This is a genomic window from Listeria costaricensis (assembly GCF_900183385.1).
GTDB classification, from domain to species: domain Bacteria; phylum Bacillota; class Bacilli; order Lactobacillales; family Listeriaceae; genus Listeria; species Listeria costaricensis.
Map to the genome: position 1 here is coordinate 115343 of NZ_FXUT01000008.1, position 57671 is coordinate 173013.

The following is a 57671-nucleotide window of genomic DNA, read 5'->3' on the forward strand; positions in this document are numbered from 1 at the left end:
TTCAGTCGATCTAGCCGCACCGCATGGCGATATTAAAATTGCTTTGCCGGCCAGCTGGAATGTGGATGGAACCCTTCATACAAAACGTGAAAAAATCATGTTTGACCTTAAAAATGCTAAAATTTGGGACGATACAGAACGGACACTTGTATTTACACAAAATGCCGAAGAAATCAGCACGGGTACTTTGCAGGCGAAAGTAGAAAACGGCATTATCAAAGTGGTTGAAGTCGAAAGCGAAAAACGATAAGATAGGAGGAGTAAAAATGAAAAAGTTACGGAAATCAAGTAACCAAAAAATGCTAGCTGGTGTATGTGGCGGTGTAGCAGAATATTTGGGGATCGATGTAACGATTGTTCGTATCGTTTGGGCAATTTTTGGACTGTTTGCTTTTACTGGCGTTGTTTTATACATCGTTGCAGCGCTCATTATGCCAAAGGATACGGAAGCGAACTGGAGTGATTTTTAAAAAATGCGGTGGTTAGTCGGAGTACTTATTAATGCAGTCTTGTTTGTAGCTTTGTCGGGATTCTTTTCCAGCTTCCATGTTGACGGGTTTATGACAGCACTGCTTGCCAGCTTTATACTGGCAGTCTTGAATATGTTGATTCGGCCGATTCTGCTGATTTTAACATTGCCGATCAATATTTTCACGCTCGGGTTGTTCACTTTTGTCGTCAATGCCCTCATGCTTGAGCTCACTACGTATTTTATGGGCAGCTCATTTGTGATTGATGGATTTGGAACAGCGTTGATTCTAGCAGCCTTAATGGCTTTTGCAAATATGATCATCAACTCAGTACTCTGGGACAATCGAAAATAAAGAAGTTGAATGTGACGGAACGTTCCGCGCATTCAACTTTTTTTATGGCTAAGAAAGAACTGTTCGTCCAGCGGCTTAAATGGTAAAATGGTGATAGCAGTTAAAAACAACCCGTAATGGAGGGAATACTTGCATGACGAAATCAGTAACAGTGAAGGATTTACAGGAGAGGCTTAATTTGGAAGTGGTTTGTGCTGATGAAGGATTGAGTCGTCCTATTTTAACAAGTGACTTATCGAGACCGGGGCTTGAGCTTACAGGCTTCTTCTCTTACTATCCGGAAGATCGGATTCAGCTTTTTGGAATGACGGAAATTTCTTTTTCGGAAGGAATGGAGGCGGCGGAGCGTTTGAAGCGTTACCGGCAGATGTGTACGAGCAGAACGCCGGCTTTTGTCGTGTCGCGCAATCTTGAGACGCCAAAAGAGCTTCTTCAGGCAGCCAGTGAGGCGGGTATTCCGGTTCTTCGCTCTCGGATGAAGACGACGCGGCTTTCTGTTTACATTACGAATTTTCTTGAAAGCAAGCTGGCGCCTGTTATTTCCATGCATGGTGTTCTGGTGGATATTTATGGACTGGGTGTGCTCATCACTGGTGGCAGCGGTGTTGGGAAAAGTGAGACGGCACTTGAGCTTGTGAAGCGTGGACATCGGTTGGTGGCAGACGACAATGTGGAGATTCGGCAGGAGGATGAGCTTTCATTGATTGGTTCCTCGCCGGCGATTATTGAACATCTGCTTGAGATTCGTGGCTTGGGGATCATCAATGTGATGACGCTGTTCGGTGCGGGTGCAGTGCGGTCCAGTAAGAAAATTACACTGGTTGTCCATTTGGAAAATTGGGATCCGGAAAAACATTATGATCGTGTTGGACTGGATGAAGAAAAGACACGGATTTTTGATATGGATGTGCCGAAAATTACCGTGCCGGTTCGACCAGGGCGAAATTTGGCAGTTATTATTGAAGTGGCGGCGATGAATTTCCGCTTGAAGAATATGGGATATAATGCGGCGGAACGGTTTACACAGGACTTGAACAACCTGATTAGCGACAACAGCATGAATGATTGAGTAGTAGGGAAGCTTGTTTGAAAGGAGAAAATCCGGATTTTTTAAACAAGCTTCTTTTCTTTTTATTGTAAAAATGGTAAAATCATATCTATTAGAAGGAATACAATTGAAGAAAGTAGGAGAATCATGGGAAATTCAATTCAGCCGCTCGATCCGGTGGCTTTTCAAATTGGTGGTATTGAGGTTCGCTGGTATGGGGTTATTATTGCATGTGCGGTCATTGTGGCACTTCTTTTAGCGCTCTGGGAGGCAAAAAAACGCGGCATCGACAGTGAGCTGTTTGTAGATCTCCTGATTTGGGCGATTCCAATTTCAATCATTTGCGCGCGCATCTACTATGTGATATTTGAATGGGGTTATTACAAGGATAATTTATCGGAAATTGTGAAGATCTGGCATGGTGGTATTGCGATTTATGGGGCCTTGATCGGCGCTGTTGGGACGGCCATTATTTTTTCGCGAATCAAGAAGGTTTCATTCTGGCAGCTGGCGGATATTGCGGCGCCTAGTTTGATCATTGCACAGGCGATCGGTCGCTGGGGCAACTTTATGAATCAAGAGGCTCACGGGGCTGCGACGACACGGACTTTTCTTGAAAATCTGCACTTGCCGGACTTTATCATTAATCAAATGTACATAGATGGTACTTACTATCAGCCGACGTTTCTCTATGAAAGTGTTTGGAATGTGATCGGCTTTATCGTTCTTCTGATCATTCGCCGTGTGGTGAAACTGCGTCGTGGCGAGCTTTTCCTGAGTTATGTGATCTGGTATGCTTTTGGTCGCTTCTTTATCGAAGGGATGCGGACGGACAGTCTGATGTGGGGGGATATCCGCGTGTCACAATTATTGTCGCTCGTTTTGATCGCTGGTTCGATTGGCATCATCATTTATCGGCGTGTGAAGATGAATCCACCATATTATATGGAAGATAAATTCGGACCGGTGCCGCAGAAAAAATAACTGACTGTTTCAGAAAGGACGAAATCATGACAAAAAAATGGACGACATTGCTTTTTGATTTAGATGGGACGCTGATCAATACGAATGAATTGATTATTGCTACTTTTGAAGCGACATTCAAAGAATTTTTACCGGATCAGGTTTTTTCGCGGGAAGATATTCTGCCGTTTATTGGCCCGCCGATTACGGAGTCTTTTGCCAGTGTGCTGCCTGACCGGGTGGATGAAATGGTGGATTTCTACAGGTCGTTTAATAGGGCCCATCATGACGAGTTGGTACTGGAATATGACGGTGTTTATGAAGGGATTCGTGCCCTTTATGAGGAGGATTTCAAGCTGGGCGTCGTCTCAACGAAGGGCTATGATGTGATTGTTCATGGCTTGAAGGTGACAGGGCTGGACAAGTTCTTCCAAGTGGTGATCGGGCTGGATCAGGTTCAACAGGCGAAACCAGATCCTGAAGGCATTAATATGGCGCTTTCTCTTCTGAATGCAGCACCGGAAGAAGCGATCATGGTCGGTGATAATTATCATGATATTCTGGCAGGGCAAAATGCAGGGACTGCGACGGCCGGCGTGGCTTGGGCGATCAAGGGTGCGGATTATTTGAACGAGTACCATCCCGACTATATGCTTCATAAAATGGGCGACCTGCTGGAAATTGTCCGGCAATCGGAGGACTAAGCGGATGAGGCGGCTCGAATATTTTGCCCCTAAAAAAGAACAGGAAAATCCGTTATTTCACATTTATCAAACAGTGTCGTTTTGGCGGACGTTGAAAAATACACTGGTCATCGAGTTTTGCCGCTTTTTTCCGTTTATGGCGGGGAAAAACTGGCTGTATCGCAAATGTCTCGGGATGGAAATTGGGGCTAAAACGGCTTTTGCATTCAAGGTGACGCCCGATTTATTGTTTCCAGAAAAGATTCACGTTGGCGAGAATACAGTGATTGGCTACCACACAACGATTTTGACGCATGAATATTTACCGCATGAGTATCGGGTCGGCGAGGTGCTGATTGGCAGTGAAGTGCTGATCGGTGCGAATGTGACAATCCTTGCGGGGGTATCGATTGGCGATGGGGCTGTGATTGCGGCAGGAGCAGTTGTTTCAAAGAGTGTTCCGGCGGGCGCTTTTGCAGTCGGCAACCCGCTTCAAATTAAAGAACGTAGTAAATAAAGACTCGGAAGTATTGGCAAATGGGCATGTTTTTCGACCGCTGGGTGGAAGGGATGCGCTGCTGCTTGCGGGTCTTTTTTTGATGGGGGATTGACGCACTTTTAAACTGTGATATACTCATACCAGAAGAAAGAACGGAGGGAGAAAATGAAGAAAGATAAATCAGATACGGCTAAAGTAATCCACTTTCTCCCCAATGGGCATTTTTATTTTGAACGCGGGATCACGGCGTTTCGCGAAGAACGAATGAAAGAGGCGATCCATTATTTAAAACGGGCCAGTGAGCTGGAACCGGGAGAGCCGATCATTTTGTGCCAGCTGGCGATCTGCTATACGGAGATCGGGCAATTTCATAAGTCCAATCAGCTGTTGCGCAAAATTTTAGAGGCGCTCGATCCGAAAATGAATTATTGCTACTATTTTATCGCAAATAATTTTGCCTATTTGAAAGATTTTCGCCGTGCCATGCAGTACGCGGGCCGCTATCTGGACCTTGAGCCGGAGGGTGAGTACCAGGACGAGGCGGAGGATTTGATGAATGTGCTGCTGGAAGAAATGCCAATCGGTGAATCGGCCGAAAATAAATTTCAAAAATTTGAACAAGAATTTTATGATTATAAAAAAGAATTAAATCAGTATCTGGCGGAAGAGGATAATGTGTCGGCCTGCAAAATCCTTGAAAAAGTGATCGATGAGAAGCCGCATTTTTGGCCGGCTTACAATCAGCTGGCGGCGCTCTATTTTGAACAGTTCAAGGAAGCTGAGGCGCTCAAGACGCTTAATCTGCTGCTGGACCGGTCGCCGGGCAACTTGCTGGGGTTGGCCGATCTGTTTACTTATTACTATTTCAAAGGGGACAAGGAGCAGGCGGGAGCGCTTTATTCGCAGCTGGAAGCCGTCGTGCCCATCCTGATTCACCACCGCGAAAAACTGGCGATCATTCATGCCATGGTGGGAAATTATAAGGCGGCATGGGCGCTTTTCATCGACGTGGAGGATTTGGAAGTCAGTGAACGGCCTAAATTTTATTATTATCGGGCTAAAACGGCATTCTATTTGGAGCGGTTTGAAGAAGCCGAAATGATGTGGGAGCACTTTTTGGCGCTGGATGTTTATGAACGGGAGGCCTTTCCGTGGCAGAGTCAGGCGGAGTTTGCAGATGACGCGGAGGTCGTGTTGGAGCTACTCCATGCAGAGGAGCCGGACTTGCATTTGCTGGGCGTCTATGCGCTTTCCGTTTCGGCGGCGCGGGCAGAAATCATGCTGTTCCATCCGCTTTTCGATATGAGCCAGTGGAGCTATGTGGAGCACCTGATTATGACGGAATTTGAATATTTGCCAGACCTTTATGAGCAAAATTGTGCCCGGCTGGTCGACATTTGGACGCTGTATCGGGCGCAGGGCATTCGGCTGAACCGGTCGAATCTGGCGGCTTTTCGAGCAATGGTCAGCTGGTTTAGTGGCGCGGAGCAAGATTATACAGCGCGTGATTTGCGGGAGCTTGCGGCCGCGTGTTATGTTTATTTTTTCCAAAAGACAACTGAAGAAGCGGCGCGGATACTGGAAGTTGATGCGCACGACATTCTGCCATTTCAATCTTGAGCAGATCAATAGACGTTTCACACGTTTCGTATTAAGCTTGGGATACATGAAAAGGTAGACGAGGAGGACAGGGACATGACGAGTGAAGAAAAAATTTATGATGTGATTATCATCGGAGCGGGTCCTGCTGGTATGACGGCAGCGCTTTACACTTCGCGTGCCGATTTAGATACATTAATGATTGAACGAGGCGTTCCAGGAGGGCAAATGGTCAACACGGCGGAGGTTGAAAACTATCCGGGTTTTGACAGCATTTTAGGTCCTGACCTATCAGATAAAATGTTGAGCGGTGCCAAGCAGTTTGGCGCAGAATATGCCTATGGAGATATCAAAGGCATTGAGGACGGCAAGGAATTCAAAACGGTTCATGCCGGTTCTAAAAGCTATAAAGCGCGTGCTATCATCCTTGCAACAGGGGCTGAGCATAAAAAACTGGGCGCGCCGGGAGAAGAAGAACTTAGCGGTCGCGGAGTCTCCTACTGTGCAGTTTGTGATGGGGCTTTCTTTAAAAATCGCGAACTGATCGTTGTTGGCGGCGGAGATTCGGCTGTTGAAGAAGGAACGTATTTGACGCGTTATGCAAGCAAAGTGACGATCGTCCATCGCCGTGACAAATTGCGTGCACAGCAAATTTTGCAGGATCGTGCCTTTAAGAATGAGAAGGTCGACTTTATCTGGGATGCCGGCGTGGAAGAAATCGTGGGTGACGGGAATAAAGTGACGGGCGTGCGTCTTGTGAACAGAAAAACGGGTGAGAAGCAGGAAGTAGCGGCAGACGGCGTGTTCATCTATGTGGGACTTGTACCGCTCACAGGTGCTTTCCGCGATTTGGGTATTACGAATGAAGAGGGCTACATTATCACTGACGAAGAAATGCGTACAAGTATTCCCGGTATTTTTGCAGCAGGCGATGCGCGTGTGAAATCTTTGCGTCAAATTGTGACAGCAACAGGTGACGGCGGTCTCGCTGGTCAAAATGCACAGAAATATGTGGAAGAATTAAAAGAAGAACTTGCTGGGCTTGAAGTGAATAAGTAAAATAGCAGGTTTGCAAATATATACCATGGTTTAGAATGAAATAGAAAAAGAGCCATGCGCGAACATGACTCCTTACAGTAGTACCGTTTCAAAGACGGTGACTATAGGTTTTTAATAATCATCTTTCCTACTCGTCAAAGTGTAAAGATGATTATTTTTTTTGCTTGTAATCAGAGTCGAGTATTAGCACAGCCAATGTCAGAGAGGCGATCATTAAGGTCAGCGCTTCAAACACAGACAAAGTCTAACTTCTTTCGGGGAGGTCAACTACACATGCAAGCATAGGCATCACCCCCGATACTAGGGATTTAGCCACCATCTCGTCCACTATACGGCTGTTTTTAAATTATAGCATCCAATGGAAAAGGTGTTAGAGGGGCTATTTATCAGGAAAAATTGAAAGTTTAAAAATGTTCATGTAGCTGGAAATATGGATGGGTTTTGTTAGATGAAAATTTGATTTAGTGGGGAATAAATTTTTTTAGGATGGGAAAAATTCAGGCTCGATTGGATGGGTATTTGAAAAGAAGAAGCTGAAATGAAGCAAAATCCATTTTGGGAAATGGGTCTCTAATGCTTGATTTTAGCTTCTCTTATTTTGAGTGATATGATGAAGCGCCCTTTTTATTTTTGCTATTAGGCGTCAGTAGGAAATTTCATTCTGGCAGACTTTCGAGCTTCAGTGAGCAGTTCCATCACTGTCAGACTGTGGGCAAGGGCTGCTTTGGCGGCTGTGAAATCCTGCTGATCAATGATTTTGGCAAAGGCGACAAATTCATCATACATGCGGTGCGGCTCTGTGCGCAGATCAATCGTGCTGCTTTCGCCGGAAATGCGATCTGTCCAGGTCACACTCGGCACCGTGTTTGCGGGTCCATTTACCTCAAGTGTGCCGTTTTCAGCTTGAATGGTGACACTAGACGTGGCTGCACAGTCCTTTGCCCCGATCAGAACGGCTTTGAACGCCCCGTAGTCGAGCGACAAAATCCCAGATGTATCAATGCCCTGAGCCAGATTGGCCGCATAGTCGAGCCGCTTCGGACGACCAAACAGCCCGACCAGAAAGTGCAGATTGTAGCTGTTCAAGTCCATCAGTGCACCGCCAGACTTGGCCGGGTCAAAAGCCGGCAGAATTGTCCCTGCCTTGAAAGCATCATAGCGCGAGGAATATTGGGAATAATTGGCCTGAATAATCTTGACCGGGCCGATTTTGGGCAGCTGTTCCCGAATCGCTTGGTAGTTTGGCGAATATTGGTTGGTGATCGCCTCGAGTAGCAGCAGATGACCTGCCTCCGCGACGGCTGCCAGTTCCTCCAGCTCAGCCAGGTTACTCGTGAAAGGCTTTTCGCAAATGACATGCTTGCCAGCCAGAAGTGCCTGCTTGGCGAATGAAAAGTGGAGATGATTCGGAAGCGCAATGTAAACCGTGTCGATCGTCTGCTCCGCCAGAAAGGCCTCCCAATCAGTAAATACTGCTGCAAGCCCGAATTTATTCTGCAATTCGGCCAAATGTTCCCCGGCAGATGGACGGCCATAGATTGCGGCTAATTGAATCTCCGGAATTTTCTCCAAAACAGGCAGCACGTCTTGCACGATCATGCCGTGCCCGATAATACCTAGCCTCATTTTAGTGACACTCCTTTATACCCGTTTCGAGCATCTGCATTTGCAGCAAAGTTTCTTCATCGCGAACAATTTTGGCAGCACCATGGCGAATCATTTCATAGAGACCATCATAAATGCGCCCGTAATCGCCTTTTTCAGAGGGGACTTTTTCCTCGTGATAGAGCCCATTTTCATCCAAATAGGTCAGTGTGCCGTAATGTTCCGGCAGATCAAGACCGAAATCAGGATGCCCTTCCGGCAGATAAAATAATTTCAGATGTTCTTCCTGCCGATCTTTGGTTTCTTTCACAAACATGCCGTTTTTTCCGTAAACGACAAAGCTTGGCCGCGGTTTGATCCGGTAGTAGCTGGAATTGACGGAGATTTTCAAACGGTCGTAAAAAAGATCCAAATCGAAGTAGTCATTCAGTCGACCGCTTCCAAGCAACTGCCGAACCTCGTAGTGAACGGAATCTGGTTTGCCGAAGTAGCTGATGACCTGATCGAGTGTATGGCAGCCGTGACCGTATAAAAAGCTGGCATAGGGATCAAAGTGATGTGTATTTTCGGGGACCTCTGGACGGAAATAGTCATAGTGCATTTCGACCTCTAGCAGATCACCTAGTTTGCCACTTTCGATCACTTTTTGAACCGTCAGAAAATCGGAATCGAAACGGCGGTTCTGATAGCACTGGACGATCAGCCCTTTTTGCTTGGCATAGCTGAAAATGTCCTCCGCCTGTGCAGCTGTCAGCATGAATGGCTTTTCAACCAGCACATGTTTGTCATGGTCGAGCGCCCGTTTCGCATATTCATAATGGGAATCTTGCAGGGTTGTAATCACGATCAGTTCGATTTCCGTATCATTCAGTAATTCATTCAGATCCGTTGTATAATGAATATGATCCGGCTTTTGCCACGAATCATGGTCAGGGTTTCTGCGATAGATGGTTTTTACTTGCAAATTTTCACGTTGCAGAACGAAAGGCAAATGATAGCGATTGGTGCTTTTTCCATTGCCGATGTAGCCGATTTTTAACATAACATTCACTCCATTTCTAACTGTTGCTTTCATTATAACGGGAGCGGGATGGAAAAACTATTGTGGACGTTGGTGTTAGGGGATTTAGGTAAAAAAGTTCATTTTCATGCTGAAATAGAATGATAAAAGTGGAAAAAAAGTTCAGAAAGAGGTTGTGAAAATGCTGTTTAACGACTTATTTAGGCTAAAAAAAGCGACAGATGCCGATAAAAATATTATGGAATATCTCGAAAAAAATCCCGAAAGCATTGAAAAATTAACGATTCAAGAGCTTGCCGCGCGCACATACAGTTCCAATGCAAGCGTTGTTCGATTCGCTCGCAAGCTGGGATTTGGTGGTTTCAGGGAGCTGAAAGTGCAACTGATCAAACTTGTCGAGCAAAACAACTATGCGCTGTCAGAGATCAACCCCGATGTGCCATTTCGGTATGATACATCCATTAAAAAAATCAGCCGAGATATGATGCAGTTGACAAATCAGACGCTGCTGGAAAGTTATCAGTCTTTAGACGAGGCGGCATTGTTCACTGCGACAAAACGGCTTTATGAGGCTGACCGGATTTTTATATATGCAGCAGGAGATTCGCAGATTCGGGCGCAAAGTTTTCAAAATAAGCTTTGGAAAATCAATAAGTATCCCATCCTGGCCACAAGCCGCAGCGAATGGGCGGTCAACACGACTAATATCACCAGCCGTGACTGCGCACTTTTTATCAGCTATACAACAAAGTCCAATCAGGATTTAAAAGCGGCCCAGTATTTGCAGCAGGAGCATGTTCCGCAAATTCTGATTACTTCTCATACGGATACAGAGCTAGCGGGATTGATGGATGTTCTTTTGAAAATTCCGCGTTTGGAGAGTGATGAACAGGAAAAAATCGCGACATTCTCTTCCCAAATGGCGATTGAATATACATTAAATGTCCTGTTTTCAACAATTTATCAGATTGATTATGAGGCGAATCGGGCGCATCAATTGAAGCGGGAAGATTTATCTTAATTTAAAAATACGTCGGATGGAGAGTGCTGCTTCATTCGATTTTTTTATACCAATAAAATTTTAGTAAAACTATTGATAAAATTTACTAAATGTATTATGATAAGGGCAAGAAAAAGCGAAGGAGGAAGATTTATGCAAATAGAACAGCTGACGGAACGATTTGAACAAGTTTTTGATGTGACAAATGGAAAGCGCTTTTTTGCTCCGGGGCGTATTAATTTGATCGGGGAGCATACAGACTATAATGGCGGACATGTTTTTCCCTGTTCGATCACGATTGGGACATATGGCATTGCGAAAAAGCGGGAAGACGGGCGGATTCGTCTCTATTCTGAAAATTTTCCTGAAATCGGTATCATTGAGGCAAATATCGATGAGCTAGCTTACAGAAAAGAGCAGAATTGGGGCAACTATCCGATCGGCATGTTTCATTTTCTAAAGGAAGCCGGGCATGCTATATCGACTGGCTGTGACATTCTTTTTTACGGAAATATTCCCAATGGGGCGGGGCTTAGTTCTTCAGCGTCCATTGAAGTTTTGACTGGCGTTATTTTGGAACACCTGTATCAGCTTGAGACCACGCGACTGGAGCTGATTTTGACGGGGAAAAAGGTCGAGAATGAATTTATCGGTGTTGCTTCGGGGATTATGGATCAGTTTGCGATTGGAAAAGGGAAGAAGGATCAGGCCATCTTGCTTGATTGCAATACCTTGGCCTATGAAATGGTACCGGTCAAACTTGGCACGGCAAAAATTGTAATCATGAATACGAATAAGCGTCGCGAGCTGGCAGATTCTAAATATAATGAGCGACGGGCGGAGTGTGAGGCGGCGCTTTCTGAGCTGCAACAGTTTGTGGAAATTGAGGCGCTGGGAGAGCTTGATATGGCGACTTTTGAAAAATTTGCCGATCGGCTTTCGAGTGATACTTTGCGGAAACGGGCGAGACATGCGGTTTCAGAAAATGAGCGAACTTTGCAGGCCAAAGAGGCACTCACGGCGAATAATTTGACGGCATTTGGCGAACTTTTGAATGCTTCACACCGATCTTTGCGTGACGATTATGAGGTAACTGGTGTAGAATTAGATGTACTCGCAGAAACAGCTTGGCAGGCGGATGGCGTTTTAGGCGCAAGAATGACGGGAGCCGGATTTGGCGGTTGCGCGATTGCCATTGTAGAAGAAGAGAAAATCCCTGCTTTTATTGCACATGTTGGCGAGATTTATCAAAAACAAGTAGGCTATGCGGCTGATTTTTATATTGCGGAAATCAGTGACGGCGCCAAGAGCTTGGAGGAGGAATAAACATGACAGTTTTAGTATTAGGTGGAGCAGGCTATATTGGTTCCCACGCGGTGGATCGATTGGTGGAAAAAGGGTATCAGGTGGCGGTTGTTGATAATCTTCAAACGGGTCACAAGCAGGCGATTCATCCGGAAGCTGTTTTTTATAAGGGTGACATTCGCGACAAAGCTTTCTTGCGGTCGGTTTTTGAAAAAGAATCTGTAGAAGGTGTGATCCATTTTGCTGCCAATTCACTGGTGGGGGAATCGATGGAAAAGCCGCTCGACTATTTGAATAACAATATTCACGGAACACAAATCGCGCTGGAAGTGATGGAAGAGTTTGGCGTTAAAAATATCGTCTTCTCATCAAGTGCGGCGACATATGGTGAACCGGAAAGCGTGCCGATTACAGAGGACATGGCAACAAATCCAGAAAGCACCTATGGCGACACGAAACTGATCATGGAGAAAATGATGAAATGGTGCGATATTGCCTACCAAACGCGTTACGTATCGCTGCGCTATTTTAATGTGGCTGGCGCGAAAGAAGGCGGCGCAATCGGGGAAGATCATAACCCTGAGACGCATCTTGTGCCGATCATTTTGCAGGTAGCGCTTGGTGAGCGTGCGGAACTTTCAATCTATGGGGATGACTATCCGACTGCGGACGGGACATGTATTCGTGATTATGTGCATGTCAGTGACTTGGTGGATGCGCATATTTTGGCGCTTGAATATCTGAAAAACGGCGGCAAGAGCAACATTTTCAACTTGGGCAGTAATGCAGGTTACTCGGTGAAGGAAATGCTTGAAGCGGCTCGTGAAGTGACTGGAAAGGAAATTCCGGCAAAAGTGACGCCAAGGCGCGCGGGCGATCCAAGTACGCTGATTGCTTCTTCGGATAAAATCAAACGAGAGCTTGGCTGGTCGCCTAAATTTACAGACGTAAAAGAAATCATTGCTTCGGCGTGGGCTTGGCATTCTGGACACCCGAACGGTTATAAAGACAAGGAGAGAGCGGGAATGTCAGTCAGTCAGAAGGTAGCGGCATTTTTGGAAGCATCGATCAAAGACGGGTTGGACGTGCGAGATGCCATCTATACCCGCAATAAGCTGCTTTCGCTTCTTGGTGAGGATGAGTTTGAGGAGGCGGCTGCACCGGCGCAAGTGGATAAGCTGACGCTGCTCGATCAACTGGTTGAGCTTGGCGTGCAGAATGGCAGGTTGGCGGATTCACAGGCGGAACGGGAAATTTTTGCCTGCCAAATCATGGACCTTGTGACACCGCGGCCGTCAGAAGTGATGGATCGGTTTGGGGCGCTCTACGTGGAGGATCCCAAGGCGGCAACGGACTATTTTTATCAGCTGAGTCAGCAGAATGACTATATTAAAACGCGGGCAATCCGTAAAAATATTGTTTATCGTTCGGAGACGGATTATGGGGCGCTTGAGATCACGATCAATTTATCCAAGCCGGAAAAGGATCCGAAAGATATTGCCAGAATGCGGACGCAAAAGTCGAGCAACTATCCGCTTTGTCCGCTGTGTGTGGAAAATGAAGGTTACCGCGGCAGGCTGGATCATGCGGCGAGAACGAATCACCGGATCGTCCGGTTTCCGCTTCTTGGCGAGGAATGGGGGCTGCAATTTTCGCCATATGCTTATTACAGTGAGCATTGCATCTTTTTGGCGGAGGAGCACCGGCCGATGACGATTGAGCGATCGACATTTGCCAAATTGTTTGCGATTATCGAGCAGTTTCCACATTATTTTGTCGGTTCCAATGCGGATTTGCCGATTGTCGGCGGTTCAATCCTAGCACATGATCATTATCAAGGCGGGGCTCATTCGTTTGCAATGGCGGAAGCAGCTGCCAGATCGCACTTTACGATGGAGGCCTTTCCAGATGTCCATGCACAGATCGTTCAGTGGCCCATGTCAGTGATTCGACTGAGCGGGACGGAGAAAGAAGCGTTGATTGAGGCGGCCACTTATATTTTGGAAAAATGGCGTGCTTATTCAGATCCAGAGGCGGATATTTTGGCACATACGACGGAGCCGCATAATACGGTGACACCGATTGCCAGATGGCGCGATGAGCAGTTTGAGATTGATCTGGTTTTGCGAAATAACCGGACGAGTGAAGCCTTTCCTGATGGCATTTTCCATCCGCATCCAGATGTGCAGCACATCAAAAAAGAAAATATCGGGCTGATCGAGGTCATGGGGCTGGCCGTCCTGCCGGGTCGTTTAAAAGCCGAGCTGGAAGAGGTCTCAAAGTTTCTACTCGGAGAAGCGCATCAAATGGCACCCATGCACGTCGATTGGGCTGAAAAAATCAAGGCAGCCCATCCAAGGCTTACACGTGAGCAAGTGAAAACAGTTGTTCAGCAGGAGGTGGGCAAGATTTTCCTGCGGGTGCTGGAGGATGCGGGTGTTTATAAAGATACGCCATTCGGCCGGGCGCGATTTGAGCGATTTACTGAAACGCTTTAAAGAGGAGGAAGCAATCGATATGAAAATCGAACAGCAGACTTTTGGAACTTTTGAAGGGCAGGAGGTCATTCAGTATCATTTGACCAATCAGTCGGGGATGACGCTTTCTGCACTGAACTACGGGGCGGTCGTGACGGCCATTCGTGTGCCGGATCGAGAAGGCCATTTTAAAAATGTTGCACTGGGCTTTGACAAATTTGCCGACTATCCTGCTTTTTCGCCTTACTTTGGGGCGGCAGTCGGTCGAGTGGCTGGACGGATCGATGGGGCTTCTTTCAAGCTCAACGGGAAGAAGTATACGCTTTCTGCCAACGAAGGAATGAATCAACTGCATGGCGGCAAGGACAATTTCAGCAAAAAGATCTGGCAGGTGGAGACCGCACAGCAAGCAGATCAGGCGAGTCTGATTTTTACATATGTGAGTCCGGCCGGTGAGAACGGCTATCCGGGCAATCTGCACGCCTGCATCCGCTACACGCTGAATGAGCAGAATGAATGGCGGATCACCTATTCGGCAGATACGGATGCACCGACGCTTTATAATCCGACGAATCATATTTACTTCAATCTGACGGGGTCGCAGGAACGGTCGGTGGCTGGGCATGAATTGCAGCTCGACAGTTCGCGCTATGCGGTTTTGCGGCGGGATTCGATTCCAACAGGTGAGCTGCGGTCGGTTGGCGGGACGGTTTTTGATTTTCGTGAGGCGCGCGTCATTGCTGATGGGCTTGTGAGTGATGATCCGCAAATTCGGTTGATGGGCGGTTATGATCATCCGTTCGTGCTTGACCATTCATCAAGAGTGGTGGCCGTGCTTTATGAGCCGCTTTCGGGGCGGAAAGTGGAGATGGAGACGTCAGAGCCGGCTGTTGTCATTTACAGTGGCAATAAACTGGACGGCAGTTTTAGCATTGACGGCATACCTGCAGAAGCATACGGTGGGATTACACTTGAAACACAGCACTTGCCGGATGCGGTTCACCACGAAGCGTTTGAGAGTATCGAGCTGCGGCCGGGTCGACCATTTTCATCCACCACGGTCTTTCGTTTTACAACAGCTGAAAAATAAGAAAAAGCCACAGATTGCCTTCTCGATCGGCAAAATGTGGCTTTTGACATCATCATGGACAAAATTTGGATTAGACGAACCCGTATGAACCTGTTAAAATCAAAAGGGGGAAGTACGGCGTTTGTGGAGGTGACATTTTGGCAACGATTAAAGATATTGCGGAAAAAGCAGGTGTATCGATTGCGACGGTTTCGCGTGTACTAAATTACGATGAAACGCTTTCGGTTGGTGACGAGACGAAAAAACGGGTGTTTGAGGTCGCTGAGTCTCTGCACTATACGAAGCATAAGAAGAAGGTCCAAAAGAAGAATGCCAAACTTGCAATCGTGCAGTGGTATACGGAAAAAGAAGAATTGATGGATCTTTACTATCTGGCCATCCGACTGGGCGCTGAGAAAAAGGCGAGTGAGCTGGGTTACCAGATCGTGCGGGTTTTTCAGGACGGTAACGATGAACTTTTACATAGTGTGGAAGGAATTATTGCGATCGGCAAATTTAGCGAACAGCAAATGCATCGTCTGCTCAGCTTCAACAAGCCAATTTGCTTGACGGATCAGGATATGGGTTCGCAAAAAGTAGACTCGGTTGTGGTGGATATTCGGCAGGCCGTGCAGGAGGTGCTAGGATATTTTCTGCAAAAAGGACACCGGAAAATTGGTTTTCTTGGCGGCCGGGAAGATTTTTCGGATCATTCGGCGACCATTTGCGACGAGCGGTCGGCTGTTTTCAAGGAATACTTGTCGGCTAGAGGGCTGTTTGATGAAAAATACTGTTTTAGCGGCCAATTTGCCGTCGATTCCGGCTATAAACTGATGCAGCAAGCCATTACTCAACTAGCGGACGAACTGCCGACAGCCTTTTTTGCGGCCAATGATTCGATTGCAATCGGTGCGCTGCGTGCCCTTCAGGAGGCGCAAATCGCTGTACCAGAACGGGTGGCTGTGATCGGCTTTAATGATGTCAGTGTCGCCAAATATGTATATCCGCCGCTCAGCACGGTCAAAGTTTATACAGAATTGATGGGTGAAACGGCTGTCGAATCACTCACAGACCGCATTCAGACAGACCGGGAAGTCATGAAAAAAGTCATCATCGGCACAGAACTTATTTTAAGAAAAAGCTGTTAAAAGATCGAAATGGAAGGAGTCAGACTATGAACTGGCAAGAAGAATATCAAAAATGGATGGACAATGAAAAATTGGATGCGGAACTTCGCACACAATTAACCAATATCGCACAAGACGAAAAGCTGTTAGAAGACAGTTTCTATCAAAATATGGCATTTGGAACAGCCGGCATGCGTGGCGTGCTCGGAGCCGGAACCAACCGCATGAATATCTATACCATCCGCAAAGCAACGGACGGACTAGCACGCTATGTGGCTGAAAATGGGGAAGAGGCGAAAAAACGCGGCGTTGTGATTGCCTACGATCCACGGCACATGTCGCAGGAGTTTGCTTATGAAAGTGCAGCTGTTCTCGGCGCGCACGGCATTAAAAGCTACGTTTTTGAAGCGCTTCGTCCAACGCCGGAATTGTCGTTTGCGGTTCGCTATCTGAACTGCTTCAGCGGCATCATGATCACCGCCAGCCACAACCCGCCAGAATATAACGGCTACAAGGTATACGGCGAGGACGGCGGACAAATGCCTCCACAAGGCGCGGATGCTGTCACAAGCTATATCAATTCCATTCAAGACATTTTCAGCGTGAAAGTAGTCGACGTGGAAGAGCTAAAAACGACGGGCATGCTAGAAGTGATCAGCGACAAAGTGGATATTCCTTATTTGGAAAAACTGAAAGAAGTGACGGTCAATCAGGCGCTGGTTTCAGAGAAAGGCAAGGACCTGAAAATCGTCTTCACACCGCTGCACGGAACGGGAGGCGTCCTTGGCGTACCGGCGCTTGAAAATGCCGGCTTTACGAATATCATCAAAGTCGAGGAGCAGTTCGTCAATGATCCTGATTTTGGAACAGTCAAGTCGCCCAATCCTGAAAACCACGAAGCTTTCGAGCTGGCGATGCAATATGGAGAAAAATATGATGGCGACATTTTGGTAGGAACTGACCCGGATGCCGATCGTCTGGGCGTTGCAGTCCGGAAGAGCGATGGGGAATATCAAGTTTTCACCGGCAATCAAATCGGCGCATTGATTTTGAACTATCTACTTAAACAAAAGCAAAATCAGCAGGAGCTTCCGGCAAATGCAGCCGTCTTGAAATCCATCGTCACGAGCGACCTTGGTAAAGCAATCGCAGATCATTACGGTGTCCAAATGATCGAAGTGCTGACGGGCTTCAAATTTATCGCAGAACAAATCAAAAACTTTGAAGAAAGCGGCTCACATACATTTGAGTTCGGCTATGAAGAAAGCAATGGCTATATGGTCAAACCGTTCACGCGTGACAAAGATGCGATTCAAGCGGTGCTAGCGATTTCCGAAGTGGCACTGGACGCCAAACAGCGCGGCAAGAATCTGGCGGATGAGCTGGATGCTATTTTTGAACAGTTTGGTTACTATAAAGAGGATCTGGTTTCCCTAACGATGAGCGGAAAAGACGGTTCAGAAAAAATTGCGGCCATCATGACGACATTCCGCGACAGCCTGCCAACCGATATGGGCGGCGTGAAAGTGGCGCGCGTGGAAGACTATCTGCGCCGCGAAACAACCTTTGTCACAACAGGCGAAACGGCACCGATCGACCTGCCACGTGCCGACGTGCTAAAATTCTATCTGGAAGACGGCTCCTGGTTCTGCCTGCGTCCGTCTGGAACAGAACCAAAAATCAAATTCTATTTCAGTGTGAAGGCTGACACACCGGAAAGCAGTCTGGAAAAACTGGGCCGCATCCGTGATGATCTAGTCGCACGCGTAGAAAAATAAACCATTCGTCGAGGCGCTTGCTGGTAAGCTTACCAGCAGGTGCCTTTTTGAAGAAGGAGGCAACCATGAAAATCGAACGGCAAAAACGCATCGAAGGAACGACAATCAGTGGGATTATTGAAAATGGCGGCTACCATTTTACCCATGTAGAAATCTATCAGGATGGGCTGATTAATGCGTGGGATCTAGAAGATCTGAACAGCATGGAGACGAGGCTTCAAGAGCCAAGGCTGCAAGTAGTCACAGAAGTTCCGCCTGGCAAGTTGTTGAGTATTTTCGGGCTTGGCAGCTATCAGATTCTTTCGGCCAATTGGGCACACACGCCTGCAAGCTATTTGGAACTGATCAAAGCAAAAGTAGCAGAACTGAATCCGCGTCTGGAAAATCTGTACACGTTTAGTGAGGAAGAGCGCGCCTTGTGGAAAGAACGTAAAATAGGGCTTTCCGCGAAAAGTAAAGTCTATCATGAAATTCCCGGCTGGTTCTACGACACGGAAGTTGGGGAAGCGATTCCGTTCTTTTTCAAAAAGGATGACGAAAACTATCTAGTGCGGGTGGCTGTTTTTAAAAGCGGACTCGTACAGGTCGCTTGTTCGGCGTTTGAATGGACACTGGATATCGCGGAAGTAAAGACGCGTTTCCATGCCGGAGATTTCTTTACCGAATTTCAGGAGCCGCTAGTCGTGCATCTTGGCGAGCTTGGAGTAGCGACGATTGGTCATCCAGAACATCACTACCCAATCGAGCTGGAAGACAAAATCGAAGAGCTGTTCATGGCACATGAACGGCTGAATGGCAAGGACCGTTTTCAAATATGCCGAGATGCCTATCACGCGTATTTAGAGTATCCGGAAGATTTCTACCGCGAAGAACTGCGCAAGGCTTATTTGGCGATTCCAGAGCACGAGCGGATGTATTTGGGCGATATGGACTCAAAGGATGGCGACTATCGGCGTATTTTATTCAGCGATGAGAAACGGGAAGTTTGAACAATAACTCATTTTTCGTTCTTTCTAGCGGACAATATGATAAAATAAAGGATATAGCAAAAACAGAAAGGATGAGTCCTTGATGGCTTCCAATCAATTGCAACTTGTTATTATTACCGGAATGAGCGGTGCAGGAAAAACTGTCGCCATGCAGTCCCTTGAAGATCTGGGCTACTTTTGTGTCGACAATCTGCCGCCATCCTTACTGCCAAAATTTTGGGAACTGATGAAAGAATCCGGCAAGATGAACCGGATCGCGCTGGTTATGGATCTGCGTGGTCGGGAATTTTTCGACTCGATTCAGTCCGCCCTTGATGAACTTGACAATACTTCTTTTATAACAACTAAAATTCTGTTTCTTGATGCCGATGATCAGGTGCTGGTTTCGCGCTACAAAGAAACCAGACGGCACCATCCACTGGCTCCGACCGGCTCAATCACAGAGGGCATCGAGGCTGAGCGGGAAATGCTGAGCGATCTGAAAGGCCGAGCACAACTGGTCATCAATACATCGAGCCTCAAGCCGCGTGAGCTCAGGGAACGAATCAACCGGGAATTTAAGACTTCTGAACGGGAAGTTTTCAATGTGCAGGTCATGTCATTCGGTTTCAAATACGGCCTGCCGATCGACGCAGATCTCGTTTTTGACGTCCGCTTCCTGCCGAATCCGCACTACATCGACAAGATGCGTCCGCTGACAGGCCGCGACCAGGAAGTCTATGATTATGTGATGAAATGGCCGGAAACACAAGAGTTTTTGGACAAAGTAGTCGACCTGCTGCTCTTCACATTGCCGTATTATAAGCGGGAGGGCAAGACGCAGCTGTTGGTTGCGATTGGCTGTACAGGCGGTCAGCATCGTTCGGTTGCACTGACAGAATATATCGGCAAAACGCTTCAAAATAAATATGAGACCGGCATTAGTCACCGGGACATGAAGCGGAGAAAGGAAAGCTGATATGGAAAGAGAAAATCGGCCAAATATCGTTGTCATTGGCGGGGGAACCGGCCTTCCAGTCGTCCTGCGGGGACTGAAAAAACGGGATGTCAATTTGACGGCGATTGTAACAGTGGCAGATGATGGTGGCAGTTCAGGCAAGATCCGTGAGCAAATGGACGTCCTGCCGCCTGGTGATATTCGTAATGTCATGGTTGCTCTATCCAATGCCGACCCGCGGCTAAGCGACCTTTTTCAATATCGTTTTACCGTCGATGGCGATCTTTCGGGACATGTCATCGGCAATCTCATTCTGACCGCACTCTCGCAGCTGAACGATAGCTATGTGGATGCGATCGATGTCTTGTCAAAAGTCTTTCGGATACGCGGTAAAGTCATTCCAGCAACCGACCAGCCGCTAATCCTGCGCGCCCGAATGGAAGACGGTACGATTGTAACTGGTGAGTCGATCATTCCGCTTCAGGGCAAGCATATCGACCGAGTCTTTATTGAGCCGAGCGATGTTAAACCGCTTGATACGGCCATTGAAGCAATTAAAAATGCCGACCTAATCTCGATTGGACCGGGCAGTCTGTATACCAGCTTGCTACCAAACCTGCTTGTGAAGGACCTGGCCCAGGCGCTAATTGCTTCAAGCGCACCGAAAGTCTATATCACCAATATTTTAACGCAGATCGGAGAAACAGATGATTTCAGCGATGCCGATCATGTGCAGGCGCTGCACGATCATGTTGGCCGACCTTTTATTGATAAAATGTTTGTCAATACGGCAGAGGTGCCGCGCGCGCTTCTGTTTCCAGATGATATCGCGCAAGTCACACATGATGCGGAGAAAATCAAAAAGCTGGGCGTAGAAGCGGTCTATGCGGACTTCTTGTCAACTGAAAATCGACTAGTGCGTCATGATGCGACCAAGGTGGCAGATGCCCTGCTTTCGATGATCGCCAAGTAAAGAATGAATGGAGCGTGGTCTGATGTCATTTGCCTCGGAAACAAAAAAAGAACTGACAAATATGGAAGTAACCGATGCCGAAGCGAAAGCGGAACTATCTGCTTTTATTCGGATGAATGGGGCAATTTCTTTCTCAAACGGCCTGCTGGTAACAGATGTCCAAACAGAGAACGCGGCCATAGCAAGACGCATGTACCAGCTGCTCAAGCGACTGTACGATGTGCCGATCGAGCTCCTAGTACGCAAAAAAATGAAACTGAAAAAAAATAATGTCTATATCGTGCGGCTGAAAGTACAGGCCAAGCCAATCTTAGAGGATTTGCACATCATTGGCGAGGGCTTCACATTCACCAAATCGATCGACCGCGGCTTTGTCAAAAAACGCAGTGCCAAGCGTGCCTATCTACGCGGTGCCTTTCTAGCCAGCGGATCGGTTAATAATCCGGAAACCTCTTCTTACCATCTCGAAATTTTTTCCGTTTATGAAGAGCATAACGAGGCCATCTGTGCACTGCTCAATCAATTCGATTTGAATGCGCGAATTCTCGAACGAAAAAACGGCTTTATCACCTACTTGAAGGAAGCGGAAAAGATTACGGAGTTTCTAAGTATCATTGGTGCCACAACAGCCCTGCTTCACTTTGAAGATGTGCGGATCATGCGTGACATGCGCAACTCGGTCAATCGGCTGGTCAACTGCGAGACGGCCAATCTGAACAAAACGATCAACGCGGCTGTTCGTCAAATCGACAATATCCGCTTTATTCAGCAGACGGTCGGCCTGGAATCTCTGCCCGAGCGACTTCGTGAAATTGCAGAACTCCGGATCACCTATGAAGATGTTTCACTGAAAGAATTGGGCGAAATGATACCCGGTGGTGCGATCAGTAAATCAGGCATCAACCACCGACTTCGCAAGATCGACCAGCTGGCAGAGCGGCTTAGAAACGGCGAATCGCCCCAACAGATTGGACTTAAGGTTCCACAAAATTAAGATAAAGGATGCGAATTTTGATGTCGAAATTATTTTCCAGCTATCAATTACAGGATGTGACTTTGAAAAACCGAATCGTGATGTCCCCAATGTGCATGTATTCAGCCGAAAAGGAAGACGGAATTGCCACAGACTTCCATTTGGCACACTATGTATCTCGGGCAGCCGGTGGGACAGGACTTGTTCTGCTAGAAGCAACAGCGGTTCAGGAAAACGGCCGGATTTCCACGAAGGATTTAGGCATCTGGCGTGATGAGCAGGTGCCCGCACTGAAACGAATCACAGACGGTGTCCATGCACATGGTGCCAAAGTCGGCATTCAACTTGCCCATGCTGGCCGCAAAGCAGAGCTGGCTGGAAAAATCGTTGCGCCATCGAGTCTTGCTTATAGTGAAGATTACAGCACGCCGGAAGCACTGACGACAGAAGAAATCAAAGAAGTGGTAGCAGATTTCCGAAGAGCGGCTTACCGGGCGGCAGAAGCAGGCTTTGATGTGATCGAACTGCATGCGGCACACGGCTATCTGCTGCATGAATTCCTATCACCAATTACCAATCGCAGGGAAGATGCATACGGAGGCCCAGCCGGCAATCGTTATCGCATCGTCAGCGAAATTATCAAAGCGGTGCGAGAAGTCTGGGACGGCCCAGTAATCGTGCGCGTCTCAGCAACCGATTATGCACACGGCGGTCTGCAAGCGGTGGACTATGTGCCATTTGCCAAATGGATGAAAGCGGACGGTGTGGACCTGATCGACGTCAGCAGTGGCGGTCTGGTTCCCGTTGTTCCAACCAGCTATCCGGGCTATCAGGTACCATTTGCCGAACAGATCCGTACTGGCGCTGGGATTGCCACAGGCGCAGTTGGCATGATCACAAGCGGTGCCCAAGCAGAAGAAATACTGGGCAACGGTCGAGCAGACTTGATCATAGTAGGCCGCGAATTGTTGCGTAACCCTTACTTTGCCAAAGATGCCGCACTGGAACTCGGCGAAAAAATCGAAGCGCCTGAACAGTATCGCAGAGCTTGGCGTTAAAAAGCAATTGATTAAAAAAGTTTGCTAGGAGACTGAAAAACAAAAGAACCTAAAAGCAGGTAACAGAGCCATCATTTAAAAAATGGCGTGTGCTTGATTTTAGGTTCTTTTTTCATTTTTCTCTATATAATGACCACTTGATCCAGCTGTAAAACTGAAATATAAAAAAATATATGATGGAATGGCATGTTTCATTTTTTTTGTGTGAACAGCCATTTTTTGTTGTATAAGAAGGTGTATAGGGCTTTTTCATCTATAAATCAATCAGTATAAAAAACAATTCGTTCAAATAATGTTCACAATGATTGTTATATTAGTATTTTTAAGGACATTTCAAGATGGTGTTCGGTAGTATAATGATAATTATAAGATCAAATGATAAATTGTTAAATAAATGAAGGAGATTTATGATGAAAATTTCAAAATTAATCATTTTCCCATCGATGTTAGTCGTTTCTTTATTAAATCCTATGGCCAGTTTTGCAGATGAGATAGATACCGAACAAGGTGAGAATGTTGAGACAATACAACAACCAGAACAAGGTGCCACAGATGAGCGTACAGCTTCTACTGGGAACCTTAAGGAAAGCACACAAACGTTTAATGACTATTTTCCAGATGATAACTTAGCGGATTCTGTGGCCGCTACATTGGGAATGCAACCAACAGATCCAATTGACTTGGAAGAATTGAGCAAAATGAAGTTTTTAGATTGCGCTGATTCAAATATTTCTGATATGAGTGGATTGGAGTATTTACCTAATCTAAATACACTTTTTTGTTATAATAATCAACTGACGACCTTGGATGTCAGTCAGAATCCTAATATGACGCATCTGAAATGTTCAGGCAATTCACTGACAAACTTAAATGTAAGTCAGGCATCAAATTTGAGTGAACTTTACTGTTATGATAATCAATTGACCAGCATAGATGTTAGTCAGAATCCCAAGTTGACTAATTTTTACTGTTATAATAATCCACTAACGACCTTGGATGTCAGTCAAAATCCTAATTTGAGTGATTTGTACTGTTCAGATAATTTGCTAACGGCCTTGGATGTCAGCCAAAATCCTGATTTAAGTGAGTTTCAATGTTTTAACAATTCGCTGACGACCTTAGATGTCAGTCAGAATCCTAATTTAAATGATCTTAACTGCGCAAATAATTTGTTGACAACCATGGATATAAGCCAGAATCCTAAAATGGAAAATTTCTACTGTGGAAATAACCAATTGACGAACCTAGACGTGACTCATAACCCAAGTTTGACTGACATTGACTGCTCGGGTAATTTACTGACAACCTTGGATGTCAGCCAGAATCCCGATTTAGGCTATCTTAAATGTTCAAGTAATTTACTGCCAAGCTTAGATATAAGCCAGAATCCAGATATCAAATATCTTTACTGTTCTAATAATCAAATCCAAGACTTTTCCTTTATGAATTTAATTGATCCCTATATGTCTAGTGCAGGCAATCAACAGGTTATGGCTGAAAAGCAAATGTGTGAAGGCGGCGCCTTAACTGTTCCAGTTAGTGAGGATTTGAAAGATGAGACGGGGGCTTCGATGAATATTTCTGTGCCAGATGGGGGTGTCTATGATGCAGCGACAAATACCATTACGTGGACAGGTTTAGACGAGTCAGGAACTGTCCAGTATGATTTTGTTTCAGACAGTGGACTATGTTCGGGAACGGTCACAGTGCCTTATCAGCAAACGGAAGCAGTCACTCTTTCAGCTGATAATGAAATCACCTATAATGTCTCAGATAAAATATCCGAACAAGCATTTTTACAAGATATTCACGCAACAACCGAAGACGGGAATCAATTATCGAGTGATTTTGAAACAGTGGTTGATTTTTCAACGCCAGGAGATTATCAAGTAACCCTGACAGCCAGCAACCAAGAGGGAACAAAATCTGTTGATAAGAAAATGACCGTGCATATTGTCAAACCTAAATCAAATCATACAGATCAGGTCGTGCCAAGTAATCAGGATGCGACGGATCAAACAGTGAACGATGATTCAGGAAAAGCGAAGCGAGTAAATGCTGATAAAACAACGTCTGATCAAACAGTCGATTCTAAAACGACAACTACGCAAAATGCCACAAAAGTAAACCAAGAAGATCGAGCTACTTTGCCCAATACAGGGGATCAATCCATGTGGGGATGGGTATTAATAGGCGGCATAATCGTTGCCGCTGGATATTCTCTCTTGAGAAAGAAAAAAGTTTCTAAATAGCTTGTGTCGAAAAACGTCTTTTCCAAATGGAGAAAAGGCGTTTTTTGCATGGCGAAATTTAAAAATAGCTTTGCACAATCAAAATAGGACCAGAACGACGTTTTCCGTCATTCTGGCCCGCGTATTAATCAGCATATGTCCACTTGAATTCGTCTACTATCTGCTTGCCACGCTCTGTCAGCTGAATCTGATTTTTTGAATGGCTGATGAGGGCTTGTTTTTCAAGTTTCACAAGCATTTTCGTAACAGAAGAGGGCGAAACAGCTAACTTTTGGGCAATATCTGTATTGCGAATGGAGAGGTGGTCTTTTTCCAGCGTGTCGATAGCCAGTAAATAAAAGATATCATGCGTCTGCCTGACCATTTGTAGCACACCTTATTTTGAAAGGCCTTCTGCAATTTTATCTAGATTCCATTTCATCATTGCATAATAACTGTCTCCATTTTCTCCTTTTTCAGCCACCGAATCTGTGAAAATTTTTGCGTAAATGGGGATGCCTGTATCTTTGGAAACAGATTTCATCGGCCGCTCGTCTACACTGCTTTCAACAAACAGGGAGGGAACATGAGTGGCTCTTAATTTCTCGACAAGGCTGGTAATTTGGCCGGGAGTGCCTTCTTCCTCGGTGTTGATTTCCCAGATATAGGCAGACGGCACATTGTAGGCTTTCGAGAAATATTTGAAGCAGCCTTCACTAGTGACAATCATTTTTTTGTCAGCAGGAATCGCGCCGAATTTATTTTTGGCTTCTTTGTCAAGCGTGGCTAATTTTTCCACATAGGTATTTAGGTTTTTCTTGTAAAAATCCTTATTTTCCGGGTCTTTTGCAGAAAGCTGTTTTTCGATATTCTGAGCGTAGATGATTCCATTTTCAAGGTTCAACCAGGCATGTGGATCTTCTTTGCCTTTTTCATCAGCCCCTTCAAGGTAAATGACCTCCACACCGTCGCTTGCTGCAAAATAGTCTTTATTTTCCTTTTTATCAGCGTTTTTGACGAGCTTTGTAAACCAGGCATTGCCGCCAGTCTCCAAATTGATCCCGTTATAAAAAATCAAATCGGCTTGAGAGGTTTTTTTCACATCTTCGGGAAGCGGCTCGTATTCATGCGGATCCTTTCCAACTGGAACAATGCTGTGCAGGTTGATTTTATCTTGAGCGATATTTTGTGTCATATCCGCCAAAATGGAGTTGGTGACGACGACATTCAGCTTGCCGTTTTCTTTCTCGGAGGCCGTATCATTAGACGAACAAGCCCCTAGAATAAGCAGCAGTAATAAAGCTGGAACAATCCCTTTTAAAAATTTTATCATTTACTATAAACCTTCTTTCTTAAAAAATTTTGTTTAGGCGAGAGAAAGAAACTAATCAGGAAGAATGTAGCGGAGGTCAGAACGATGCTGGAACCGGCAGCAATATTGAAGCTGTAGCCAATAAACAAGCCTAGCAAAGAGGAGAGGGCGCCGAGGCTAGCAGATAAAAACATCATCGTTTTCAAGCTATTGGCGTAAAGATAGGCGGTTGCAGCGGGGGTGATCAGCATGGCGACAATCAAGATGGTTCCAACGCTTTGCATGGCTGTAACGGCGACCAGCGTCAGCAGGATCATCAGCAAGTAATGGTAAAAATTGACTTTCATGCCCAATGCTTTGGCCATCAGCGGGTCGAATGAAGTGATCAACAATTCTTTGAAAAAAATCACGATGATCAGTAGAACAAAAATTGAGACACCGATCGTAATATATTTATCGATATCCTGCACAGCCAGAATGTTCCCAAACAGGATATGAAAGAGGTCAGTCGAGCTGTTGGCGACACCAATCAGGATAACGCCCAGTGCCAGAAACGAACTGAATGTAATGCCAATCGCCGTGTCACCTTTGATCACGCTGTTGCTTTTAATATAGGTAATGATGACCGAAGCGAAAAGCCCGAAAATAATCGCCCCAATAAAGAAATTCAGCCCCAATATGAACGAGATGGCCACACCGGGCAGAACCGCATGAGAAATGGCGTCTCCCATCAGCGACATTCCCCGAAGAATGATGAAACAGCCGACCGTTCCAGAAACAATCCCAATCACCAAAGCGGTAATCAGTGCATTTTGTAAAAAGTGAAAATTCTGTAATCCGTCAATAAAATTTGCGAGCATTTAGTCATTCCCCCCGTCCACAAATATATTTTCTCCATAAGCCTGAAGCAGCGACTCCTTCTGAAAGACCCGTTCCGTGGGCCCAACTGCGACGAGCTGCTTGTTCAAAATGACCAGCTGATCGAAATACTGTCCCACTTTGCTGAGGTCATGATGGACGATTAGAATCGTTTTTCCGGCATTCTTTAACTGGCGGAGCGTCTGCATAATGATCTGCTCGCTAATGGAATCAATCCCGACAAACGGTTCATCTAAAAAGATGAAATCTGCCTTTTGGACGAGGCAGCGGGCTAGGAGGACGCGCTGGAATTGACCGCCGGACAGTTCGCTGATTTGTCTATTTATAAACGCCTCCATGCGGACCGTTCGCAGAGCACGTTCAACATCCGCCCAGTTGGAGCGCTTCAACCTTCTGAAAAGGCCGACTGCTGGATAGGTCCCAAGCGAGACGCATTCCTTGACAGTTATCGGGAAGGTAAAGTCAATGGCACTTTTTTGCTCGACATAGGCCACCCGTTTGAGCCATTTTTTAGTAGCATCCCCATTGATGAAAATTTCTCCTGTATGAGGTGTAATCTTTAAAATGGCTTTCAGTAAAGTAGACTTGCCAGCGCCATTTGGCCCAATAATCCCAGTAATAGTCGGTCCCTGTAAAGAGAAATTAATATCCTCCAGCGCCATGACATGATTTTGATACGCGACATGAACATTTCTACATATAATCATAAAAATCACCTTTTTTATGCAAATAAAGCAAAATAGTCCCTTTCTAATTGATAATAGTAATTATTTCGATTTACACCCAAGAAGTATGATCATGGGGCAATATCCATCACTTTGATGAGCGAAAATCAGCTTGCGCAAGCGGATACTCAATGGAGTGGTTTTTCTGTAATTTTACTATATATAAAAAAGTTTCCCTTGTCAAACTTTTTTTATTAGAAGAAACAATAAGCGAGACCTGTTGTGAATTAGACGCATAGGGAATTCCTTTATGCGTAAGCGTTTATCGGATATTCACTCAAAAAATCCTTACAGTATGAATATCGAATGATGATTTTTATGAAATGTCACAAAATTGTTGGATTTATCTGTTGAAATCAACTATTTTTGATTGAATTCGTATGATATTATAAAATTCGGCCATTAGAAGGGAGCGAAATCACATTAAATTTTCAAAAGTAGCACTTATTATTAGCTTGCTTATTGTCGCATGTTCGCCTGCAGTTTTCGCAGAGGATACCACGAATCAACCAGAGAGCAATGCGAGCAGTCAAGCACAAGAAAATCAACAAACAACAAATACAGAATCAATCCATACGGAAAAACCTCTCTTGAAAAATGAGGAATCGGTGGATGCGTGGATGCCGGATCCAGTTTTACAGCAAGCAGTTGCGCAAAAATTGCAGATTGCTGATCCTGCCAGTATCACAAAGGATGACATGAAAAGACTCACATCGTTGTCTTTTACAGAAGATCAGCAAGCCTTGAGTTCTTTACAGGGGTTGGAATATGCGGAAAACTTCTATTATCTCTACATTCCCAAAAGCCAAGTCAAAAGCATCGAACCGCTCGCCAATCTGAAAAAAATGTCGGTTTTATATATCATGTATTCGCAGGTGGCGGATATTGAGCCGTTACGCGGTTTGAGTGAGATGAGAAATCTTCATTTGGATGCCAATCCGATTGCAGATTATTCGCCGATTGCCTCTTTAACCAAATTGCAGGAGTTCGGGTGCCGATACAACAACATTCAGGATGCGTCATTTCTGAGCCATTCACCAGGGCTTAAATTTGTGTACCTATGGGAGAATAAAATCAGTGATGTCTCTTTCATTCAAAATTTGGACCAGCTGCAGGTTTTGGAATTAAGCTATAATCAGCTTGATGACAATGCCCTGCCCCTTATTGCGCAAAAATCACAGCTGATCCGATTGTATCTTAGCGGAAATGAACTGACCACAACGGCAGGTTTGGATCAACTGACGCTGCTGCAAAATTTGACATTGAATAAAAATCATATTCGTGACCTATCACCACTTGGCGGATTGCCGAATTTGATCAATGCAGATGCGCGTTTTCAAACAATCACCCTGGATGAAGTCACTGCATCTGAAAGCTTTTGGCAAACCAGTCCAGTGATAAATGCGGCCGGAGCAACAGTTCCCATCGCACCAGCAGCTGAAAATGAAGCTATAGGAACGCCTCAGGATGCGAATATTCTATGGACGGATTTAGAGGACGCGGGACAGGTCACTTCTACATGGGATGATCCGTCACTTGGCAGTAAGTTCTACTTCTCAGGGACGATTACCCAAGGCTACAAACGGCAACAGGAAGCGGCGCCAGTGACCGTCAAATTTGAAGACGAAGCGGGCAACAGTTTGGCAGATGCGCAGATTCTGACGGGGAAAATGGGAGAGACCTATCAGACGACAGCTAAAAGCATATCTGGCTGGCGTTTGAAAGAGACACCAAGCAACGCCGCCGGACAATTTTCAGCAGAGCCTCAAGAAGTCATTTATCTTTATGAAAAAGAGGCGCCTGCACCAGAAGATCAAGATTCCGATCAGGAAACCCCATCTGATGATCAGAAGCCGGCATCAGTCGACCAGCAGAAACCTACAGGTGCCGCAGCTTCAGTGGTCAAGCAGGCCAATGAGCAGCCAAGCAAGCCGCTAGCACAGATAAACAAGTCATTGCCGAAAACGGGCGATCAACAAAATTCGCTTAGTTGGATTCTAGGCAGTGTACTAATTCTCACTTGCGGTGTCTGGTTGAGAAAACGTAGCTAAACAAAAAAGCCCTTGAAAGTGCTCGACACACTTTCAAGGGCTTTTAACATCTTATTTCAGGCTGTTCTTGCTGACGATGATGTCATCAATCAAGCCGTATTCTTTTGCTTGTGCGGCATCCATGAAGTTATCACGATCTGTATCACGCGAAATCACTTCAATTGGCTGACCAGTTTTTTCAGAAAGAATCGTGTTCATACGTTCTTTAATTTTCAAAATGTGACGAGCAGCAATCTCAATTTCAGTTGCCTGCCCTTGTGCGCCGCCAAGTGGTTGGTGAATCATGATTTCCGCATTCGGCAAAGCAAAACGTTTACCATCCGCACCAGCTGCTAGTAGGAAAGAACCCATGGAAGCAGCCATCCCCATGCCGATCGTTTGTACATCTGCTTTAACGAAATTCATTGTATCATAGATGGCCATACCAGCGGAAATGCTGCCGCCTGGAGAATTGATATAAAGGAAAATATCTTTTTCAGGATCCTGTGCATCAAGGAAAAGCAGTTGTGACACAATCGAATTGGCCACGTTGTCGTCAATCGCACTGCCAAGCATGATGATCCGATCTTTTAACAAACGGGAGTAAATATCATAAGCACGTTCACCGCGGCTTGTTTGTTCAATAACTGTAGGAATTAAATTCATAATCAAGAAACCTCCTGTGATTTTCAGTTTAAAAAGTGTATTCTCTTACTTACGTTGATTATATCATATAATATTGGTCAAAGTAGGTCAAATAAAAGAACTTTCCACCTTTTTCTGTATCCATTACCCCAGCTCTCGATTAGGTAATCCTACTTATGAAAATAATTGTTTATTTTTCGCGAAAATAAGTCATTTCCACATTGGATGGCAAGATAAGTAGTTCTTTCGGCTTATCAATATGGAGAAAAGTTAAAGTTTTCTTTAGAGATATTTACTTCAATATAATAATTGTTTTAATATAGAAATATAAAAAAACAACAGGAGGACAAATATTTGAAGAGAATAACTAAAATAGTGGGGTTTTTGCTTGTCATTGGAATTAGCTTATTTTGTATGAAAGTGGATGCATCGGCACATGGATATATTTCTAAACCAGCAAGCCGTGCCTATCTTGGCAATTTAGGCATCAATAAAAATGTAGGTTCCGTACAATGGGAGCCGCAAAGTATCGAAGCGGCAAAAGGGTTCCCGGCAGCAGGTCCGGCAGATGGACAAATTGCTGGCGGAGGAAAATATCCACTTTTGGATGAACAAACCGAGGATCGCTGGGTAAAAGTAGACATGCAGCCAGGTCTTAATACATTTGAGTGGACGCTGACGGCTCCGCATAGCACGGCAAGCTGGCAGTACTACATTACTAAAAAAGGCTGGGATCCGAATGCACCTCTAACGCGTGCAGAACTTGAGCCGCTTAAAACGATTCAGGATAATGGATCAAAACCAGGCACAAAAGTGGTTCAGCAAGTGGAAATTCCAGCTGACCGCTCTGGCTACTATGTAATTTTAGGCATTTGGAACATTGCAGATACAGCGAATGCTTTTTACCAAGTGATCGATGCGAATATTGTGAACGGAGACGGGGAGCAGCCGAGTGGAACAGATACCGAAGCGCCAACAGCTCCAAGTGAACTAACTTCAACTGCTCAAACTTTCCATTCCGTTCAATTAAGCTGGAAAAAGGCAGTCGACAACAAAGGGATTGCTGCTTACGAAATCTATCGTGATGGCAAAAAAGTCGGCGAATCGACGACAACAACATTTACAGACGAGCAACTGGCGGCCGATACGGCATACAGCTATCAAGTCTATGCACGTGACTTTGCGGGCAACCGTTCTGCAGCAAGTGAAGCATTGACGGTTCAAACGAAAGTGAAGCCGGCAGCTGATAACGTGGCACCAACTGCACCGACTCGACTAATGGCACACGCGAAAACGACTTCAACGGTTGATTTCTGCTGGCAACGTGCAACGGATAAGGTGCAGGTCGACCACTATGACATTTATCGAAATGGCACAAAAATCGCTTCCACAACGTCGAATATGTATCAGGACAAGGGGCTTAAAGCAGATACAAGCTACACCTACCAAGTGTTTGCTGTTGATACGTCAGGGAACCGCTCGGCAGGAAGTAATCAGATGACAGTTAAAACAGAGCCGAAATTAGAAGGCGTTTGGGCAGCTGATGAAACCTATCTAGCTGGCGATACAGTCACTTTTAATGGGAAAAGCTACCGGGCAAAATGGTGGACAAAGGGCAATAATCCAGAAACCAGTGATGTCTGGCAGCTGATCAGCAAGGATATTCCAGATTGGAATTCGACAAAAGCCTATAGCGGCGGAGATAAAGTTCGCTACAATGGCAAGCTTTACCAAGCAAAATGGTGGAACAAAAATGTCCGTCCATCCGGCGCTTCTGAATGGAAAGAAATTCAAGAATAAATCGATGAAAGTCCACACTGTAAACAGGAAAATGGTTTGCAGTGTGGGCTTTTTCTGTTGCGGGAATTTTCTGCCAATATAAAGATACACCGAAAAACAACAGAGATAGGATAGAAGTATTGTTTTTCCAGAAAGCTACTTGTTTTATAATGTAAGCGATAACAAAGAGAGGAGTTTCGATTATGTTGTTTTCACGAAAGCAGTATCTATGGATTGTGCTGGGCTGTGTGGTTGCCCTCATTCTTTTCAGTTTTATTGATTTACCGGTTTCAAAAGCCATTGCAAATCCAGACCCAGCAGCGCGACCGTTTTGTCAATTTATGTATATTTTTGGTGAAATGGCCTCCAGTCTATTTTTGCTGATCGGTTCCGTGATCTTTTTCCGGGCAGCTCAATATAAAAATCATCCAATATTACGGATTTGGAATGCCTTTTTCACGATTATAACCTTTTTGCTGGCTGTATTTATGGCAGCAATGATGATTAATTTTCGGGTGGAAAGCTTGTCGAACACAACACTATCCACGATTTTTATTGTAATCATTCTGGCTGCTGCTTGGATTTTGTGCGATCGACTATGGCTTTTAAAAAAAGAGAAGGCAGAGATTCTTCGACTTGAGCGAGTAGCCTATCTGCTGATTGTATATTCCGTTCTGCTAAATGTCATCATCAATGTCATTAAACCAATCTGGGGACGCGTACGTTTTCGCGATTTGCTACCAGACTACAGCAATTTTTCCCCTTGGTATTTGATTCAAGGTGTGGCGGGCGCGGCTTCATTCCCATCCGGTCACGCGGCGAATGCAATCAGTATGATCGGACTGGCGCTCTATGTTGATCCATCCAAACCATCGCGCGTGAAGAAAGTCTTTTATTTCGGCGTGATCTGGGGGCTAACAGTTGCAATCAGCCGCGTATTCTTCGGGGCGCATTACTTGTCTGACATTACGATGGGCATCTTGATTTCCATCAGCCTCTATGTTTTCTTGTGTTGGGTCTTTCGATTAAAAGAATATCATGCCGGACTTAAGCTCTAGCAACAGAACTCTTTTTTATAAAAAAACCACCGAGGGTACTTGTATTTAAACGATTTTTCAAGTATAATAACTTCTTGTACGGTGAAATTTTTCCCGTTACTTGATAGGCCCTCGTGGTGCAACGGATAGCACGTGAGATTCCGGTTCTTAAAATGTGGGTTCGATTCCTGCCGAGGGCGCTTATTTAATAGCCAAAAACGCTGCCGTAGAGCCGTTTTTGGCTATTTTTTACTTTGGAAAGGCTGGGGGGAAGATGATGAAAAGTGTGCATGAGTTGATTGACCTGCTTCAGGCCTTAGAGAAGGAGATTGATTTTTTCACATTTACATGTGAACCAGTTGAGCCTGCCCAGATCACCCGGATTGAGCAGCAGTTTGGCATCACGATAAATGCTGATCTGAAAACGATTTTAACACATGTCGGCTGCACGACTTTTGGCTTCAATGATATGAGCTGGTCTTGGATCGAGGCATCCAATCAGCAGTGCCGGTTGGATTATCAGGATGCAGAAAGAAGCAGCCTTTTAAAGGACGGCTTTATATTTTCAGATGACGGCGCGGGCAATCAAATTGTCGTAAAGGAAGATGGTGCGTTGTTTCTTTTATACCATGATGAGCCGGGGTATGTGCAGATGGAAGGCACTATCCATTCGACTATCAATGATTTTTATGTATTTTTGCGTAATAAGCGCATTTGAAGGAGATGACGGATTTTTTGCATGGAAAAGTGATAAAATTAGAAGGCATGGAAGTGGATCTGACAAAACCCATTATCAATTTGGAAATAGCCGATCATTTTTTATGTGAAATGATGGAAAGGCCAGAAGTAGCCGAGTTTTTTTGTGAGCTCGATATTCATGAAGAAATGACAGCAGAAGAAGTACTGGATCAAGCCAATTATATACGAGAAAAATACTTGCAAGCAACGAAATGAAAAGAGGTTATTAACATGTTTATCATTGAATTGAGCTATACGGCTCCTTTGGAAAAAATCAATGCTTATCTGGAAGAGCATCGCCGCTTTTTGGATCATTATTATGAGAAGGGGCAATTTATCTGTTCAGGCAGAAAGGAGCCGCGGGATGGCGGGATTATTCTGGGACAGTTTTCTGCGCGTGAAGAGGTAGAAGCGGCTATCCAAATGGATCCTTTTCATAGAGAAGGACTTGCAACGTACCGGATTATTGAATTTTTACCAACGAAGGGCTTATTTTCCAGTGAAAGTTAAAATGTCCATTGGATAGAAAACAAGAAGTTGCGCGAGAAACCATCTGATAAAATGGTTTCTCGCGCAGCTTCTTTTTTATGTCTGTTTGCAACCTAAGTTACAAGTGGAGATTAAGTCATTAAACGTAAGGATATTTTTGCGAAATTTCTCTTTTATTATAGATGAAACTACAATATGAAATATATTTTTTATAATTTGCGGAATAATAGAATGAACCTTTAATAAAAAGAGAATAAGGCCAGGAGATGATATTTTTCCAAAATGAATTGTTGAAAAATCGCCATAAATTATTTTGAAATAAGTGTTCAATCAATACAATTATGAATGGAAAAAGCGCTATTATATTTTATGTTGGAAAAAATTCGGGGGGATTTATGATGCGAAAAACAAATATAAAATCACTTCTTGTCGTAGCGCTGATTTTTATGCTGGCCTTTCCACTGTATTCTTTTGCTGATAATACAGATGAGGACAAGGCGATAACTGCTGAACAGGAAGAAAATACACAAGTAGTGAAAGAATCGGCTGAGCAAGAAGCAAGCGATTCAGAAGCGGCAGCCACTACTACAGATGATGGAAACACTGCACCTTCTGAAAGTGCAGCAGATACGCAACAGGAGCAAGCTCAATTAAATGAGTCGGACGCTGCAACAACAAATAATCTAAAATCAAGTGGGAAAATAGATTATGAAACAATGAGCTTTAGCGATGGCTCAAAAATTGAATATGGATTTTCAGGAAATTCTAACCCATCAGCAACTAAGCCATATGCTTCTTATTATGATAAAGATGGCAATAAAGTAGATTTTGAATTTTTTAAAAACAATTATGCCAACTGTACTCTACTTCGGGCTTATTCGCCTGGAACTGCTGATGACTTGTCTCTCAGTGTAGAAACATATAAAAGCAGTTCAAGGGCCGATACTGGTAAGAAAGATGCAGCTGGAAATAGTATTCAATCAATTACGTATACTACAAATTTAGCAGTTCCATCAGGTGCATATGGGTATGATTTCTTGCTTACAACTACATTGACACCGCGACTGGATGGTATCATTGATGTTTCAGCCACCATAAAAGATCTTAGTCGGGGCTACGCGCTTGAAGAAGCAGAGCATGCTGGCTTTATCTGGTCTTTTGATACGAAAATTAATAACGTGAACTACCCAGTTAAGGCAATTGGGGATAATAAGGGAATGTTTATTGAAGATGGAACCCATCAAATAAGTTTTCTTACAAAAGATGTAGAGAGTTGGACTGCTGGTAAGGCTATGGATAGTGATACATATGATGCTGCTGGCTTTGTACATGACAACCATATATTTGATACTTTTAATCGAGATATCATGATGTCAAATTCAGCAGGAGCTGTCACTGGTAAGGAAGATGATAACTTAAAATACGGAGATACGGTTTATGCCGGTTCAGATAGTGCAATATATCTTGAATGGGGGCAACAACAGCTGGATTATAATGACAGCAGAACAATTGACTTTGCTTTCTATCTAGGAACTTTTGAACCGCCAACAATCACCGTGGATCAACAATCAACAGTTGAAATTACAGGTGATGAGGGGTTAGAAATCTCAGGGACATGGGAGGATTCTTCAACGTCTCAAACAGCTGATTTCTATTACTCGATTGATGGTGGCGAACCTGTAGAATATTTAAGCGACTATCCAGATTCTAGCAGCAGCTGGGCCTATACTATACCGAGCTCTGTCACTCAAGCTCTTTCAACAGGGAAGCATACGATTCAAATGTATTGTTTGAACACGTTAAATATGGAATCAAATAAGGTTTCCTTTGATTTTGTAAAAGGAGAAGTCCCTAAAGCTGACCCTGTGCCGCAAACTGTTTCATTAGGAACAAATCTAGATCCCGCTGATTTAGTAACCAACTTGTCGAGCGGAACGAATGTGGTGGGATTTGCGCCAGATGGTATCCCTTCCACGCAGCATATCACAGGCGGAACTCCGATTTCAGCTAAAGTGGTGATTCAAAATGGAGACTTGCAAGACACGGTTACGGTACCTGTAAATGTTGTTTATGGGGATAGTTTAGCGATTCCATCAACACAAAGTGGAACAGATGGGACAGTCTTAACCTTGCATCATGACAGCGGTGAACCAAGTATCACGGCAACTTATGGGAATAACACGAAAAGTGATCAAATAATAGGACCAGTTACAGTTAGTTACTATCATACGAACGATGCCGGAAATATTAATTATACAGAAGATGGCAGTCATTCATACGTTTTTGAAACAGCAGATGATTTGACAACGTCGGCAGCTTTTCAATCAAATTACAGCTCTAGCACACCTTATCCGAGCCAAAATGTTCGATATGGAGATATTGTGATTGTTGAAACGAAAGCCGCTCAGTTATACAATGACGATGATGAACATCCGAGTGTTCCGGCAATGAAAGACAACAAAGTAGCGTATCAAGTAACAAATGAAGGTTTTGTTCCTTTAAGTGATATTCCGCTTGGGGAACTGACGATTAAACATGTAGATGATTTGGACTTTGGCACACATTCCATTCCATCTACACCTACCCGTTATGCCAATCAAAGTAGTTCCTGTAAAGTAGTTGTGGATGACACACGTGCGTGTGAAAAAAGCTGGCACTTGTCTGTTGCACAAACAGAAAAATTTACCACGTCTGGCGGCGATGAGCTGCAGCAATCGCTTTACTACATTCCTAACGGTCAAACAACAGGTTCTAGTTTAGTCGTTGATGAGCCTACGGATGTTTATTCTTACAGTTCTTCAAGTTTAGATAGTCATGAGTCCACCATCAAGTGGGATCAGAACCATGGTTTCTTTGTTCAAACAGCGGGCAATGAGCCGCTCGCTAATGACTATACAACGGAATTAGAATGGACCATCATTGAAGCGCCATAACTTTTAACAAATAATTAGCCAAAAGCCTTGCAGTCAAATTATGCAGGGCTTTTTGGTTGAAAAAGGGCGGCAGGGTTTTTGTGGGAATTATGACAAAACAAGCAGAGAAGCTCCATCTCTAAAAATTTTGATGCTATGTTATAATGTTTTCAGATACTATAAAGAGGTGGGAAAATGGGATTTAAAGAACGACTGGAAAATGAAGTTCATGAATATGCAGCGACCAATCACTTTTCTGTAGATAAAATTGATTTTCTTTATGCCGGACCGACCATGCGAACAAGACATACGCTGGTTTTGGGCTTTACTGATGCCGGTCTGTTTACCTTTTTGTTCAAACTGGGAGAGGCCGAAATGCACTATCTGGCAAGCGAAAAACTCCGGCAGATGCAACTTCAACCTAAAAGAATGGTTTACACATTGACCATTACAGGCATAGATGAGGACGGACAGACCGAGGAGGCGCGCTATTTGGTCAGCAAACGGGTTCTTGGGCGAAAATGGCACAGACAGACCCTGCAAAAACTGATTGAAAAAGATGGCAAAACGTGGTAAAAATTTTTTCACTTTTGCTTAAAAGGGTATATAATTGACACATGAAAAAGGAGGATCAGCAAATTGAAAATAGTAGATATGCATTGTGATGTACTTTATAAGCTTCAAGCCAGCAAAGGAAGGCTAACCTTTCAGGATTCCTCGGAGCTCGATGTGAATTTTGAGCGTCTTGTTCAGGGGGACATCCTTTTGCAGGGCTTTGCGATTTTTCTTGATCCTGATGTTCCCGTCGAGCAAAAATGGAAAAAAGCCGTCGAGCAGGGGAATATTTTCAGACAGCACATCCTGCACCGCGATGGCATCATCAAGCCGCTAAAACGCTGGGCCGATCTTCCCAATCTGCCAGAAGGAAAAATTGCCGCCGCGCTGACACTAGAAGGCGTCGAGCCAATCGGTCGTGACTTGGACCGCCTAGAGCAGCTGCTTGACGGAGGCGTCCTTTCTGTAGGACTAACATGGAACAATGCCAATCTGGCAGCAGATGGTGTTGAAGAACCACGCGGAGCCGGTCTCACCGCATTCGGCAAGCAGATCGTCCAGCGACTCAACGAACGAAAGGTTTTCACAGATGTCTCCCATTTGAGTATTAAGAGTTTTTGGGACGTGATGGACATCGCCGAGTACCCAATCGCCACCCACTCGAGTGCCAAAGCGATCTGCCCACACATTCGCAATCTCGATGACGACCAAATTCGGGCCATGATCGAGCACAACGCCATGATTCATGTCATTTTCCATCCGCTTTTCACAACGGAGAGCGGTACGGCAAGTATGGAGGATGTGATCCGTCATATCGATCATATTGCTGAGCTTGGAGGCATTCGTCATATTGGTTTCGGTTCTGATTTTGATGGCATTCCTTCCCATGTCAAGGGACTAGAAGACGCCGGCAAGTATCAGGATTTTATTATCGAACTCGAAAAGCACTTTTCAAAAGAAGAGGTGGCAGGATTCGCCCATCAGAATTTTATCGATCATTTACCACAATAAAAAAGTGCAGTTTCTCTTTTTAGGAGAGAAACTGCACTCTTTTTTTATTTCAATAGGTAAATATGATAAAAAATCTAAAAATAAGAATAAAATTCATAATTTGTACACAGGAATATAAGAAGAAATTTAATATAATTAAATATGTAACATAGAATATGCAGAAAAGAGGGCGAAAATGAAAAAATTTATTGGGAGTTTAGCGATTATCAGCCTCATCATGTTGGCTGGCTGTGGAGGGACAGCAGATCAAAAAAAGGAAAAGAACGCAAACAAAGTGGCAACAACTGCTTCTACTGATTTAGCAAAAGTAGAGGTACAGGAAGGGAATTACGTCATCCTTCCAGATGTTTCTGAGGATGAGCTGAGTACGATTGCATTAAAAATGAAGGTGACGAATACAAGTAAAGGAAAGCTCAGTCTAACTGCAAGAAATTTTGTTCTGTACGAAGCAGGCGATGATGAAAAGATCAAGGCTGAAGATGTTTATGCAGATGAGCTGAATGTTTTGGATTATGACACGCTAAGTAAGGATAAAAGCACGACAGGGTCTATCTTTTTCAACATAGATCCTAAAAAAGAATATAAACTTGTTTTTGAAGCCATGAATGACAACGGAGATAATGAAGATGTTGAATTGACGCTCGATATGGCGAAATATGAGGATTCAAAAGAGGGTTTTAAAGAGAGTGAAAATGCAGCCAATGCTTTTCTAGATGTTCAATTCTTAAATAACGAGAATGAAAACTACGCCAAGCTTGTTGCTAATGATAAAGAAGAGACAAAGGCTGAGTTTTTAAAGACGTATAAGAAGGAAAATGAAGACAGGCTCTTCTCAGAATTAACTCTTAGTGATCAGGATTATCAAAATTGCTTCAATAGCTTTACTTCAACACAAGGCAAGCGTGCAAAGCTAAACACAGAGTTGTCAGCTTATTATGGAGACCAGGCGATTTTAGAGATCACGCTGGATGAAGCTCTATCGAACAGCAGTATTTATGACTTATCCTATCAGTATGAAAGAAATTATATCGATTCTTCGGATAATTATGATTATGATGCAGCCGAAAAATATGCTTATTCAAAATACACTGAAATTCTTGAAAAATCACCACTTAAAAGTGAATCCGATGAAATCCATTTATATCTTAAAAAGAAAGATGGAAAGTGGTATGTTGATTTAGATGAGATGCACAATGAGCAGACGATTTCTGCATTTTTAGGAAATATTTATTAAGTGAAAAAGCAGTTCTTAAGCAATTTTATAGGCTTGAGAACTGTTTTTTAATAAGCTACTTCTTTGCATTGAAAACATAAATATATTTGAAAAAGGGCGTTTAAAACAGATTATGTGATTTTTTGTTGATGAAAAGTACATGATAGTAGTGAAAAATGGTGATTCATCTACAAAATTCACACTTTAGACACAGAAATACGAACAATATTTTACTATAATAAAATAGAATACAAAATAAAAAGAAATGAGGAAGAAAATGAAGAGAGTAATAGGGAGTTTAGCAGTTTTAAGTCTTATGATGTTAGCGGGATGTGGCGGGACATCAGATCAAGAGAAAGAAAAAGAAACGGGAAAAACAGAAACGGCGGAAACGTCAAATTTTGCAAAGGTGAAGGTGGAAGATGGCAGTTATGCGATTGCACCAGAAATTGCAGAAGACGACCTAAGTACACTTGCTTTGACAATCAAAGTGACGAATACGGGGAAAGGCAAGCTTGATGTCATGCCAGAAAATTTTGAGCTTTATGAAGATGGCAGTGACGAAAAAGTGAAGCCAGAAGATGTATATGCGGGGGATGAAATCGATACATTTGATTACGAGACAATCAGCGCAGATAAAACTGAGACAGGGACGGTTTTCTTCAATGTCGATCCGAAAAAAGAGTATAAATTAGTCTATGAAGCATACAATGATGAGGGCGATACGAAAGAAGTCGAACTAGCATTGGATCTTACACAATATGAAGATTCAAAAAAAGCATTTGATGAAAGTGAAAAAGCAGGAAACGCTTTTCTCGATGTACAGCTTTTAGGAAAAGAAAATGAAAACTACGATAAATTAGTCGGTAACGATAAAGAACAAACAAAGGCTGAACTACTTGATGAGTATCAAAAAGAAAATGAAGACTATCTCTTTTATGATCTGGATTTAAGTGATGAAGATTACGAAAACTGCTTCAATAGCTTTATCTCCACACAAGGAAAACGTGCAAAATTAGATATAGAATTGGCTGCCCAATATGAAGACCAAGCTGCTTTGAGCATTGAAATCGATGAAGCTTTATCTGAGGATAGTATTTCCGATCTGTATAGCCAGTATGAAAATGACTACACAGAGTCAACAGATGACTATGATTATGAAGCTGGTGAAGAATATGCTTTCTCCAAATATGCGGAAATTCTGGAGAAATCTGATTTGAAGAGTGAATCATCCGAGCTTTATCTCTATCTTGAAAAGAAAGATGGAAAATGGACAGTAGACTTAAAAAACGATAATAACGAAAGAACAATTTCTGCACTTTTGGGAAGTATGTATTAATAATAAAATCAGTCTCTAAACAACAGAAAATAGGTTTTAGGGACTGATTTTCTAAACGGGAGGACATCAATGAAACACAAAAAATGGTGGCTGATAGCGGCTGGTGTGGTAGTGGTTTTAGGCATTTTCTTCATTTGGGGAGCAGTGACGCATTCTAGATCAACATACTACGAAGCATTCAAACAAGCGCTAGATGACAAGAATGCCAAAGAAATGACGCAGCTTTTAACAACCAGTGATACGGCGCTCAAAATCGATGAAGCGGGCTGTCAGGCATTTATTGATTACTTAACAAATAATCCGGAAGATCGGACGCAGTTTCTAAAGAATTTAAAAAAAGAAACGGAAGCCGACCAGACGATTTATTCCAATGAGTTTCCATATACTTTGGTAAAAGACGGTCATGATATGCTTTTCTTTCCACATTATGCCCTCAGTATCAAACCGATGTATTTTACCGTCACAACAGATGCAGATAAAGTGTCTCTTTCAGCGAATAAAAAAGAAATTCCTTATTTGAAGAAAACAGATCGTTACGGCCCGCTCATGCCTGGTGAATATGATGTAGATGCGACACTCGCCTGCTCAATCGACGTGCCAATCGTTCATGAAAAAAATCAGCAGCTGGTCAGAGAAAATCAGAATCTGGATTTGCAGGTGGGCGATGTTTTAGCAGAGGATAAGTCGTTTCAAAAAGATTTAGGCAATACAGCGGATAAGTGCATGACTGAATACGCACAATTTATGGGCGGCGGTCTGGATGAAACAAAACTTGTTACAGGGACGGACGATTACAGGGAAACCAGTGCAGAAGGAAAAGAGTTGATTCTGCCATTTGTGACCAAAATCGATATGGCCTATCAGGAAATTCAAATCAATAATGATAGCATCAAAGTGGAGAAAAAGCTAGATGATTGGGAAGCGAGCATGGATGCCAATATTAAAATGCAAGGGAATATTGCTTTTAGTGTGGAAGATCAAAGTGCTTCATCTGAACTGGAAATAAATGGTGTGCATGAGCTGATTTTCATTTATGATACGAAGCAAGACAAATGGCTGCTTGATTCAGCAGAGGAAACTTACAGTGATACAAGTGGCGGGGATAACATCAACAAAATCGCCCATGAAAATCCTCAAAATTATGAATGGACCAATAATGGCGAGGCGGATTTTTAGAATTTAAAAAACTAGGATAGGCACACTTTGTGGGGGTGCTTGTCCTAGTTTTTTTTATGGAATTCATCAACAAATTCACCTAACTTAAAAAGCGGAGAGATGCGCAAAGCGTTGGGTGCTGTCTCGGTTTTTCGGCTTGACTGGCTGGCTTTTCAAATTTCACATGTTATAATGAAAGGTAGTGAAGTTTAGCAAAAAAGGAGGGTGTATCTGTGAGGTTAGAGTCGAATTTTGTCCAGAAACAACAACAGAAGCAGACGATGAAGCTTGCTATGACACAGCAGTTGTCGCAGTCTATTGCCATGCTGCAATTTACGACCGCCGATCTGACCGCCTTTTTAGAAGATAAAGCGCTGGAAAATCCGCTGATCGAAGTGGTATCCGGGACGGATGTATCAACAGATTACAATTATACGAAGCGAAAAAACAATACCGGGGCAGATTTTGACTGGCTCGATCAGGTGCCAGACACGAAAACGACCCTTTCCGAAGCGCTCAAAGAACAGATGAGTCTAATGAAGCTGACACCCGTTCAGAAAATCATTGTGCTCTATCTGATTGAAAGTCTGGATGAAGCGGGCTACCTGACGGCGGATTTGAATGCGGTCAAAGAAGCGCTACTTGTAAGTGAGGCGCAGGTGCTCGAAGGACTTGAAATTTTGCAAAGTATGGAACCGGCCGGTGTTGGGGCAAGAGATGCGCGCGAGTGTATTTTACTCCAGATTGACCGCACGATGGCTGGACCTGAAATTGCCTATGAAGTCATTCGCGATTATTTTACCCTATTTGCCGAAAAGAAATGGAAAAAGATTTCAGCAGATATGAATGTCACGCTAGCAGAGATCCAGGCGGTTTCCGATTACATTCAAACACTTAGTCCGAAACCAGGGGCGGAATTTGAATCGGAACGCGTTCAGTATGTCACGCCAGACTTGATTCTTCTTCAAGAAGGCCAGACGCTGCAAGTTTCCGTGGCGAAGCAGTTTCAGCCGGAGCTTAGGTTTCAGGAAGACTACTATAAAATGATGCAGGCGACGCAGGAGAAGGATGTGGCCGCCTTTTTGAAAGAAAAAACAGGTGAATTTGACTGGCTTATGAAAGGTCTCGAGCAAAGGGAGTCGACGTTGAAACGGGTGGGAAAAGCAATCGTTGCCCATCAGCAGGCCTTTTTCACACAGGAAGGCCATCATCTTGAACCACTCACACTCAAGGATATTGCCGAGGAATTGGATGTCCATGAGTCGACCGTCAGCCGCGCGGTGAATGGCAAATACATCGAAACAAGCGGCGGCGTTTACGAACTTAAGTATTTCTTTTCGTCGGGAATCCAGAAGAAAACGGCAGATCCGGGCGAAGAAGGAGATGTTTCCAGCAGTACGATCAAGCATTATTTGAAAGAAATGGTTGAAGGCGAGGATAAAAACAAACCGCTTTCCGATCAAAAAATTGTCGACCTGCTGGCAGAAAAAAACATTGATGTGTCGAGACGTGCCATTGCTAAATACCGAACGGAACTTAAAATCCCAGCATCATCCAAGCGAAAAAGATTTGACTAACAGGACGTATTTTGCCCCATTTAGATTTATTGGTGGGACAAAATGCGTCTTTTTGCTTAGTTTAAATTTAGAAAAAGGGTGGAATAAAAAGAAAGTAAGTTATATGAAGGGGTTTAAGTGTTAAGGAAGTGTGAAAAAAAGATGATTTTTTCATAAACGTCCCACTTTAGACTTGAACATTGCAAGCGATACTGGTAGAATGAAAGGCGTAGGGTAATTAAGAGAATGGTTCTACTAGCTTCGATAAAAACCAAGGACTGAGAGAAAGGTCAGAAAGTGAAAAACAAGGTGAGAAAGGAATTAACTCAAACAAGTTAATGACAAGGATTTACCGCTTGTTTCAATTTTTGAAACCTTGATCTCTACTTTTTTTAGTTCTATCGGGACGCGGGATGACTTAGCGGGTCGTAAACCGTCCATCGCAGTAAGGAGCAATGATAATGTCTGATCTAATTAACATTCAAAAGAAACTATTACCCGACATACTTGCCATCATGCAGAAACGCTATCAGATTTTACGCTCGATCTATTTTGCAGAGCCAGTTGGCAGACGGACGCTTGCCGGAATGCTCGGTATGAGTGAACGGGTGCTCCGCGGCGAAGTAGAATTTTTAAAAGCACAGGGTCTGATTGATATTGCTTCTTCTGGAATGACCGTTACACAAGTTGGTTTAGAGGTGTTTCGCGAACTCGAAGGAGTGATGAACCAGTTGTCCGGCTTACACAGCATGGAGGATCAGCTGGCGGCGAAGTTGCAGATCGACAGATGCCTTGTTGTTCAGGGCAACAGTGACGAGGCGCCTTGGGTCCGGGAAGAAATGGGACGCATGGCAGTCAAACAGCTAGATTTCGCACTCACTGAAAAACGCAATATCGTAGCCGTTATGGGCGGATCGACAATGGCGACGCTTGCCGAAATGATGACACCGGATTTTGCCAAAGGAAGGGAACTGCTTTTTGTTCCGGGACGAGGCGGAATTGGTGAGGATCTTGACAATCAAGCCAATACGATCTGTGACAAACTGGCCACTAAAACCGGCACAAAACACCGCGTACTTTATGTACCGGAACAGCTTGGTGAAGAAGCCTACCGTTCACTTTTAAAAGAACCTGCGATTCAAGAAGGTCTCAGTCTCGTGCAGTCAGCCAATGTGATTGTTCATGGAATTGGTGAAGCGATGACGATGGCGAAACGAAGACATACCGGACAGGATGTCATGCAAGAAATTACAGAAGCAGAAGCCGTTGGGGAAGCATTCGGCTACTATTTCAATGAACAAGGCGAGGTTGTACATAAAGTCACGACATTTGGCCTGCAATTTGAAAATCTCGACAAAATTCCCCATATTATTGCCGTAGCTGGTGGGAAATCGAAAGCGAAGGCAATCAAATCGTATATGAAGAGTGCTCCGCATAATACGGTTTTAATTACAGATGAGGGAGCCGCAAATGAGCTTTTAAAAGGGCGTAACACCCTTTTGAAATAAAAATTTTACGTATTTTCAAGGAGGAAAATGACTTATGACAGTTAAAGTTGGTATTAATGGTTTTGGACGTATTGGACGTTTGGCATTCCGTCGTATTCAAGATGTAGAAGGAATCGAAGTTGTTGCAATCAACGACTTAACAGACGCTGACATGTTGGCTCACCTATTAAAATATGATACAACTCAAGGTCGTTTCGACGGCGATGTAGAAGTACACGATGGTTACTTCAACGTTAACGGCAAAAAAGTTGTCGTTTCTGCAAATCCTAACCCAGAAGAAATCAAATGGGGCGAATTAGGTGTTGAAATCGTTCTTGAATGTACTGGTTTCTTCACTACTCAAGAAAAAGCTGAACTTCACCTTAAAGGCGGCGCTAAAAAAGTTGTTATCTCCGCTCCAGCTACTGGCGACATGAAAACAATCGTTTACAATGTTAACCATGAAATTCTTGATGGAACTGAAACAGTTATCTCTGGCGCAAGCTGCACAACTAACTGCTTAGCTCCAATGGCAAAAGCTCTTGACGAAAACTTCGGTATCGTTGAAGGTTTGATGACAACTATCCACGCTTACACTGGTGACCAAAATACTCTAGATGCTCCACACCGTAAAGGCGACTTCCGCCGTGCACGTGCTGCAGCAGAAAACATCATCCCTAACTCTACTGGTGCTGCTAAAGCAATCGGTGAAGTACTTCCAAGCCTTAAAGGTAAACTTGACGGTGCAGCTCAACGTGTTCCAGTTCCAACTGGTTCCCTAACTGAACTTGTAACTGTTCTTGACAAACCAGTAACAGTTGAAGAAGTAAACAAAGTGATGAAAGACGCTAGCGATCCAGACACTTACGGTTACACTGCTGATGCAATCGTATCTTCTGACATCAAAGGTATGACTTTCGGTTCGTTATTCGACGAAACTCAAACAAAAGTTCTTTCCGTTGGCGACAAACAACTAGTTAAAACTGTTGCTTGGTACGATAACGAAATGAGCTACACTGCACAACTTGTTCGTACACTTGAATACTTCGCAAAAATCGCTAAATAAGTTTAAACTTAATAAGCTGTAAAACAAATAAGCGGAGACAAACTATTGTTTCCGCTTGTTTTCTGAAAATGCCTCAAAAAATGGATCCTTTTAATAACATTGGAGGAATTGTAAATGGCTAAAAAAGTAATCACTGATTTAGACTTAAATGACAAAAAAGTACTAGTACGTGTGGACTTCAACGTTCCAATGAAAGACGGCGCAATTACCAACGATAACCGTATTGTAGCTGCTCTTCCAACAATCAAATACATCATCCAAAACCACGGGAAAGCAATTCTATTTTCCCACCTTGGAAAAGTAAAAACAGAAGAAGATAAGAAGGACAAAACGCTTCGTCCAGTTGCAGAACGTCTTAGCGAACTGCTGGGCAAAGAAGTGAAATTTGTGCCGACTACACGCGGTCCAGAACTTGAAAATGCGATTAACGAATTGAAAGACGGCGACGTACTTCTTTTCGAAAATACGCGTTTTGAAGATATCGACGGCAAAAAAGAAAGCGGCAATGATCCAGAGCTTGGTAAATACTGGGTAAGCCTTGGCGATGTATTCGTCAACGATGCGTTTGGTACAGCTCACCGGGCGCATGCTTCTAACGTAGGGATTGCATCCAACCTTGATTCAGCTGCTGGCTTCCTGATGGAAAAAGAAATCAAATTCATCGGTGGCGTAGTAGAAAATCCGGATCGTCCACTTGTTGCTATTCTTGGCGGAGCGAAAGTTTCCGACAAAATCGGCGTTATCGAGAATCTGCTTAAAAAAGCAGACAAACTTTTGATCGGCGGCGGCATGGCTTATACATTCATGAAAGCGAAAGGCTATGAAGTAGGGATTTCTCTACTTGAAGCTGACAAAGTGGATCTTGCTAAACGCTTGATGGAAGAAGCTGGCGACAAATTGGTCCTTCCAATCGATACAGTGGTTGCGAAAGAATTCAGCAATGACGTACCTTTCCACACAGTGACTTCTGATGGCATTCCTGCTGATGAAGAAGGTCTTGATATCGGCGAAGAAACGATCAAACTATTTGCAAAAGAACTTGAAGGTGCTAAAACAGTTGTTTGGAACGGTCCTATGGGCGTATTCGAAATGAGCAACTTTGCAAAAGGCACAATCGGTGTTTGCGAAGCGATCGCGAACTTGCAAGATGCAACGACAATCATTGGTGGCGGGGACTCTGCAGCAGCAGCAATGCAACTTGGCTATGCTGACAAATTCACGCATATCTCTACTGGTGGCGGCGCATCGCTTGAATATCTTGAAGGCAAAGAACTACCTGGCGTGGTTGCAATTTCTGAAAAATAATTCGGCAGCAATCCGCTACAATTTAAAAAACGAAAGGAAGTTTATCATGCGTAAACCTATTATTGCTGGTAACTGGAAAATGAACAAAACAGCTGCAAAAGCGGCAGAATTTGTTGAAGAAGTAAAAGGAAAAGTCCCTTCTAAAGATGTGGTTGATTCCGTTGTTGCTTCTCCAGCGCTATTCCTTCGTGATTTAAGTCGTCTTGCAGAAGGAACTGATCTTCGTGTAGCAGCGCAAAACTGCTACTTTGAAGACGAAGGTGCATTCACTGGCGAAACAAGCCCGTTTGCCCTTGCTGACTTGGGCGTTTCCTATGTGATCATTGGTCACTCTGAACGCCGTGAGTATTTCCATGAAACAGACGAAGACATCAACAAAAAAGCACATGCAATTTTCAAACACGGCATGGTTCCGATCATTTGCTGTGGTGAAACATTGAACCAACGTGAAGCTGGCCAAACCGACACTTGGGTACGCGGTCAAATCCGTGCAGCAATTGAAGGCTTGACAGAAGAACAAGTGAAGCAACTTGTGATTGCCTATGAACCAATTTGGGCAATCGGTACAGGTAAATCTTCTACAAGTGCAGATGCCAATGAAACTTGTGCAGTGATTCGGGAAGAAGTGGCTGATGCCGTTTCAGCGGAAGCAGCAGCAGCAGTTCGTATTCAATACGGCGGTAGCGTAAAACCTGAAAACATTGCAGATTACATGGCAGAATCTGACATCGACGGCGCGCTAGTCGGCGGTGCAAGCTTAGAACCTAAATCTTTCTTAGCTTTATTGGAGGCAGTAAAATAAATGAGTAAATCTCCTGTAGCAATTATTATTCTCGACGGATTCGGTTTGCGTAACGAAACAGTTGGCAATGCCGTTGCCCAAGCGAATAAACCGAACTTTGACCGTTACTGGGCAGAGTTTCCACATAGCCAGTTGAAAGCTTCCGGCCTTGATGTCGGCCTTCCAGACGGCCAAATGGGGAATTCCGAAGTTGGTCATACTAATATCGGTGCTGGGCGTATCGTTTACCAAAGCCTGACACGTATTGACAAAGCGATTGAAGAAGGCGAATTCCAAGAGAATAAAGCAATCAACAACGCATTTGAACATACGAAACAAAATGACTCTGATCTTCATTTGTTCGGCCTATTGTCTGATGGCGGCGTACACAGCCACATCAATCACTTGGTCGCACTTCTTGAAACAGCCAAAGCAAAAGGCGTTAAAAATGTTTACATCCATGCTTTCCTAGATGGCCGTGACGTTCCACCGCAATCTGCTAAAGGCTACATCAAAGAATTGCAAGAAGAAATCAGCAAGTTGAATTATGGTAGCATTGCAACAGTTTCCGGTCGCTTCTATGCAATGGATCGCGACAAACGTTGGGAACGTGTTGAAAAAGCTTACCGTGCCCTTGTGTATGGTGATGGCGAAAAATTTGCAGATCCAATTGAACTTGTCGAAGCTTCTTATCAAAATGAGAAGAATGATGAATTCGTTATTCCGGCAATCGTAGCAAAAGACGGCGAAGAAGCTGCAACTGTTAAAGACAATGATGCAGTCATCTTCTTCAACTTCCGTCCTGACCGTGCGATTCAGCTATCCAATGCATTTACGGATAAAGAATGGGAACATTTTGACCGCGGTGCTAAACACCCAGAAAACGTCAAATTTGTCACTATGACTTTGTACAATCCGAGCATTGATGCAGAAGTTGCCTTTGAACCAATCGAAATGAAAAATGTGATTGGCGAAGTTCTGGCTGATAAAGGCTTGAAGCAGCTTCGTATTGCTGAAACGGAAAAATATCCGCACGTGACTTTCTTCATGAACGGCGGACGCAACGAAGAATTCCCTGGTGAAGATCGTATTCTGATCAATTCGCCAAAAGTCGAAACTTACGATTTGAAACCTGAAATGAGTGCGTATGAAGTAACAGATGCACTTGTAGCAGATATCGAAGCAGACAAACACGATGCCATCATCTTAAACTTTGCGAACCCTGATATGGTTGGTCACTCCGGCATGCTGGAACCAACAATCAAGGCAATCGAAGCAGTGGATGAAAATCTTGGCCGTGTAGTGGATGCCATTTTGGCAAAAGGTGGTTCTGCGGTCATTTTCGCCGATCACGGAAACTCCGAAACCATGTCCACACCTGAAGGCAAACCACATACAGCGCACACAACAGTTCCGGTTCCAGTAATCGTAACGAAAAAAGGTGCGACGCTTCGTACAGACGGTCGTCTTGCTGATGTGGCGCCTACAATGCTTGATCTTTTAGGTGTAGAAAAACCAGTTGAAATGACTGGCGAAAGTCTCATCAAAAATTAATTTGGTTTTTGCTTTCGTTTTTTACAAAACGAGGCTACAATAAGAATGTATCTAATAATTGGGACAGCAGAGTGAGTGGTGTTTCCAATATATGTGAGAGTGAATGCGCGAGGGAAGTTTAGCGGCGAGGCGACGGTCTTGTCTCTAGCGTACGGAGCTTTATGGCTGAGTGTGCGGCTTCTTTTGCAAAGGGGTTTTCTGTAGCTCGAATGACTTTTTGAATGGTTGATGTGCTATAAACCATAAAAACATTTGGAGATATGGCGGGGCCTTGCATCCAGTATGTGGTTCCTTTTTGGGGAGTACATACTCGCTTTGCTTGCAGGTATATTGGGACTGGAACTCAAACTTTGCTTTCGAACAGTCCCAACAAAGGAGAGAGTTAAATGTCCATTATTACTGAAGTTTATGCACGTGAAGTCCTTGACTCCCGTGGTAACCCAACTGTTGAAGTCGAAGTTTATACTGAAGCCGGTGCTTTCGGTCGCGCGCTTGTTCCAAGTGGTGCTTCTACTGGTGAATACGAAGCTGTTGAATTACGTGATGGCGATAAAGCACGTTACCTAGGTAAAGGTGTTTTGAAAGCTGTTGAAAACGTAAATGATATCATCGCTGACAAAATTATCGGTTTTGACGTTACTGATCAAATTGGTATCGATAAAGCAATGATCGATCTTGATGGTACTCCTAACAAAGGTAAATTAGGTGCCAATGCTATCCTTGGTGTTTCTTTAGCTGCTGCTCGTGCTGCTGCTGACGAACTAGGCGTTCATCTTTATGAATACATCGGTGGAACAAACTCTAAAGTTCTTCCAGTTCCAATGATGAACATCTTAAACGGTGGGGAACACGCTGATAACAACGTGGATATCCAAGAATTTATGGTTATGCCTGTTGGCGCTCCTAACTTCAAAGAAGCACTTCGTATGGGTGCTGAAATCGTTCACGCTTTGAAAGGTGTACTAAAAGGTAAAGGCCTTAACACTGGTGTTGGTGATGAAGGTGGTTTCGCTCCTAACCTTGAATCCAACGAAGAAGCAATCGAAGCAATCATCGAAGCAATCGAAGCTGCTGGTTACAAACCAGGCGAACAAGTAAGAATCGCTATGGATGCTGCATCTTCTGAATTCTATAACCGCGAATCCGGTAAATATGAATTGAAAGGTGAAGGCGTTGTTCGTACTTCTGAAGAAATGGTTGCTTGGTACGAAGAAATGATCACTAAATACCCAATCATCTCGATCGAAGACGGTCTTGACGAAAACGACTGGGAAGGTTTCAAACTTCTAACAGATCGTATCGGTGACAAAGTTCAACTTGTTGGTGACGACTTGTTTGTAACAAACACTGAAAAATTAGCTGAAGGTATCGAAAAAGGTATCGCTAACTCTATCCTAATCAAAGTTAACCAAATCGGTACTTTGACTGAAACTTTAGATGCAATCGAAATGGCTAAACAAGCTGGCTACACTGCAGTAGTTTCCCACCGTTCTGGTGAAACTGAAGATTCTACAATCGCTGACATTGCAGTAGCTACAAATGCTGGTCAAATCAAAACTGGTGCGCCTGTTCGTACTGACCGTGTTGCAAAATACAACCAATTGCTTCGCATCGAAGACAACTTGGCTGAACTTGCTGAATACCGCGGCCTAAATGCTTTCTACAACCTTAAAAAATAATTTTTGAGGAAACAACAAAGAACCATCCTGCTAAATGCGGCAGGGTGGTTCTTTTTATACACAAATAGTGGGTTCTCTGATAAAATGAAAAGAAAACAGAAGAGAGGGCGTTTCAATGAAAATACTCATCGTTTTAGTTCTTCTCATCGTTTTGCTGCTTATTATAGCGGTCAATTTAAGGAAACCTAAGGAACATCCGCGAGTAACAGAGTGGAAGGAAACCAATGCGGAAATTATCGCCAGCAACCTCCATTCGTTCACATATGGAAATGAATTCACCCAAGGAAAACGAACGCGATTTGTGACACTTACCATCCGTTTTCTTACTTCACAAGGGCATGAAATAACGGCTACGAAGAAAGTGGCCATTTTTAGCAAGTATTCTGGACGTTATGCGCAGGGAGAAGTTATTTCAGTTTTGTATGATGCAGCCGAGCCAGAGCGTTTTAAAATCAAATATGATCGTCCATAAGAAAGTTGGTTTTGTGTATGTATGCAAAAATTAATGATATACAGTTATACTATCAAATTTACGGCGAAGGTAAGCCGCTTCTCATGATGCATGGCAATGGACAGAATCATCAGGATTTGGACAAAATGATCCACTACTTTGCAAAAAATTATCAGGTAATCGTTCCGGATACGCGGGCACACGGCAGATCGGAAGTAGGGAGTGTGCCGCTTGACTATGAGCTGCTGGCAGATGATATGCTGGCACTGCTGGATTTTCTGGATGTCACTTCCTATCATGTGGTGGGCTACAGTGATGGCGGCATTATTGCGCTTATTATGGGAATCAAGCAGCCGGATCGCCAGTTGAATGGGGCGGTGATTGGTGCCAATTATGACGTGGGGCAGGTGCGGACTTTATCCAATCTGTTTTGTCAGGCAGGCTACTATCTTTGCCGAGCGCTTGCTGGTGTGAGTTCGTTTTTCAAGAAATATCGGGAGCGGTTGCGGCTGATGGCTTTTTATCCGCGGATTGAAAGACTGGATCTGGCTAAAATTCGTGCACCATTTCTTGCGATCATTGGTGAACAAGACCTGTTTATTTCGGTAGAAGAAACGCAAAAACTCACGGCTTCATTGGCAAAGGGGACGATGGAGGTCGTAAAAGGCGGCACCCATTTTCTGCCCATGCAAAATCCGCAAATTTTAAATCGGCTGATCGATCAATTTTTAACAAATAAAGGAGTGCAGGCATGTTCCCGTTAAATCATAGACAGGCACAACAATTGGTGGAAAAATTGATGCAGGATATTCCCTATTCGGTCAATTTGATGGATGAATTTGGGCGAATAATTGCAAGTGGGGATGATCGGCGTCTTGGCGAGCTGCATGCCGGAGCCTTGGAAGCAATCCGCTTAGGGGAGCGCGTCGACATTCACGAGAACCAGCCGACGGTCCGGAAAGGGACAAATCTGCCCATCCGCCTTGATGACCAGATTGTTGGAGTGGTTGGCATTACGGGCGAGCCGGAACAGGTGGCACCTTTTTGCCAAATTGTCAGTACGATGGTTGTATTGCTGACGGAAGAAGCGATTCGTGCGGCAAAGGAAGAGTCAGCGCGGCTAAGTCGAGACAGGCTACTTGAAAAGCTGCTTTTTGAGGAGGCTCGACTATTGGCAGACGAGTTGCGGCAGCTGGCTGAGCTGGGGATTGATCCTGAACAGCCCATCCGGTTTTTTTGCAGGACTGAGAAGTGGCCGATCGAAGCACCGCAAATCGCTTTGCAGGGAGAGGAATGGCTGCTGTTCTGGCAGGGGGAAGCGGCGGCAGAGCGGCAGACAGGAGAATTGTGCGGCACGGCCCTGAGCCAGAACGACGAGCGGCTGAAACTGGCTGCCCAAAAAGCGCAAACTGCTTTTCGGATTGGCCGAAGCTTGGGGCTTTCGGGAGCGGTCGACTATCTGGATGTCGGGCATTTGGTGAACCGCGATCTGACAAAGGAGCAGTATGCGTTTTTGCAGGCAATTGAGTGTGCGCCCGAGCTGCTGGAAACTTTGAAGACGTATTTCCGGCTAAATGGGGAAATGAAAGCCATCAGTGCCGCCTTGCATATTCACCGCAATACGTTGCTTTATCGACTCGACAAGATTGCGGCTGTTACAGGGAAGGATCCACGGAATTTCATGGATCTACAATTGCTGATCACTGCTTGGCTAAGCCAGGAGACCAGCATCAAATAAAGACCACCAAAACGGATATACTTGGAATTAGGAGAGATGATGACGCGCCAAATAGAAGGTCATCAAAGTGGATATACTTGGAATTAGGAGAGATAATGACGCGCCAAATAGAAGGTCATCAAAGCAGATACACTTGGAATTAGGGAAGATGATGACGCGCCAAATAGAGGTCATCAAAACGGATACACTTGGAGTTAGGGAAGATGATGACGCGCCAAATAGAAGGTCGTCAAAGCGGATATACTTGGAATTAGGAAGATGATGATGTGATAAATAGAGATGGTCAAAGTGGATACCTTGGAATGAGGAGAAGTTATCATGTGGCAAATAAAGATGGTCGAAGCGGAGACATTTGGAATTAGGAAGATGATATTTGTGACACGAAAAATAAAAGGCCGTCAAAGTGAGATCCCATGGATACGGGGGCACTTTGACGGTCTTTTAATGTTGAGGTAAGTTTAGTAGGCGGGCGATATTTTCACAAGTTCGGGCGATGTTGGTTTGGCTATCGGCTAGTGCCTGCTCAAGAGGAACGGCCCCCTGAACGATTCCGAAAATCGCATCGATTCCTTCTGGATAAAGTGTGTCCGTCCCGTCACCAATTCGGCCGGCAATGGCAATCACTGGAACGTGCTGCTTTTGTGCGGCATGTGCCACTCCAATCGGCGTTTTGCCGAATTTTGTTTGGGCATCGATTCCGCCTTCACCAGTGAAACAAAAATCCGCCTTTTGCAGCGCTTTGTCGAGACTGGTCATTTGCATAACGAGCTCCACGCCTGAATGAATCGAAGCGTCTGTAAAAGCAAGTAATCCGGCGCCAAGTCCCCCGGCAGCCCCTGCTCCAGCCAGATCTGCCACTTGCTTGCCAGTTTCCTGCTGGATGACCTCCGCATAGTGCCGCAAGTTCTGATCCAATTGCTCGACCATCTTAGGTGTGGCGCCTTTTTGTGGACCAAATATTTGTGACGCGCCTTGCGAGCCGCAAAGTGGATTCTTCACATCCGAAGCAAGCAGAATGGTCACCTCGTTTAGCCGGGGATGCCGTTTGCCCAGCTCAATTGATACTAGGTCAGCCAGCGCCTCGCCGCCAAAGCCAATGGGATCATCATGCCAATCTAACAGTTGAACGCCAAGCGCTTGAGCCATTCCGGCGCCCCCATCATTCGTCGCACTGCCACCAAGGCCGATAATCAACTGGTCGATCGGATAGTCAAGTGCTGCTGCAATCAGTTCGCCAGTTCCATATGTGGTCGTCTTGAGTGGGTTCTTCGTTTGGGCATTTACATAATGAAGACCACTTGCCTCGGCCATCTCAATCACGGCGGTTTTCTCATCGCCTAGCAGGCCAAATTGTGCTTCGACTGGTGTGCCAAGCGGACCGGTGACCGTTTTCTTGATGAAGCGTCCGGAAGTCGCGTCGACAAGTGCCTGCACAGTGCCTTCGCCGCCATCAGCCATCGGAACATGCAGATAGTCGCTTTCCGGAAAAATTCGTTTCAGACCGACTTCCATGGCTTGGCATACTTCTTTGGCAGTCAGACTTCCTTTAAAAGAATCAGGTGCTAATACAAATTTCATGTTTATCCCTCCTATTTTAGTATAGCCAAACTACGTGAAAGAAACGATAGCGGTTTGACTGAATTTTTTTAGGCGTATGCACAAAAAACTGAAGCATTATTAAAAAAGAACCGAGAATCAAACGATAGTCTTTTCGCAAAACGGCTATCGTTTGATTCTCGGCTTGCTTATTTTTTAGTTATTTACGTTTTCTCCAAAGAAAGGCTGCTGTGAGGCCCATTCCAACACCGATCAGTGGCCATGCTTTGCTGGACTGATCACCTGTTTGTGGTAAAGCAGTATTTGACTTGCTTGCTGTATTTGCGGACGTGTTGCCGCCAGTTGTTACATCATTATTTCCTGTAGGCGTGCCAGATGGAGAGTCTGACGGCGTGGAGTCAGCATTATTTTGATCATCATTCGTGTCTCCATCATCAGCTGGCTCTGCATCAGCGGTTACGTTCACAATTAGCGTGGCTGTGTCTGTTTGTCCCATTGAATCGGTCACGGTATACGTAATCGTGGTTTGTCCAGGAGTCGAAGTATCTACCGTGCCAGAAGTTGTGACAGTAAGGGAATCTGTAGCATCTTCCAAATCACTGTCTGTTTTCAAATAACGCATTGGATCAAATGTTTCGCCTTCTGAGATTGAAACTTCTTCGGTAGTGAGCTCAATCGAAGGACGAGCATCTACATAGACGGAAAGCGTTTTTTGATCAGCGGCAAGGCCTAATGAGTCTGTTACATTGAAATCAAGGGTATACGTTTCGCCAGGTTTAGTGGTATCCACGTCACCCGTTACTTGAAGGGCTGCTGCTAGATCCTCTGCGCTGTCCTGATCGTCTGACAAGGTGACTGTCGTATAGTCAGAATAGTTGAAAGTGCTGTCCTGTTTCACTTTGACTTGTTCTGGATCAAGCGTAATGGCGGGTTTTTCATTTGGCAAGCCTTCCCCAGTTACAGTGAAATTCGTTTGCGCATTTTGATTGGATTTATCTTTCAAGCCTTCCAGTTGTACATTAAGTTCATACGTACCGGATTTGAGGATTTGCATGTTGGTCGTTGAATTACCGTTTTCGTCCGTGCCTTTTGTAAATTTGACACCATCAGGATCGCCACTTACAACATAGGCATCCACATCTAAATATTCTTTGTTATATGTGCGGAGGTTGTTCTCAATGTTGTATGTTTCACCTTGTTCAAGCGCTACCTCGTCCTGAATAGAAGTCAAATCATACTGGGCATCCGCAAGCTTTGTAGCAGAGGAATTCTTGGTTACAATATCGTTGGCATTAAAGAAATTTAAACTTCCAGATGCTGGGTAAGTGTCGGTGGCAATGTCGTATAAAAAGTTGGAATAGATATTGACATTACTAACTTCTCCATTTAACAGGTAATCCGGCACTTCACCATGAATGCCGTTACATTGGACTTGAAAAGTTTCAAGTGTGTCACGAAGA

The 57671-nt window shown here is 44.3% G+C and carries 52 protein-coding genes, 1 tRNA gene and 1 pseudogene (2 of these 54 running past the window's edge); 45 read left to right on the top strand and 9 right to left on the bottom strand.

The annotated features are described in order from the left end of the window. The 9 genes from CS921_RS07805 to trxB all read left to right on the top strand — a co-directional run. Window positions 1-250, top strand: the final stretch of a protein-coding gene (locus tag CS921_RS07805) for a DUF4097 family beta strand repeat-containing protein (RefSeq protein WP_099222655.1). 1019 nt of this gene lie to the left of the window's left edge; the window shows 250 of its 1269 coding nt (coding positions 1020-1269); its start codon lies off the left edge, out of view; it ends in the stop codon at window positions 248-250. Between the two features lie 16 nt (window positions 251-266). Continuing rightward, window positions 267-470: a PspC domain-containing protein gene (locus tag CS921_RS07810; protein ID WP_099222656.1), complete on the top strand. Its 204-nt coding sequence runs from the start codon at window positions 267-269 to the stop codon at window positions 468-470. 3 nt (window positions 471-473) lie between these two features. Further along, window positions 474-824, top strand: coding sequence for a phage holin family protein (locus tag CS921_RS07815; RefSeq protein WP_099222657.1), 351 nt, complete (start codon window positions 474-476; stop codon window positions 822-824). A 133-nt stretch (window positions 825-957) separates the two neighbouring features. Further along, on the top strand, window positions 958-1893 hold the full coding sequence (hprK, locus tag CS921_RS07820; protein ID WP_099222658.1) for an HPr(Ser) kinase/phosphatase: 936 nt from the start codon (window positions 958-960) through the stop codon (window positions 1891-1893). Window positions 1894-2019: 126 nt separating this feature from the next. Beyond that, entirely contained in the window at window positions 2020-2856 is an 837-nt protein-coding gene (gene lgt / locus CS921_RS07825) for a prolipoprotein diacylglyceryl transferase (protein WP_099222659.1), read from the top strand. Window positions 2857-2882: 26 nt separating this feature from the next. Continuing rightward, window positions 2883-3539, top strand: coding sequence for a pyrophosphatase PpaX (gene ppaX / locus CS921_RS07830; protein WP_099222660.1), 657 nt, complete (start codon window positions 2883-2885; stop codon window positions 3537-3539). A 4-nt stretch (window positions 3540-3543) separates the two neighbouring features. Further along, entirely contained in the window at window positions 3544-4035 is a 492-nt protein-coding gene (locus tag CS921_RS07835; RefSeq protein WP_099222661.1) for an acyltransferase, read from the top strand. A gap of 147 nt (window positions 4036-4182) precedes the next feature. Beyond that, window positions 4183-5637, top strand: a complete 1455-nt coding sequence (locus CS921_RS07840; RefSeq protein WP_099222662.1) for a tetratricopeptide repeat protein — start codon at window positions 4183-4185, stop codon at window positions 5635-5637. A gap of 75 nt (window positions 5638-5712) precedes the next feature. Next, a complete protein-coding gene (gene trxB / locus CS921_RS07845) occupies window positions 5713-6675 on the top strand; it encodes a thioredoxin-disulfide reductase (RefSeq protein ID WP_099222664.1) in 963 nt (320 codons plus the stop codon). Between the two features lie 636 nt (window positions 6676-7311). Here the strand turns inward: trxB and CS921_RS07850 are convergent. Both CS921_RS07850 and CS921_RS07855 read right to left on the bottom strand, forming a co-directional pair. Beyond that, window positions 7312-8301 (bottom strand): Gfo/Idh/MocA family protein, encoded by a 990-nt coding sequence (locus tag CS921_RS07850; protein WP_099222666.1) that lies wholly within the window; start codon window positions 8299-8301, stop codon window positions 7312-7314. Window position 8302: 1 nt separating this feature from the next. Continuing rightward, the gene (locus tag CS921_RS07855; protein WP_099222668.1) at window positions 8303-9322 is read right to left on the bottom strand and encodes a Gfo/Idh/MocA family oxidoreductase; all 1020 of its coding nucleotides are present in this window, start codon (window positions 9320-9322) and stop codon (window positions 8303-8305) included. Window positions 9323-9482: 160 nt separating this feature from the next. Here CS921_RS07855 and CS921_RS07860 point away from each other — a divergent pair, with 160 nt between their 5' ends. The 13 genes and pseudogenes from CS921_RS07860 to CS921_RS07920 all read left to right on the top strand — a co-directional run bounded on the left by CS921_RS07860 (window position 9483) and on the right by CS921_RS07920 (window position 25239). Beyond that, window positions 9483-10322: a MurR/RpiR family transcriptional regulator gene (locus tag CS921_RS07860; RefSeq protein WP_099222669.1), complete on the top strand. Its 840-nt coding sequence runs from the start codon at window positions 9483-9485 to the stop codon at window positions 10320-10322. Between the two features lie 132 nt (window positions 10323-10454). Next, the gene (locus CS921_RS07865) at window positions 10455-11627 is read left to right on the top strand and encodes a galactokinase (RefSeq protein WP_099222670.1); all 1173 of its coding nucleotides are present in this window, start codon (window positions 10455-10457) and stop codon (window positions 11625-11627) included. A gap of 2 nt (window positions 11628-11629) precedes the next feature. Then, window positions 11630-12610, top strand: a pseudogene (gene galE, locus CS921_RS07870) (UDP-glucose 4-epimerase GalE); the annotation flags it as partial. 21 nt (window positions 12611-12631) lie between these two features. After that, on the top strand, window positions 12632-14104 hold the full coding sequence (galT, locus tag CS921_RS07875) for a UDP-glucose--hexose-1-phosphate uridylyltransferase (protein WP_099222833.1): 1473 nt from the start codon (window positions 12632-12634) through the stop codon (window positions 14102-14104). Continuing rightward, a complete protein-coding gene (locus CS921_RS07880; protein ID WP_240422324.1) occupies window positions 14043-15173 on the top strand; it encodes an aldose epimerase family protein in 1131 nt (376 codons plus the stop codon). The genes galT and CS921_RS07880 overlap by 62 nt, the downstream gene beginning before the upstream one ends. 137 nt (window positions 15174-15310) lie before the next feature. Next, on the top strand, window positions 15311-16300 hold the full coding sequence (locus CS921_RS07885) for a LacI family DNA-binding transcriptional regulator (protein WP_099222672.1): 990 nt from the start codon (window positions 15311-15313) through the stop codon (window positions 16298-16300). A gap of 26 nt (window positions 16301-16326) precedes the next feature. Beyond that, window positions 16327-18057 carry a phospho-sugar mutase gene (locus tag CS921_RS07890; protein ID WP_099222673.1) on the top strand — a complete coding sequence of 577 codons (1731 nt, stop codon included), beginning with the start codon at window positions 16327-16329 and terminating at the stop codon, window positions 18055-18057. A 65-nt stretch (window positions 18058-18122) separates the two neighbouring features. Next, window positions 18123-19046, top strand: a complete 924-nt coding sequence (locus CS921_RS07895) for a DUF7638 domain-containing protein (protein WP_099222674.1) — start codon at window positions 18123-18125, stop codon at window positions 19044-19046. 82 nt (window positions 19047-19128) lie between these two features. Then, the gene (rapZ, locus tag CS921_RS07900; RefSeq protein ID WP_099222675.1) at window positions 19129-20004 is read left to right on the top strand and encodes an RNase adapter RapZ; all 876 of its coding nucleotides are present in this window, start codon (window positions 19129-19131) and stop codon (window positions 20002-20004) included. Window position 20005: 1 nt separating this feature from the next. Further along, window positions 20006-20956, top strand: coding sequence for a YvcK family protein (locus tag CS921_RS07905; RefSeq protein WP_099222676.1), 951 nt, complete (start codon window positions 20006-20008; stop codon window positions 20954-20956). A 22-nt stretch (window positions 20957-20978) separates the two neighbouring features. Next, window positions 20979-21950 carry a DNA-binding protein WhiA gene (gene whiA / locus CS921_RS07910; RefSeq protein ID WP_099222677.1) on the top strand — a complete coding sequence of 324 codons (972 nt, stop codon included), beginning with the start codon at window positions 20979-20981 and terminating at the stop codon, window positions 21948-21950. Between the two features lie 20 nt (window positions 21951-21970). Then, a complete protein-coding gene (gene namA, locus CS921_RS07915; protein WP_099222678.1) occupies window positions 21971-22987 on the top strand; it encodes an NADPH dehydrogenase NamA in 1017 nt (338 codons plus the stop codon). A gap of 410 nt (window positions 22988-23397) precedes the next feature. Continuing rightward, window positions 23398-25239, top strand: coding sequence for a LapB repeat-containing protein (locus CS921_RS07920; RefSeq protein WP_162921715.1), 1842 nt, complete (start codon window positions 23398-23400; stop codon window positions 25237-25239). 124 nt (window positions 25240-25363) lie between these two features. Here CS921_RS07920 and CS921_RS07925 read toward each other — a convergent pair whose 3' ends face one another. Genes CS921_RS07925 through CS921_RS07940 form a run of 4 tightly spaced genes read right to left on the bottom strand, consistent with a single transcriptional unit; the run spans window position 25364 to window position 28116 of the window. Then, a complete protein-coding gene (locus CS921_RS07925; RefSeq protein ID WP_099222680.1) occupies window positions 25364-25603 on the bottom strand; it encodes a metal-dependent transcriptional regulator in 240 nt (79 codons plus the stop codon). 12 nt (window positions 25604-25615) lie between these two features. Further along, window positions 25616-26551, bottom strand: a complete 936-nt coding sequence (locus CS921_RS07930; RefSeq protein WP_099222682.1) for a metal ABC transporter substrate-binding protein — start codon at window positions 26549-26551, stop codon at window positions 25616-25618. Next, window positions 26548-27390 carry a metal ABC transporter permease gene (locus CS921_RS07935; RefSeq protein ID WP_099222684.1) on the bottom strand — a complete coding sequence of 281 codons (843 nt, stop codon included), beginning with the start codon at window positions 27388-27390 and terminating at the stop codon, window positions 26548-26550. The genes CS921_RS07930 and CS921_RS07935 overlap by 4 nt, the downstream gene beginning before the upstream one ends. Next, a complete protein-coding gene (locus CS921_RS07940; RefSeq protein ID WP_099222686.1) occupies window positions 27391-28116 on the bottom strand; it encodes a metal ABC transporter ATP-binding protein in 726 nt (241 codons plus the stop codon). Window positions 28117-28589: 473 nt separating this feature from the next. Between CS921_RS07940 and CS921_RS07945 the strand changes: the two genes are divergently transcribed. Then, window positions 28590-30185 (top strand): MucBP domain-containing protein, encoded by a 1596-nt coding sequence (locus tag CS921_RS07945; RefSeq protein WP_099222688.1) that lies wholly within the window; start codon window positions 28590-28592, stop codon window positions 30183-30185. 51 nt (window positions 30186-30236) lie between these two features. On the opposite strand, the gene clpP is transcribed toward CS921_RS07945, so the two are convergent. Then, entirely contained in the window at window positions 30237-30830 is a 594-nt protein-coding gene (clpP, locus tag CS921_RS07950) for an ATP-dependent Clp endopeptidase proteolytic subunit ClpP (RefSeq protein ID WP_099222690.1), read from the bottom strand. A 333-nt stretch (window positions 30831-31163) separates the two neighbouring features. Here clpP and CS921_RS07955 point away from each other — a divergent pair, with 333 nt between their 5' ends. The 22 genes from CS921_RS07955 to CS921_RS08060 all read left to right on the top strand — a co-directional run bounded on the left by CS921_RS07955 (window position 31164) and on the right by CS921_RS08060 (window position 54654). Next, window positions 31164-32609, top strand: coding sequence for a lytic polysaccharide monooxygenase (locus CS921_RS07955; RefSeq protein ID WP_099222692.1), 1446 nt, complete (start codon window positions 31164-31166; stop codon window positions 32607-32609). Window positions 32610-32791: 182 nt separating this feature from the next. Continuing rightward, entirely contained in the window at window positions 32792-33646 is an 855-nt protein-coding gene (locus tag CS921_RS07960; protein WP_099222694.1) for a phosphatase PAP2 family protein, read from the top strand. Between the two features lie 107 nt (window positions 33647-33753). Continuing rightward, window positions 33754-33825: transfer RNA gene (locus CS921_RS07965), tRNA-Arg, on the top strand. A 77-nt stretch (window positions 33826-33902) separates the two neighbouring features. Next, complete coding sequence (locus CS921_RS07970) at window positions 33903-34343, top strand: SMI1/KNR4 family protein (protein ID WP_099222696.1); 441 nt, start codon at window positions 33903-33905, stop codon at window positions 34341-34343. 17 nt (window positions 34344-34360) lie between these two features. Beyond that, window positions 34361-34579: a hypothetical protein gene (locus tag CS921_RS07975; protein ID WP_099222698.1), complete on the top strand. Its 219-nt coding sequence runs from the start codon at window positions 34361-34363 to the stop codon at window positions 34577-34579. 15 nt (window positions 34580-34594) lie between these two features. Then, on the top strand, window positions 34595-34873 hold the full coding sequence (locus CS921_RS07980; protein ID WP_099222700.1) for a YciI family protein: 279 nt from the start codon (window positions 34595-34597) through the stop codon (window positions 34871-34873). A 377-nt stretch (window positions 34874-35250) separates the two neighbouring features. Continuing rightward, window positions 35251-37785 carry a WxL domain-containing protein gene (locus CS921_RS07985; RefSeq protein WP_162921717.1) on the top strand — a complete coding sequence of 845 codons (2535 nt, stop codon included), beginning with the start codon at window positions 35251-35253 and terminating at the stop codon, window positions 37783-37785. Between the two features lie 174 nt (window positions 37786-37959). Beyond that, the gene (locus tag CS921_RS07990) at window positions 37960-38340 is read left to right on the top strand and encodes a hypothetical protein (protein ID WP_099222704.1); all 381 of its coding nucleotides are present in this window, start codon (window positions 37960-37962) and stop codon (window positions 38338-38340) included. 63 nt (window positions 38341-38403) lie between these two features. After that, on the top strand, window positions 38404-39330 hold the full coding sequence (locus CS921_RS07995) for a dipeptidase (RefSeq protein WP_099222706.1): 927 nt from the start codon (window positions 38404-38406) through the stop codon (window positions 39328-39330). A 175-nt stretch (window positions 39331-39505) separates the two neighbouring features. Further along, on the top strand, window positions 39506-40564 hold the full coding sequence (locus CS921_RS08000; RefSeq protein WP_099222708.1) for a DUF5105 domain-containing protein: 1059 nt from the start codon (window positions 39506-39508) through the stop codon (window positions 40562-40564). Window positions 40565-40820: 256 nt separating this feature from the next. Beyond that, complete coding sequence (locus CS921_RS08005; RefSeq protein WP_162921718.1) at window positions 40821-41882, top strand: DUF5105 domain-containing protein; 1062 nt, start codon at window positions 40821-40823, stop codon at window positions 41880-41882. 69 nt (window positions 41883-41951) lie between these two features. Continuing rightward, on the top strand, window positions 41952-43058 hold the full coding sequence (locus CS921_RS08010) for a TcaA second domain-containing protein (protein WP_099222712.1): 1107 nt from the start codon (window positions 41952-41954) through the stop codon (window positions 43056-43058). A 212-nt stretch (window positions 43059-43270) separates the two neighbouring features. Then, complete coding sequence (gene rpoN, locus CS921_RS08015; RefSeq protein WP_099222714.1) at window positions 43271-44614, top strand: RNA polymerase factor sigma-54; 1344 nt, start codon at window positions 43271-43273, stop codon at window positions 44612-44614. A gap of 440 nt (window positions 44615-45054) precedes the next feature. Further along, on the top strand, window positions 45055-46101 hold the full coding sequence (locus CS921_RS08020; protein WP_099222716.1) for a sugar-binding transcriptional regulator: 1047 nt from the start codon (window positions 45055-45057) through the stop codon (window positions 46099-46101). Between the two features lie 34 nt (window positions 46102-46135). After that, window positions 46136-47146 (top strand): type I glyceraldehyde-3-phosphate dehydrogenase, encoded by a 1011-nt coding sequence (gene gap / locus CS921_RS08025; RefSeq protein WP_099222718.1) that lies wholly within the window; start codon window positions 46136-46138, stop codon window positions 47144-47146. A 114-nt stretch (window positions 47147-47260) separates the two neighbouring features. After that, window positions 47261-48451 (top strand): phosphoglycerate kinase, encoded by a 1191-nt coding sequence (locus CS921_RS08030; RefSeq protein ID WP_099222720.1) that lies wholly within the window; start codon window positions 47261-47263, stop codon window positions 48449-48451. Window positions 48452-48497: 46 nt separating this feature from the next. Further along, window positions 48498-49253, top strand: coding sequence for a triose-phosphate isomerase (gene tpiA, locus CS921_RS08035; protein WP_099222722.1), 756 nt, complete (start codon window positions 48498-48500; stop codon window positions 49251-49253). Beyond that, window positions 49254-50786 carry a 2,3-bisphosphoglycerate-independent phosphoglycerate mutase gene (gene gpmI / locus CS921_RS08040; protein WP_099222724.1) on the top strand — a complete coding sequence of 511 codons (1533 nt, stop codon included), beginning with the start codon at window positions 49254-49256 and terminating at the stop codon, window positions 50784-50786. Window positions 50787-51172: 386 nt separating this feature from the next. Continuing rightward, a complete protein-coding gene (gene eno / locus CS921_RS08045; RefSeq protein ID WP_099222726.1) occupies window positions 51173-52465 on the top strand; it encodes a phosphopyruvate hydratase in 1293 nt (430 codons plus the stop codon). A gap of 115 nt (window positions 52466-52580) precedes the next feature. Beyond that, window positions 52581-52937, top strand: a complete 357-nt coding sequence (locus tag CS921_RS08050) for a DUF3592 domain-containing protein (RefSeq protein WP_099222728.1) — start codon at window positions 52581-52583, stop codon at window positions 52935-52937. Window positions 52938-52954: 17 nt separating this feature from the next. After that, window positions 52955-53680, top strand: coding sequence for an alpha/beta fold hydrolase (locus CS921_RS08055; protein WP_099222730.1), 726 nt, complete (start codon window positions 52955-52957; stop codon window positions 53678-53680). Then, window positions 53668-54654 (top strand): CdaR family transcriptional regulator, encoded by a 987-nt coding sequence (locus tag CS921_RS08060; RefSeq protein ID WP_099222732.1) that lies wholly within the window; start codon window positions 53668-53670, stop codon window positions 54652-54654. Before CS921_RS08055 ends, CS921_RS08060 begins: the two co-directional genes overlap by 13 nt. A gap of 441 nt (window positions 54655-55095) precedes the next feature. Here the strand turns inward: CS921_RS08060 and CS921_RS08070 are convergent, their stop codons facing one another. After that, window positions 55096-56232 (bottom strand): glycerate kinase family protein, encoded by a 1137-nt coding sequence (locus tag CS921_RS08070; protein WP_099222736.1) that lies wholly within the window; start codon window positions 56230-56232, stop codon window positions 55096-55098. 178 nt (window positions 56233-56410) lie between these two features. After that, on the bottom strand, window positions 56411-57671 hold the 3' portion of the coding sequence (locus CS921_RS08075) for an immunoglobulin-like domain-containing protein (protein WP_099222738.1). The gene runs 1031 nt beyond the window's last position; only the last 1261 of its 2292 coding nucleotides appear in the window; its start codon lies off the right edge, out of view; it ends in the stop codon at window positions 56411-56413.

What these genes read in the sequence shown, in the direction of transcription:
- CS921_RS07810 (WP_099222656.1), top strand. Translation starts at nt 267, where the DNA reads ATGAAAAAGTTACGGAAATCAAGTAACCAAAAAATGCTAGCTGGTGTA.
- CS921_RS07815 (WP_099222657.1), top strand. Translation starts at nt 474, where the DNA reads ATGCGGTGGTTAGTCGGAGTACTTATTAATGCAGTCTTGTTTGTAGCT.
- hprK (WP_099222658.1), top strand. Translation starts at nt 958, where the DNA reads ATGACGAAATCAGTAACAGTGAAGGATTTACAGGAGAGGCTTAATTTG.
- lgt (WP_099222659.1), top strand. Translation starts at nt 2,020, where the DNA reads ATGGGAAATTCAATTCAGCCGCTCGATCCGGTGGCTTTTCAAATTGGT.
- ppaX (WP_099222660.1), top strand. Translation starts at nt 2,883, where the DNA reads ATGACAAAAAAATGGACGACATTGCTTTTTGATTTAGATGGGACGCTG.
- CS921_RS07835 (WP_099222661.1), top strand. Translation starts at nt 3,544, where the DNA reads ATGAGGCGGCTCGAATATTTTGCCCCTAAAAAAGAACAGGAAAATCCG.
- CS921_RS07840 (WP_099222662.1), top strand. Translation starts at nt 4,183, where the DNA reads ATGAAGAAAGATAAATCAGATACGGCTAAAGTAATCCACTTTCTCCCC.
- trxB (WP_099222664.1), top strand. Translation starts at nt 5,713, where the DNA reads ATGACGAGTGAAGAAAAAATTTATGATGTGATTATCATCGGAGCGGGT.
- CS921_RS07850 (WP_099222666.1), bottom strand. Translation starts at nt 8,301, where the DNA reads ATGAGGCTAGGTATTATCGGGCACGGCATGATCGTGCAAGACGTGCTG.
- CS921_RS07855 (WP_099222668.1), bottom strand. Translation starts at nt 9,322, where the DNA reads ATGTTAAAAATCGGCTACATCGGCAATGGAAAAAGCACCAATCGCTAT.
- CS921_RS07860 (WP_099222669.1), top strand. Translation starts at nt 9,483, where the DNA reads ATGCTGTTTAACGACTTATTTAGGCTAAAAAAAGCGACAGATGCCGAT.
- CS921_RS07865 (WP_099222670.1), top strand. Translation starts at nt 10,455, where the DNA reads ATGCAAATAGAACAGCTGACGGAACGATTTGAACAAGTTTTTGATGTG.
- galT (WP_099222833.1), top strand. Translation starts at nt 12,632, where the DNA reads ATGTCAGTCAGTCAGAAGGTAGCGGCATTTTTGGAAGCATCGATCAAA.
- CS921_RS07890 (WP_099222673.1), top strand. Translation starts at nt 16,327, where the DNA reads ATGAACTGGCAAGAAGAATATCAAAAATGGATGGACAATGAAAAATTG.
- CS921_RS07895 (WP_099222674.1), top strand. Translation starts at nt 18,123, where the DNA reads ATGAAAATCGAACGGCAAAAACGCATCGAAGGAACGACAATCAGTGGG.
- rapZ (WP_099222675.1), top strand. Translation starts at nt 19,129, where the DNA reads ATGGCTTCCAATCAATTGCAACTTGTTATTATTACCGGAATGAGCGGT.
- CS921_RS07905 (WP_099222676.1), top strand. Translation starts at nt 20,006, where the DNA reads ATGGAAAGAGAAAATCGGCCAAATATCGTTGTCATTGGCGGGGGAACC.
- whiA (WP_099222677.1), top strand. Translation starts at nt 20,979, where the DNA reads ATGTCATTTGCCTCGGAAACAAAAAAAGAACTGACAAATATGGAAGTA.
- namA (WP_099222678.1), top strand. Translation starts at nt 21,971, where the DNA reads ATGTCGAAATTATTTTCCAGCTATCAATTACAGGATGTGACTTTGAAA.
- CS921_RS07920 (WP_162921715.1), top strand. Translation starts at nt 23,398, where the DNA reads ATGAAAATTTCAAAATTAATCATTTTCCCATCGATGTTAGTCGTTTCT.
- CS921_RS07925 (WP_099222680.1), bottom strand. Translation starts at nt 25,603, where the DNA reads ATGGTCAGGCAGACGCATGATATCTTTTATTTACTGGCTATCGACACG.
- CS921_RS07930 (WP_099222682.1), bottom strand. Translation starts at nt 26,551, where the DNA reads ATGATAAAATTTTTAAAAGGGATTGTTCCAGCTTTATTACTGCTGCTT.
- CS921_RS07935 (WP_099222684.1), bottom strand. Translation starts at nt 27,390, where the DNA reads ATGCTCGCAAATTTTATTGACGGATTACAGAATTTTCACTTTTTACAA.
- CS921_RS07940 (WP_099222686.1), bottom strand. Translation starts at nt 28,116, where the DNA reads ATGATTATATGTAGAAATGTTCATGTCGCGTATCAAAATCATGTCATG.
- clpP (WP_099222690.1), bottom strand. Translation starts at nt 30,830, where the DNA reads ATGAATTTAATTCCTACAGTTATTGAACAAACAAGCCGCGGTGAACGT.
- CS921_RS07960 (WP_099222694.1), top strand. Translation starts at nt 32,792, where the DNA reads ATGTTGTTTTCACGAAAGCAGTATCTATGGATTGTGCTGGGCTGTGTG.
- CS921_RS07970 (WP_099222696.1), top strand. Translation starts at nt 33,903, where the DNA reads ATGAAAAGTGTGCATGAGTTGATTGACCTGCTTCAGGCCTTAGAGAAG.
- CS921_RS07980 (WP_099222700.1), top strand. Translation starts at nt 34,595, where the DNA reads ATGTTTATCATTGAATTGAGCTATACGGCTCCTTTGGAAAAAATCAAT.
- CS921_RS07985 (WP_162921717.1), top strand. Translation starts at nt 35,251, where the DNA reads ATGCGAAAAACAAATATAAAATCACTTCTTGTCGTAGCGCTGATTTTT.
- CS921_RS07990 (WP_099222704.1), top strand. Translation starts at nt 37,960, where the DNA reads ATGGGATTTAAAGAACGACTGGAAAATGAAGTTCATGAATATGCAGCG.
- CS921_RS08000 (WP_099222708.1), top strand. Translation starts at nt 39,506, where the DNA reads ATGAAAAAATTTATTGGGAGTTTAGCGATTATCAGCCTCATCATGTTG.
- CS921_RS08005 (WP_162921718.1), top strand. Translation starts at nt 40,821, where the DNA reads ATGAAGAGAGTAATAGGGAGTTTAGCAGTTTTAAGTCTTATGATGTTA.
- CS921_RS08010 (WP_099222712.1), top strand. Translation starts at nt 41,952, where the DNA reads ATGAAACACAAAAAATGGTGGCTGATAGCGGCTGGTGTGGTAGTGGTT.
- CS921_RS08020 (WP_099222716.1), top strand. Translation starts at nt 45,055, where the DNA reads ATGTCTGATCTAATTAACATTCAAAAGAAACTATTACCCGACATACTT.
- gap (WP_099222718.1), top strand. Translation starts at nt 46,136, where the DNA reads ATGACAGTTAAAGTTGGTATTAATGGTTTTGGACGTATTGGACGTTTG.
- CS921_RS08030 (WP_099222720.1), top strand. Translation starts at nt 47,261, where the DNA reads ATGGCTAAAAAAGTAATCACTGATTTAGACTTAAATGACAAAAAAGTA.
- tpiA (WP_099222722.1), top strand. Translation starts at nt 48,498, where the DNA reads ATGCGTAAACCTATTATTGCTGGTAACTGGAAAATGAACAAAACAGCT.
- gpmI (WP_099222724.1), top strand. Translation starts at nt 49,254, where the DNA reads ATGAGTAAATCTCCTGTAGCAATTATTATTCTCGACGGATTCGGTTTG.
- eno (WP_099222726.1), top strand. Translation starts at nt 51,173, where the DNA reads ATGTCCATTATTACTGAAGTTTATGCACGTGAAGTCCTTGACTCCCGT.
- CS921_RS08050 (WP_099222728.1), top strand. Translation starts at nt 52,581, where the DNA reads ATGAAAATACTCATCGTTTTAGTTCTTCTCATCGTTTTGCTGCTTATT.
- CS921_RS08055 (WP_099222730.1), top strand. Translation starts at nt 52,955, where the DNA reads ATGTATGCAAAAATTAATGATATACAGTTATACTATCAAATTTACGGC.
- CS921_RS08060 (WP_099222732.1), top strand. Translation starts at nt 53,668, where the DNA reads ATGTTCCCGTTAAATCATAGACAGGCACAACAATTGGTGGAAAAATTG.
- CS921_RS08070 (WP_099222736.1), bottom strand. Translation starts at nt 56,232, where the DNA reads ATGAAATTTGTATTAGCACCTGATTCTTTTAAAGGAAGTCTGACTGCC.